This window comes from Variovorax soli NBRC 106424, from assembly GCF_001591385.1.
Lineage (GTDB): Bacteria > Pseudomonadota > Gammaproteobacteria > Burkholderiales > Burkholderiaceae_C > Variovorax > Variovorax soli.
In genome coordinates, this window is record NZ_BCUU01000017.1 from 1 (window position 1) to 57,671 (window position 57,671).

44 protein-coding genes and 1 pseudogene (1 of these 45 running past the window's edge) are annotated in these 57,671 nt (G+C 69.2%); 28 read left to right on the top strand and 17 right to left on the bottom strand.

The window, feature by feature from the left end:
- The 7 genes and pseudogenes from VSO01S_RS27490 to VSO01S_RS07655 form a co-directional block, all read left to right on the top strand.
- Positions 1 to 1,020, top strand: a pseudogene (locus VSO01S_RS27490) (Rne/Rng family ribonuclease); the annotation flags it as partial.
- 497 nt (positions 1,021 to 1,517) lie between these two features.
- On the top strand, positions 1,518 to 2,150 hold the full coding sequence (locus VSO01S_RS07630; protein ID WP_245684140.1) for a sugar transferase: 633 nt from the start codon (positions 1,518 to 1,520) through the stop codon (positions 2,148 to 2,150).
- Entirely contained in the window at positions 2,147 to 3,130 is a 984-nt protein-coding gene (fcl, locus tag VSO01S_RS07635; protein WP_068641210.1) for a GDP-L-fucose synthase, read from the top strand. The genes VSO01S_RS07630 and fcl overlap by 4 nt, the downstream gene beginning before the upstream one ends.
- On the top strand, positions 3,108 to 4,163 hold the full coding sequence (locus VSO01S_RS07640; protein ID WP_153305163.1) for a hypothetical protein: 1,056 nt from the start codon (positions 3,108 to 3,110) through the stop codon (positions 4,161 to 4,163). The genes fcl and VSO01S_RS07640 overlap by 23 nt, the downstream gene beginning before the upstream one ends.
- Positions 4,164 to 4,173: 10 nt before the next feature.
- Positions 4,174 to 5,517 carry an O-antigen ligase family protein gene (locus tag VSO01S_RS07645; RefSeq protein ID WP_068641212.1) on the top strand — a complete coding sequence of 448 codons (1,344 nt, stop codon included), beginning with the start codon at positions 4,174 to 4,176 and terminating at the stop codon, positions 5,515 to 5,517.
- Between the two features lie 7 nt (positions 5,518 to 5,524).
- Entirely contained in the window at positions 5,525 to 6,721 is a 1,197-nt protein-coding gene (locus VSO01S_RS07650) for a glycosyltransferase (RefSeq protein WP_068641213.1), read from the top strand.
- Entirely contained in the window at positions 6,714 to 8,045 is a 1,332-nt protein-coding gene (locus tag VSO01S_RS07655; protein ID WP_373282884.1) for a glycosyltransferase WbuB, read from the top strand. The genes VSO01S_RS07650 and VSO01S_RS07655 overlap by 8 nt, the downstream gene beginning before the upstream one ends.
- A 57-nt stretch (positions 8,046 to 8,102) precedes the next feature.
- On the opposite strand, the gene VSO01S_RS07660 is transcribed toward VSO01S_RS07655, so the two are convergent.
- From VSO01S_RS07660 to hemC, 6 genes are all read right to left on the bottom strand, one after another.
- Entirely contained in the window at positions 8,103 to 10,367 is a 2,265-nt protein-coding gene (locus VSO01S_RS07660; protein WP_084241738.1) for a polysaccharide biosynthesis tyrosine autokinase, read from the bottom strand.
- Entirely contained in the window at positions 10,364 to 11,515 is a 1,152-nt protein-coding gene (locus VSO01S_RS07665; RefSeq protein WP_245684141.1) for a polysaccharide biosynthesis/export family protein, read from the bottom strand. Before VSO01S_RS07665 ends, VSO01S_RS07660 begins: the two co-directional genes overlap by 4 nt.
- A 180-nt stretch (positions 11,516 to 11,695) precedes the next feature.
- Positions 11,696 to 12,982, bottom strand: a complete 1,287-nt coding sequence (locus VSO01S_RS07670) for a heme biosynthesis HemY N-terminal domain-containing protein (protein ID WP_068641216.1) — start codon at positions 12,980 to 12,982, stop codon at positions 11,696 to 11,698.
- A gap of 16 nt (positions 12,983 to 12,998) precedes the next feature.
- Positions 12,999 to 14,084, bottom strand: coding sequence for a uroporphyrinogen-III C-methyltransferase (locus VSO01S_RS07675; protein WP_068641217.1), 1,086 nt, complete (start codon positions 14,082 to 14,084; stop codon positions 12,999 to 13,001).
- Positions 14,081 to 14,848, bottom strand: coding sequence for a uroporphyrinogen-III synthase (locus tag VSO01S_RS07680; RefSeq protein WP_068641218.1), 768 nt, complete (start codon positions 14,846 to 14,848; stop codon positions 14,081 to 14,083). Before VSO01S_RS07680 ends, VSO01S_RS07675 begins: the two co-directional genes overlap by 4 nt.
- A complete protein-coding gene (gene hemC / locus VSO01S_RS07685; RefSeq protein ID WP_068641219.1) occupies positions 14,845 to 15,801 on the bottom strand; it encodes a hydroxymethylbilane synthase in 957 nt (318 codons plus the stop codon). The genes VSO01S_RS07680 and hemC overlap by 4 nt, the downstream gene beginning before the upstream one ends.
- Positions 15,802 to 15,855: 54 nt before the next feature.
- On the opposite strand from hemC, the gene ppc reads away from it, so the two are divergent.
- Positions 15,856 to 18,711 carry a phosphoenolpyruvate carboxylase gene (gene ppc, locus VSO01S_RS07690; protein WP_068641256.1) on the top strand — a complete coding sequence of 952 codons (2,856 nt, stop codon included), beginning with the start codon at positions 15,856 to 15,858 and terminating at the stop codon, positions 18,709 to 18,711.
- Here the strand turns inward: ppc and VSO01S_RS07695 are convergent.
- From VSO01S_RS07695 to VSO01S_RS07725, 7 genes are all read right to left on the bottom strand, one after another.
- Positions 18,708 to 20,078, bottom strand: a complete 1,371-nt coding sequence (locus tag VSO01S_RS07695; RefSeq protein ID WP_068641220.1) for a UDP-glucose dehydrogenase family protein — start codon at positions 20,076 to 20,078, stop codon at positions 18,708 to 18,710. The two genes, ppc and VSO01S_RS07695, sit on opposite strands and share 4 nt — an antisense overlap.
- Positions 20,079 to 20,096: 18 nt before the next feature.
- On the bottom strand, positions 20,097 to 21,077 hold the full coding sequence (locus VSO01S_RS07700; RefSeq protein ID WP_068641221.1) for a UDP-glucuronic acid decarboxylase family protein: 981 nt from the start codon (positions 21,075 to 21,077) through the stop codon (positions 20,097 to 20,099).
- Positions 21,041 to 21,994, bottom strand: coding sequence for a glycosyltransferase family 2 protein (locus tag VSO01S_RS07705; RefSeq protein WP_084241739.1), 954 nt, complete (start codon positions 21,992 to 21,994; stop codon positions 21,041 to 21,043). The genes VSO01S_RS07700 and VSO01S_RS07705 overlap by 37 nt, the downstream gene beginning before the upstream one ends.
- Complete coding sequence (locus VSO01S_RS07710) at positions 21,991 to 22,551, bottom strand: LbetaH domain-containing protein (protein WP_084241740.1); 561 nt, start codon at positions 22,549 to 22,551, stop codon at positions 21,991 to 21,993. Before VSO01S_RS07710 ends, VSO01S_RS07705 begins: the two co-directional genes overlap by 4 nt.
- Before the next feature lie 231 nt (positions 22,552 to 22,782).
- Entirely contained in the window at positions 22,783 to 24,027 is a 1,245-nt protein-coding gene (locus VSO01S_RS07715) for an AI-2E family transporter (RefSeq protein ID WP_068641224.1), read from the bottom strand.
- Positions 24,027 to 24,773: a LytR/AlgR family response regulator transcription factor gene (locus VSO01S_RS07720; RefSeq protein ID WP_068641225.1), complete on the bottom strand. Its 747-nt coding sequence runs from the start codon at positions 24,771 to 24,773 to the stop codon at positions 24,027 to 24,029. The genes VSO01S_RS07715 and VSO01S_RS07720 overlap by 1 nt, the downstream gene beginning before the upstream one ends.
- A 58-nt stretch (positions 24,774 to 24,831) precedes the next feature.
- Positions 24,832 to 25,956 (bottom strand): sensor histidine kinase, encoded by a 1,125-nt coding sequence (locus VSO01S_RS07725; protein WP_068641226.1) that lies wholly within the window; start codon positions 25,954 to 25,956, stop codon positions 24,832 to 24,834.
- 11 nt (positions 25,957 to 25,967) lie between these two features.
- Between VSO01S_RS07725 and argH the strand changes: the two genes are divergently transcribed.
- Positions 25,968 to 27,365 (top strand): argininosuccinate lyase, encoded by a 1,398-nt coding sequence (argH, locus tag VSO01S_RS07730; RefSeq protein ID WP_068641227.1) that lies wholly within the window; start codon positions 25,968 to 25,970, stop codon positions 27,363 to 27,365.
- A gap of 50 nt (positions 27,366 to 27,415) precedes the next feature.
- Here the strand turns inward: argH and VSO01S_RS07735 are convergent, their stop codons facing one another.
- Together VSO01S_RS07735 and VSO01S_RS07740 are read right to left on the bottom strand one after the other, a co-directional pair.
- Positions 27,416 to 28,774: an ATP-binding protein gene (locus tag VSO01S_RS07735; RefSeq protein WP_068641228.1), complete on the bottom strand. Its 1,359-nt coding sequence runs from the start codon at positions 28,772 to 28,774 to the stop codon at positions 27,416 to 27,418.
- Complete coding sequence (locus VSO01S_RS07740) at positions 28,774 to 29,436, bottom strand: response regulator (protein WP_068641257.1); 663 nt, start codon at positions 29,434 to 29,436, stop codon at positions 28,774 to 28,776. Before VSO01S_RS07740 ends, VSO01S_RS07735 begins: the two co-directional genes overlap by 1 nt.
- Before the next feature lie 83 nt (positions 29,437 to 29,519).
- On the opposite strand from VSO01S_RS07740, the gene VSO01S_RS07745 reads away from it, so the two are divergent.
- The 10 genes from VSO01S_RS07745 (at position 29,520) to VSO01S_RS07790 (ending at position 43,751) form a co-directional block, all read left to right on the top strand.
- Positions 29,520 to 30,767 carry a glycosyltransferase family 4 protein gene (locus VSO01S_RS07745; RefSeq protein WP_068641229.1) on the top strand — a complete coding sequence of 416 codons (1,248 nt, stop codon included), beginning with the start codon at positions 29,520 to 29,522 and terminating at the stop codon, positions 30,765 to 30,767.
- 2 nt (positions 30,768 to 30,769) lie between these two features.
- Complete coding sequence (gene opgC / locus VSO01S_RS07750) at positions 30,770 to 31,930, top strand: OpgC domain-containing protein (RefSeq protein WP_281179813.1); 1,161 nt, start codon at positions 30,770 to 30,772, stop codon at positions 31,928 to 31,930.
- Positions 31,931 to 32,017: 87 nt separating this feature from the next.
- A complete protein-coding gene (locus VSO01S_RS07755) occupies positions 32,018 to 33,511 on the top strand; it encodes a DegQ family serine endoprotease (protein WP_068641231.1) in 1,494 nt (497 codons plus the stop codon).
- Between the two features lie 154 nt (positions 33,512 to 33,665).
- The gene (locus VSO01S_RS07760; protein ID WP_084241744.1) at positions 33,666 to 39,650 is read left to right on the top strand and encodes an alpha-2-macroglobulin family protein; all 5,985 of its coding nucleotides are present in this window, start codon (positions 33,666 to 33,668) and stop codon (positions 39,648 to 39,650) included.
- A 33-nt stretch (positions 39,651 to 39,683) separates the two neighbouring features.
- Positions 39,684 to 39,950, top strand: a complete 267-nt coding sequence (locus VSO01S_RS07765) for a DUF2277 domain-containing protein (RefSeq protein WP_068641232.1) — start codon at positions 39,684 to 39,686, stop codon at positions 39,948 to 39,950.
- 48 nt (positions 39,951 to 39,998) lie between these two features.
- Positions 39,999 to 40,709: an RNA polymerase sigma factor gene (locus VSO01S_RS07770; protein WP_068641233.1), complete on the top strand. Its 711-nt coding sequence runs from the start codon at positions 39,999 to 40,001 to the stop codon at positions 40,707 to 40,709.
- Positions 40,710 to 40,801: 92 nt separating this feature from the next.
- Positions 40,802 to 41,383, top strand: a complete 582-nt coding sequence (locus VSO01S_RS07775) for a ferritin-like domain-containing protein (protein WP_068641234.1) — start codon at positions 40,802 to 40,804, stop codon at positions 41,381 to 41,383.
- Positions 41,380 to 41,829: a c-type cytochrome gene (locus tag VSO01S_RS07780; protein WP_084241741.1), complete on the top strand. Its 450-nt coding sequence runs from the start codon at positions 41,380 to 41,382 to the stop codon at positions 41,827 to 41,829. The genes VSO01S_RS07775 and VSO01S_RS07780 overlap by 4 nt, the downstream gene beginning before the upstream one ends.
- Before the next feature lie 168 nt (positions 41,830 to 41,997).
- Positions 41,998 to 42,903 carry a polysaccharide deacetylase family protein gene (locus VSO01S_RS07785; protein WP_068641235.1) on the top strand — a complete coding sequence of 302 codons (906 nt, stop codon included), beginning with the start codon at positions 41,998 to 42,000 and terminating at the stop codon, positions 42,901 to 42,903.
- Positions 42,904 to 43,103: 200 nt separating this feature from the next.
- A complete protein-coding gene (locus VSO01S_RS07790; protein WP_218002324.1) occupies positions 43,104 to 43,751 on the top strand; it encodes a hypothetical protein in 648 nt (215 codons plus the stop codon).
- A gap of 25 nt (positions 43,752 to 43,776) precedes the next feature.
- Here VSO01S_RS07790 and VSO01S_RS07795 read toward each other — a convergent pair whose 3' ends face one another.
- Positions 43,777 to 44,217 (bottom strand): DUF1801 domain-containing protein, encoded by a 441-nt coding sequence (locus VSO01S_RS07795; RefSeq protein WP_068641237.1) that lies wholly within the window; start codon positions 44,215 to 44,217, stop codon positions 43,777 to 43,779.
- A 109-nt stretch (positions 44,218 to 44,326) separates the two neighbouring features.
- On the opposite strand from VSO01S_RS07795, the gene pbpC reads away from it, so the two are divergent.
- From pbpC to VSO01S_RS07830, 7 genes are all read left to right on the top strand, one after another.
- Positions 44,327 to 46,501 carry a penicillin-binding protein 1C gene (gene pbpC, locus VSO01S_RS07800; RefSeq protein WP_068641238.1) on the top strand — a complete coding sequence of 725 codons (2,175 nt, stop codon included), beginning with the start codon at positions 44,327 to 44,329 and terminating at the stop codon, positions 46,499 to 46,501.
- Positions 46,502 to 46,558: 57 nt separating this feature from the next.
- The gene (locus VSO01S_RS07805) at positions 46,559 to 47,716 is read left to right on the top strand and encodes an alpha-hydroxy acid oxidase (RefSeq protein WP_068641239.1); all 1,158 of its coding nucleotides are present in this window, start codon (positions 46,559 to 46,561) and stop codon (positions 47,714 to 47,716) included.
- A gap of 97 nt (positions 47,717 to 47,813) precedes the next feature.
- On the top strand, positions 47,814 to 49,133 hold the full coding sequence (locus VSO01S_RS07810) for an MFS family transporter (RefSeq protein WP_068641240.1): 1,320 nt from the start codon (positions 47,814 to 47,816) through the stop codon (positions 49,131 to 49,133).
- Between the two features lie 29 nt (positions 49,134 to 49,162).
- Positions 49,163 to 49,510: a hypothetical protein gene (locus tag VSO01S_RS07815; protein ID WP_084241742.1), complete on the top strand. Its 348-nt coding sequence runs from the start codon at positions 49,163 to 49,165 to the stop codon at positions 49,508 to 49,510.
- Positions 49,511 to 49,593: 83 nt separating this feature from the next.
- Positions 49,594 to 50,835, top strand: a complete 1,242-nt coding sequence (locus VSO01S_RS07820) for a TolC family protein (RefSeq protein WP_084241743.1) — start codon at positions 49,594 to 49,596, stop codon at positions 50,833 to 50,835.
- 21 nt (positions 50,836 to 50,856) lie between these two features.
- A complete protein-coding gene (locus tag VSO01S_RS07825) occupies positions 50,857 to 52,143 on the top strand; it encodes an efflux RND transporter periplasmic adaptor subunit (RefSeq protein WP_068641243.1) in 1,287 nt (428 codons plus the stop codon).
- A 19-nt stretch (positions 52,144 to 52,162) separates the two neighbouring features.
- Positions 52,163 to 55,318 (top strand): CusA/CzcA family heavy metal efflux RND transporter, encoded by a 3,156-nt coding sequence (locus VSO01S_RS07830; protein ID WP_068641244.1) that lies wholly within the window; start codon positions 52,163 to 52,165, stop codon positions 55,316 to 55,318.
- A gap of 57 nt (positions 55,319 to 55,375) precedes the next feature.
- Here the strand turns inward: VSO01S_RS07830 and VSO01S_RS07835 are convergent, their stop codons facing one another.
- Positions 55,376 to 56,314 carry a LysR substrate-binding domain-containing protein gene (locus tag VSO01S_RS07835; RefSeq protein ID WP_068641245.1) on the bottom strand — a complete coding sequence of 313 codons (939 nt, stop codon included), beginning with the start codon at positions 56,312 to 56,314 and terminating at the stop codon, positions 55,376 to 55,378.
- 151 nt (positions 56,315 to 56,465) lie between these two features.
- Here VSO01S_RS07835 and VSO01S_RS07840 point away from each other — a divergent pair, with 151 nt between their 5' ends.
- Together VSO01S_RS07840 and VSO01S_RS07845 are read left to right on the top strand one after the other, a co-directional pair.
- Positions 56,466 to 57,458, top strand: a complete 993-nt coding sequence (locus VSO01S_RS07840) for a Bug family tripartite tricarboxylate transporter substrate binding protein (protein ID WP_068641246.1) — start codon at positions 56,466 to 56,468, stop codon at positions 57,456 to 57,458.
- Between the two features lie 11 nt (positions 57,459 to 57,469).
- Positions 57,470 to 57,671 carry the 5' end (the start) of a sulfatase family protein gene (locus VSO01S_RS07845; protein WP_068641247.1) on the top strand. 1,127 nt of this gene lie beyond the right edge of the window, so the window shows 202 of its 1,329 coding nt (coding positions 1-202); the start codon lies at positions 57,470 to 57,472; the stop codon falls past the right edge of the window.

The following is a 57,671-nucleotide window of genomic DNA, read 5'->3' on the forward strand; positions in this document are numbered from 1 at the left end:
CGCGCCGATGCGCCGGTGCGCGAGCCCCGCGATCAAGCCGCACGTGAGGCCCGCGAGCCGCGTGAACCTCGCGAGAACCGCGAGCCGCGCGAGGCCCGCGCGCCGCGTGAAGCCCGCGAGCCGCGTGAACAACGTGAAGGCCGCGAACCGCGTGAAGGCCGCGATGGCGAGCGCCGCAACGGACGTGGCGAGCGCGGCGAGCGCCGCGACAACGAGGCGCGCAACCGCGAAGAAGGCCAGGTCGTGGCGCCGGAAGCGCAACTGGCTGCATCCGAGCGCGCGAGCGGTGAAGACGCTGCAGCAGTGACCAGCGAGCGCCCCCAGCGCAACCGCGGCGAGCGAGGCGAGAGAGGCGAGCGCCGTGAACGCGCCGAGCGTGGCGAGCGCCGGGCCGAGAACGAAACGGCCAATGCCGATGCGGCTTACGTCGACGCCGCCTCGCAGCAGGTCGCAACCGACAACGCACCGGTGGCCGAAGCCGCGCGCGCAGACGGCGAAGAGCGCCGCCCCCGCTCGCGCGATCGCTACGGCCGCGACCGCCGCGAGCGCACCCCGCGCGAAGGCGCCGAACCGCGCCAGGAGTTCGCCGTTGCCGAGGAAGTGCCTGCGCAACCCGCCGCAGCGCCCGTCCAGCCCCTGCGCAGCGTGGAAGCCGCTCCACCCTCGCTCGAGTTGCCGATCAGTGCCGCGGCCCAACCGATCGAAGTGCCTGCAGTGTCGGCCGCTCCGGCGCGCGGCATGCCCAAGGTCACGCCTTTCGAGCTGCCCCTGGCCGATCTCGCGCAGATCGCCGAAGGCTCGGGCCTGCACTGGGTCAACTCCGACGCGGAGCGGGTGGCACAGATCCAGGCCGCCATTGCGGCAGAGCCCAAGCCCGTCCATGTGCCGCGCGAGCGTCCTCCTGTCGTGGTCCTGGACGAGGGCCCGCTGGTGCTCGTGGAAACGCGCCGCGACTTGAGCCAGGTGGTGCTGCCCTTCGAAGACGGCAGCTCGGCGAGCCAGGGCAACCGGGTCAGCTGATCCCGGTGGCGGGTTCGCCGCCTCTTCCCTCAAAAAGCGACCAGGCCCGGCCTGGTCGCTTTTTTTTCGCCTGTACCCCGCTTTCGGCAGAGCCGCCCGCAACAGGACCGGACGGGCCTGCGCTCGCATTCAAAGTTGGTGCGCACACACCACAAACGCGGCACCGCCTCTGTTACGCGAACTGAAGACGAAGGGATTACATCGCTTCAGCGCTATTTATGTCGGGTAAAAGTACCCAAAAAAGCGCCACTCCCAATGGCAACACACGCCGTTCGCCGTATGGCGTACCACTTTTGAGAGCGCGACAATGTCAGCATAATGTGTTCAAATTCTTGCGAATAGTAGTAAAGCGTTACACGACCTGAGCGAGGCCGTAGATGCCGCACCCGATCCGAGGAATATGGATGTTCCGACCTGATTCCAGTGCCCGAGGCCATTTGAATCGACAGCTGTCTCCCGGCGGAGGAAGCGGCTCGTCGCCCTATGTGGCCGCCCTCGTGCCCCGCAGACTGAGCTCGACCGAACAGGCAGCAAAACGCTCGCTCGATATCGTGGGCGCCCTGACGTTCTTCGTGCTGTTCGGGCCCCTGTACCTGGCGGTGGCGCTGTGGGTTCGCCTGAGCATGGGCAGCCCGGTGCATTTCGGGCAGGTTCGCCTGGGAGAAGGCGGGCGTCGCTTTCGCTTCTACAAGTTCCGCTCCATGGTGCGCGACTCGGACACCGTGCTGGACCAGTTCCTGAGCAAGAACGACATGGCCCGCACCGAATGGGATACGTTCCAGAAGCTGGAGAAAGACCCGCGCATCACGCCCTTCGGCCACTGGATCCGCAAGCTCAGCCTGGACGAGCTGCCGCAATTCTGGAACGTGCTCAAGGGCGACATGAGCCTGGTGGGCCCCCGTCCCTGCATGGAGCGCCAGCGCACGCTGTACGGGCGCGACTGGGACCACTACTGCGCAATGCGCCCCGGCATCACCGGCCTGTGGCAGGTCAGCGGGCGCAACCGCCTCCCTTACGCCAAGCGGGTGGAACTGGACGCGTACTATGTCGACAACTGGTCGCTCTGGCTGGACGTCAAGATCATGCTCAAGACCGTCAAGGTGGTCGTTACCGGAGATGGCTCGCGATGAATGCCGACAGACGCATCTATGTGGCAGGCCACAGGGGCATGGTGGGCAGCGCCATCGTGCGCAGCCTGCAGCGCCAAGGCATCCGCTCGATCATCACCCGCACGCATGCGGAACTCGATCTCACCGACCAGGCCGATGTGCGCGCCTTCTTCGCCAAGGAGCAGCCCGACGAGGTTTACCTGGCGGCGGCCCGCGTCGGCGGCATCCATGCCAACAACACCTATCCGGCAGAGTTCATCTACTCCAACCTGATGGTGCAGAACAACGTGGTCCACGAGGCCTGGCGCGCGGGCGTGCGGCGCCTGCTGTTCCTGGGTTCCAGCTGCATTTATCCGCGCCTGGCGCCGCAGCCCATGACCGAGGGCGCGCTCCTGCTGGGCAAGCTCGAGCCGACCAACGAACCCTATGCGATTGCCAAGATCGCAGGCATCAAGCTGTGCGAGAGCTACAACCGCCAGTACGGCACCGACTACCGCAGCGTGATGCCCACCAACCTCTACGGACCGGGTGACAACTACCACCCGGAAAACAGCCACGTGGTGCCGGCCATGATCCGGCGCTTCCACGAAGCCAAGCTGGCCAACGCACCGTTCGTCACCATCTGGGGCACCGGCCGTGCAAAGCGCGAGTTTCTCTATGTGGACGACATGGCCGAGGCCTGCGTGCACACCATGAGCCTGCCGCGAGAGGTCTACACAGCGCATACGCAGCCCATGGAAAGCCACATCAACGTGGGAACCGGCGAAGACCTGTCCATTGGCGAACTGGCGCTGCTGGTGGCGGAGGCCGTCGGCTACAGCGGCGGCCTGCGGTACGACACCAGCAAACCCGACGGCACGCCGCGCAAGCTGCTCGATGTCTCGCTGCTGCACAAGCTTGGCTGGAAGGCGACCACGCCGCTGCGCGAGGGCCTTGCGCATGCCTACTCAGATTTCCTGGCCCAGCAGGCGCACGAACTTGAAGCCGTTGCCGCGGCTTGAGCGCCTTCAGGACGGCCGTGCGCTGATGGGCGACGCATTGCGCGCCGCCAGCGGCGCGCAAGGATTGCGGGAATTCGTGGCCATCGTCCCGCCGGGTACCGGCGGTGTGCGCGACTACGCCGAGATCCTGAACCGGCACATTCCCGGCCGCCTGCTCGCGCCCACCCGCGAAACACCGCTGGCCGACTATGGCCGCGGCCCCATCGCGCTGAACTTCAGCGGCTATGGCTACCACCGGCGCGGCATTCCCAGCTGGCTGGTGGAGCGGCTCGTGCAGCTGCGCGGCAACGGCGCACAGATCGGCATCTTCTTCCACGAGCTGTTCGCCTCGGGACCGCCCTGGCGCTCGGCTTTCTGGCTGCAGCCGATGCAGCGGCGCATCGCCGCCGATCTGGGCAACCTGGCCAGCTACTGGCTGAGCAATTGCAATGCCACCGCGCAGTGGCTGCGCGAGAACTGCGCGCCGGCTCCCCACCGCGTGCTGCCGGTGTATTCGAACGTGGGAGAGCCGGGCACGCGCGCCGGTGCGCGCGCCGGCAAGATCGTGGTCTTCGGCGGACCTTCGATCCGCTCCCAGGTCTACACCCGGCTCGATGCGAGCTTCTGGCGTTGGGTGATGGAGGAGGGGCTTGCCGTGCACGACATCGGCCCACCCATCCGTTCGGCCGAATACGACCGGTTGCGCGAATCCGAGCGCATCCATGCCCACGGCAGCCTGCCGGGCGAACTGGTCAGCCGGCATCTCGAGCAAGCCCGGTTCGGCCTTCTGTGCTACCCCCCGCATGTCGTGGCCAAGAGCGGGGTATTCGCAGCCTATTGCGCGCACGGGGTCTGTCCGGTTCTGCTGGCCGACGACTACGCGACGCACGACGGGCTGATGGCCGGCCGGCACTATGCCGCGGGCTTTGCTGCGCTCGCCGCCCCGGGGCTGGACCATGACGCCATCGGCGCTGCGGCCTTCGACTGGTACCAGCCGCACCGGGTGGATGCGCATGTGCAGGCCTTCCGGGACCTGATGCGCGCCTGCGCATGAGCTCTCAATCATGATCGGCACCACCGCCCTCGCCCGCCCTGCATCCGCCACCGCCTCCGGTATGGCGAAGGTGCGCGTCAGCACGACGGGGCGGCTGTTCATCTCGGTCATGCTGATCCTCATTCTGGAGGGAGCCATACGCAAATGGATCAGCAACTCCGCCACGGTGCCGCTGGTCCTGCTGCGCGACCTGCTGGCTGCCTATGTGGTGGTGTACGCATTCACCCACGGGCACTTCAGACGGCAGCGCGCGATCCTGCAGGTGATGGTGCCGTGGTCCGCCTGCGTGCTGGGTTGGGGGCTGCTGCAGCTCACCTTGGGCGAAAGCAGCTTTCCCGTGCTGCTGATCGGCCTGCGCTTCTGGCTGCTCTACCTGTGGTTCGGACTGGCGGCTGCAGCAGGCATGAGCGAGCGCGACTACATCGCGGCGGTGCGCGTGCTGATGGTTCTATTGCTGCTGATGGCGCCGCTGGTGGTCCTCCAGCGCAATTCCCCGCCCAGCGCCTTCATCAACAAGTCGCTTGACGAGGATGTGGAATCCATCTTCCTGGTCATCGCGGATGTGGTGCGCACCACGGGCACATTCAGCTTCACTTCGGGCTTCGCCAATTTCCTGAGCATCTGCACGCCCTTCGCCCTGGGGGCCCTGGAGGCGCGCAAACCCAGGATGCGGCACCGCGTGCTGGCGCTCATGATGTTCGGTGCACTGGTCGTCTGCGCGCTGGTCAGCGGATCGCGCGCTGCGGTCGTCTACGTCGGCGGCACGCTGGTGCTGTACCTGCTAGGCAACCTCGTGTTCGCGCCCCTGCGCCGCAAGGGGATCGCCCTGGTGGCAGCAGTCCTGATCGTGGTTCTGGCAGGCAGCCTGGCCTTCATCTTCCAGGACGCGGTGGAGGCCATCCAGCAGCGATTCGAAATCGCCGCGCAGAGCGAAAACTTCCTCGTGCGGATCGCTTCCACGTTCCTGGGCGAACCCGGGCTGCTGGAGCGTTCGAACTGGCTGGGCGCAGGCATCGGCGTGGGCTCCAACCTGGCGCAGTACGTGCAAACCGGCGCGCGCGCGGTTTTCATCCCCGCCGAGACGGAGGCGGGGCGGACACTCGTCGAAGGCGGACTGGTGGGCGGGCTCTTCGTCTTCCTCAAGGTCTGCTTGATCCTGCTGGGCCTCGGGGGCGCGCTCAAGCGGTCCATGCAGACACGCGCCGTTTTCCCGACGCTCGTCTGGGTCGGCCTCGCGCTGGCGCTGCTCACCTGGCCGGCGATCGGCCAGCTCACCGCCAACGGCATGCTCGGCGTCCTGCTGGGCCTGGGCGTGCTCTGCCTGCGCTATCCGCGGCTGCGACTCTTCGAATGATGCGCGCATGAGACTCCTGCACCTGATCTCCTCGGTGGACGCCGCGGGAGGCGGCCCCATCGAAGGTGCCGTGCAACTGCACCGCGCCCTGGCCGCCCAGGGCCACGCCGGCGAGTTCGCGTCGATGGACGCACCCGATGCAGCCTGTGCGCGCGCGTTCGACGCCGCGCCGCTGCACGCACTCGGCCCCGGTCGCGGCCGCTTCGGCTACTGCGCCGAGCTGCGCCCCTGGCTGGAGGACAACGCCGGGCGTTTCGACGCGGTGATCGTCAACGGCTTGTGGCAGTACATCGGGCTGGGCACGCGGCGCGCGCTCGCAGGCAGCGCCACGCCCTACTTCGTGTTTCCGCACGGCATGCTCGATCCGTGGTTCAAGCGCCGTTATCCGCTCAAGCACCTGAAGAAGTGGCTGTACTGGCCCTGGGCCGAATACCGCGTGCTGCGCGATGCGCAGCGGGTGCTGTTCACCTGCGAGGAAGAGCGGCTGCTGGCGCGGCAGAGCTTCTGGCTCTACCGCTGCGAAGAGGCCATCGTCTCCTTCGGCACGGCGGCGCCCGGCGACGATCCGCAGGCCTCCACCGACGCATTCCTGAATACCTTTCCCCATCTGCGCGGCAAGCGCCTGCTGCTCTATCTGGGCCGCATCCATTCCAAGAAGGGCTGCGATCTCCTGGTCGAAGCCTTCGCCAAGGTGTGCGGCCGCATGGCCGACGTGCACCTGGTCATGGCCGGCCCCGACCAGACCCACTGGCGGCCCGAGCTCGAGGCCTTGGCGCAGCGGCTCGGGGTGGCGCAGCAGATCTGCTGGGCCGGCATGCTGACCGGCGAGCTCAAGTGGGGCGCCTTCCGCTGCGCGCAGGCGTTCTGCCTGCCATCGCATCAGGAGAACTTCGGCATCGCCGTGGTCGAGGCGCTGGCCTGCGGCTGCCCGGTGCTGATCAGCGACAAGGTCAATATCTGGCGCGAGATCCAGGCCGCGCAGGCCGGCCTGGTGGAGCCGGACACGCTGGCGGGAACCGTCGCCCTGCTCGAGCGCTGGCTGGCCACGCCGGCGCCCGCCTGGGAGCGCATGCGCACGTCGGCGCGCCAGTGCTTCGAGCAGCATTTCCGCATGGACCAGGTGGCGCGCACGCTGGCGCAGGTGGTCCAGGAATCGCGCGGCGAACCCGCCCATCCGGCGCAAAGGCGCGGCGCCCATGTCTGATTCACGGCGGGAGGCACTCTTTGCGACCGGAGCCGAGGCGGCGCAATCCGGCGCAGGCCTCGTGCATGCCGGTGCCGTCCGCAGCCGCATGAAGCTGCTGCTGTACGGAATCAACTTCGCGCCCGAGATGACCGGCATCGGCAAGTACACGGGCGAGATGGCGCAGTGGCTGGCGGCGCAGGGCCACGAAGTGCGGGTGATCACGGCGCCGCCCTACTACCCAGCCTGGGCCGTCTGGCCGGGCTACAGCGCGCGCCGCTACCGCAGCGAACGCTGGCACGGCGTGGAGGTGACGCGCACGCCGCTGTGGGTGCCGCAGCGGCCCTCGGGACTGCGCCGCCTGCTCCACCTGGCCAGCTTTGCCGTCGCAAGCCTGCCCGCGCTGTTGCGGCAATGGTTCTGGCAGCCGGACGTGGTGTGGGTGGTGGCACCTGCCTTCGCCTGCACACCCGGCGCGCTGGCCCTGGCCAGGCTGTCGGGCGCACGGGCCTGGCTGCACATCCAGGACTACGAGGTGGATGCCGCTTTCGAGCTGGGCCTGCTCAAGGGCCGGCGGCTGCGCGACTGCGTGTGCGCGGTCGAGCGCTGGCTGATGCGCCGCTTTGACCGTGTGTCCACCATCTCGCAGCGCATGCTCGAGCGCGCACGCGACAAGGGCGTGCAGCAGGCCCGGCTCGTGCTCCTGCCGAACTGGGTCGATGTCGCGGCCGTGCGGCCGCTCACGCAGCCAAGCAGCTATCGCGCACAACTGCGCATTTCCAACGACGCAGTGGTGGCGCTGTACTCCGGCAACATGGGCGCCAAGCAGGGCCTCGAAGTCCTGGCCGAACTGGCGCGCCAGCTGAGCCATCGAGACGACATCCGGTTCGTCTACTGCGGCGAAGGCGCCAGCCGCGAGACGCTGATGCGCGCCTGCGCCGGGCTGACCAACGTGCACTGGCTGGACCTGCAGCCCGTCGAGCGCCTGCCCGAATTGCTCGGCCTGGCCGATATCCATCTGCTGCCGCAGAGGGCCGACGCGGCCGACCTGGTGATGCCGTCCAAGCTCACCGGCATGCTCAGCAGCGGCCGGCCGGTGGTGGCCGGCACCCGCGCCGACACCGAACTGGGCCAGGTGGTGGCGCAGTGCGGCCGGCTCGCCGTGCCCGACGACGCGCAGTCCTTCGCGCAGGCGGTGGAGGAACTGGCTGGCCGGCCGCTGCTGCGGCAGGAACTGGGCGCCCGCGCGCGCGCCTGGGCCGAGGAAAACCTGGCGCGCGATGCGGTGCTCGGGCAGTTCGAAGAAGCGTTGCGCGAATGCGCGGCGGGCGCTCGCCGCCGGTGAGCGCGGCAAAGCGAGGCGGGCACCTGACGGGTACTCGCCTTCTGGCGCCACTTGGCGCTACTGCTCGTTCAGGATGCTCTCGTAGTTGTAGTCGGTCGCCCGGTAGCGTCCGTAGCGGTAGCTGCTGTACGAGCGGCGCCTGGTGTCGACGCCGTTGAGCAGCACGCCGGCAGCCGTCTTGCCGCCCAGCGACAGCCGGCGCATCGACTCCTTCAGCTCGCCCATGGTCGACAGGTCGGCCCGGGCCACCATCAGCACCGAGCCGGCCTGCGCGGCGATGGCGGACGCGTCCGATGCCACCAGCACCGGCGGTGCATCGATCAGGACGTAGTCGTAGCTCTCCGACAGCTTCTGCAAGGTCGAGGCGAAGGATTCGGATGTGAGCAGTTCGCTGGGGTTGGGCGGAAGCTGCCCGGTTGCCAGGAAATCGAGGTTGGGCACCACCTGCCGATGGACGGTCTGCTGCACCGTCAGGCTGCCGGCGATGAGCTCGGACAGGCCGCCATGGCGTTGCAGGCCCAGGTACTGGTGAAGATGGCCGCGCCGCAGGTCGGCATCGACCATCAGCACCTTCTTGCCCGAGCCGGCCAGCAGCGCCGCGAAATTGGCGGTGATGAAGCTCTTGCCGACGCCCGGCGTCGGGCCGGTGATCAGCACGCGGTTGCTGGACGACTCCAGCATGGCGAACTGCAGCGCGGTTCGCAGGCTGCGCAGGCTTTCCACCGTGGGATCGTCCGGCTGCTCGATGGCCAGCAGCCGCACGCCCGTGGCCCCCGTCAGGCGCCGCTGTGCAATGCCTGCCTGCTGCTTGCTGTTCGGAATGGTGGAGAACACGGCCAGGCCGGTCTGCATCTCGACCTCGTGCGGCTCGCGGATGCGATGCTCGACCAGCATGTTGCGGATCAGCGCAACCACCACGCCGAGGAACAGGCCCAGCGCGACGGCGGCCGCCACGATCGTCTTTCGCTGCGGCTTGATGGGCACGGTCGGCTCCAGCGCCTCGTCCAGCACCCGCACATTGCCGACCTTGCCCTCCTTGACCAGCCGCAGCTGCATGGCGTTGTTCAGGAGCGATTGATAAAGCTCGGTGTTGACCTTGACGTCGCGCTCCAGGCGGACGGCTTCCTGCTGCTGCGCCGGCAGTGCCCGGATGCGCGTCTGCGAATCGGCCAGGCTGGCCTTCAGCGCCGCGATCTGGTAGTCCAGCGTCTGCACCGCCGGGTGCGCAGAGGTGAAGCGGGCCTCCAGCTCGGTGCGCTTTTGCTGCACATCGAGCAAGCGAGTCTGGCGGTCGACCGCCTGCGCCAGGGCAATGGTCGCCTCCTCGGTGAAGGAAACGGTGCCCTTCTGATTGCGATATCGGTTGTAGGAGTCTTCGGACTGCTCCAGCTGGCGCTTGACGAGAGGCAACTGCACGTCGAGGAAGGCCAGCGCCTTGCGGGCCTCCGCCGCACGGCGGTCCACGTTCTGCTGCACGTACTGGTCGCCAATGGCATTGAGCGCCTTGGCCAGCTGCGCCGGGTTGCCGCTCTGCAGCCCGACGTTGATGATCCCGGACTGCTTGCCGATCTCGAACAGCGACAGCCCGCCCTGCACTTCCGCGATGGTGGCCTGGCGAGAAAGCCGCATGACATTGAACTCGGCGCCCGGCTTGCCCGCCAGCCTGTCGATCAGCATCTCGTAGCGGCCGTCGGGCGTATTGAAGACCAGCGGCGTGCCGACCTGGCCTTGCTGGGGTTCAGCCAGGCGGTCGCCCTTGAGCGTGTAGCGTCCGCCGCCTTGCGCGACCACGGTGAATTGCGCGGAATCCACGCGCGCCGGCAGCTCCAGGCGGCTGACCGATATCTGCTCGGTGCCGGTCACGTAGCCCGGCATGCCCAGGAAGCCGGGCTCGGACAACTCGGTGGCGCGCCGGGCGAGCCATCCGCCCACATAGGGCGCATAGCGCGGCGCGGCGGCGATGTGCAGGCGCGCAGCATCCACCGCCGCGCCGATGACGTTGCGCGAGCGGATGATTTCCATCTCTGCCGCCGCCGGCGTCTTCAGGTCGAACAGGGTGCTCGCCTCGCCCAGCACGTTCTTGGTGGCACCTTCCGATTCCTCGACCTGCACCACCAGGTTGGCCGAATAGATCGGACGCTGCAGCATCGCGTAGACCACGCCCAGAATCGTCACCACCACGGTGATGGCCACGATGAGCCAGCGGTTGGCAACCAGCGCTTCGACGTAGCGGCCCAGGTCGACATCGCCGTCGGACGACATGTCCGCGACGACCGGCGCGGTGGCCGGCCCAAGCCCTGAATTCGGCGCTCTGGATGTCATCGACCTGCCCTCGTGGTGGATGGAAGGGTGACGATCGACGTGTAGGCGCTGGTCGAGGGCAGGATCAGGCTGATCACCCGGTTCCATTGAACGAGCGGCACAGGATCGACGTAGATCACATCCCTGGGTTTGAGCGGGAAGCCGTCCGCCATGGCGATGGCCGTCGCGCTCTTGGCGTCCAGGTGGTAGATGCTGTAGCCGCCCTGGGGCTGGTTGCGGATCACGTAGATCTGCCGCGGATTCGAGGTGTTCAGGTTGGCACCGCCGGCCTCGGAGATCGCATCGTTGAGGCTCAGGCGGCCGTTGCGCATCAGAAGGGGCTGCTGGCTGGCCACTTCGCCCATCACGAAGACCTTGCGTTCGTCGCGGTTGCGCACGAAGAGGATGTCGCCGTTTTGCAGCAGGATGCGCGACGGATCGATGCCCGCCTGCGCCAGGCGCATCATGTCGATCGAGGTCGTGACGCCCTTGCGGGTGAGCGTGACATGAGAGCGGTCACCGCTCGGGCCGACCCCGCCGGCGCGGCCGATGGCCTCCGGCAGCGTCAAGGGAATGTCCGTGATCAGCTGCAGTCCGGGCCGCCCCACTTCCCCCTCGATGTAGGCGCGCTTGCTGCGAAATGCCTCGATGCGCACCTGCAGCTGCGGATTGCGGAACACGCGGCTCAGGCGCTGGGTCAGCGTGTCGGCCAGCTCCTGGATGGTCATGCCCACCGCGCGGATCGGACCGGCGTAGGGAAAGCTCAGAATGCCCGCACTCGAAACGATGAAGCCGGGCGCCGGCGACACGCTCGCCGGGTCGGCCACCGTGGTGGCCGGCGTGGTGCTGAAGACCAGCTCCGGATGGTCGTAGACATACACGCCAATCGTGTCGCCGATGCCGATCTGGTAGGGCCCCGGATCGGCCATCAGCGACTTGATGTCGTCGCCCACCGGCAGGGCCAGGTCGGCCTGCATCTGGGCGATCAGCGCCGGGGTGATCGGGGTGATGGCGCCGTCCGGCGGCAGGTCGGCTGTGTCGGTGCCGGCAACCGGCATGGCCGTGGATTTCTCGTCGCGTACCGAGTCATAGCCCGGGACGACGGCGCAGCCGTGGAGCCATCCCACGATGCACACCAGCCACGCGCCACGTAAGTACAAGGTCTTCAAAAACGCCTCCGGCACTGCAATGCATTAATACTTTTGCAATCAGTTACCGAATGTACTGCTAATGTCAACAGAAGGCCAGCCCTCCGTGAGAGCTATCCCTAATGGCTGGGAACCGGCGGAACCTCGGGCCGCGAAAGCAACCGTGGACTACAACACCGGAGGGCAGCCCGCAGTCGGGGGCTAGGAAGACACATCGGCTTCGGCGGCGCGCTTCCAGGCGGCGGCGGCCTGCTCCTGGTCGCCGCGCTGCTCGGCCAGGCGCGCCAGCGCCTGCCAGGTCTGGCGATGTAAGCCAGGGTCCTGCAAGCCCAGGCCTGCCTGGGTCAGCAGTTGCTGCGCCTTGCCCCAGAGCTGGCGCTTCATGCAGGCCATGCCGGCCAGGTACTGCAGGATGGCGTCGCGCGGGTTGTTGCGCTGGGCAGCCTCGATGCGGGCCAGCCATTCGGCGTCGACCGAATCGAGCCCGGCCTCGAGCACGCGGGCCAGCTTCACCCGCAGGCCGTCGCCCAGGCTGCGCGGCTCGGCAACGGTGCGCTCCCAGATCGGCAGCAGCCAGCCGCGCGCCACGCCCAGGTCGCCGCGCAGGAGCACCTGGCGCTGCGCGGCATGAATGGCCACCTCGGGCATCTCGCGCTCCTCGGCCTCCAGCTCGGCCCACGCACGCAGCAACTGGCCGGCGTCATGCGCCTCCGACAGCAGGTCGGTGGCCAGGCCGCGGATGATGCTGTGCGCCGCAGTGGGCGAGAAGGCCCGGTGCTTGGCCAGCAGGCGCGCGGTTTCCAGGGCATCCAGCGTGCGCCGGTCCAGGCGCGCGGCCTTCAGGCGCAGGCGAAGCGCCAGCGTACGGCGCTGGGCGCCGTGCGGCAGTTCCTTCAGGCGGGCCAGCGCCGCGGGCGCGTCACGATCCTGCAGCGCCCAATGGGCAGCACGCAGCAGCGCCCCTTCGCGCGCTTCGGGGCTGAGCTGGCCGCCGGCCGTGGCGGCCTCGTTCAATGCATGCTGCAGATGCGCATCGCGCGAGGCGCGGTCCTGCAGGGCATGCGCACTCTCGGCACCCAGCAGATGCGCCATGGTGCGCACCTGCAGGGCCTGGGGCAGCCTGGCATCAAGGCCGGCCAGGGCCCGCTCCTGCGCCAGGGCGGACTGCGCGGCCTTGCCGGCCCGGGAGAAGCGCCCGGCCAGCTGCTGCGCCACCGCGTCGAGCAGTGCGGCGTGCAGGGCACGCTCCTTTTGCTGCATGCGCCATTGCCGGGCCTGCCGCGGCAGCGAGAACAAGGCGGAAAGGCCGCGCAGCGCCAGGTGCAGCGCGACGAACAGCGCCGCCAGGCTCAGCAGCACCAGGTTGAGCGACAGGTCCACCCGCCACGGCGGCCAGAACACCGTGATGGTGCCCTGGTTGTTGCCGGCAAAGAGCGCCACCGCGGCAGCGATGCCGAAGAGGGCCAGGAGCCAGAGTGCGGCGCGCATCGTTCGGTGACCGCCTTCAGCGCCCGGCCGCCGCAGCGGACAGGGCCGCCAGCGTCTCGTCGACATTGGGCGCGGAGCTTTCCTTGACCTGCGCCTGCAGTTGCTGCAGCAAAGTGGCGGCGCTCTGGGTGCGGCGCGAACGCGGGTCGAAATACCGGTTGAGGGCGGCGGTGACGGACGCCAGCTCGTTGCGTGCGGTGTCGACCTGGCGCGACAGCAGCGACAGGCGCACGGTCAACAGCTTGAGCTTGAGGTTTTCGCGCAGGAAGAACACCTGCTCGGGCGAGACCAGCACCGCCTCGGGCTTGTCGACCCGGCCGACGCGCACCAGCGAGCGCACTTCGTAGCGCACCGCGGCCACCATGCGCTGCCACCACGCGGCGTCGGCCGGCAGGGCCTCCGGCGCCCACAGCGGGGTGCCGGTCTGGGTCGCCACCGCGTTGAGCGTGGGCAGGTCGTCCACCAGTCGCATCAGGTCGTCCAGCTTGTGCAGTGCGTCGACCGTGGTGCCGCTGGAGCTGGACTGGATCTTGTCCGCGTCATGCGCCAGTGCACGCTGCAGCGGCACCAGCCGGGGTTGGGCGGAACGGGCCACGCGCTGCTCGCCGGCCTTGAGCGCGGCCAGCAGCGGCTCGACGTTGCCGGTGACCTGGGCCTGCTGCAGCCCCAGGCGGACGGCGGAATCGATGTCGACCACCAGGTTCTCGTCGCGCGAGCGCGAGAAGCTCTGGATCAGGTCCTCGAGCTGGGCGCGCTGCAGCGTCAGCTCGGCCACGCGGGTTTCATTGACCGCGATCTTGGCGGCGGCCGCCTGCACCGTTTCGCTGGCCTGGCGGGCCAGGGTTCGCGCCTCGGCCGACTGCGCCAGCGCATCGGCGCTCTGGCGCGCGAGCTGCTCCTGCATGCCACTGACCTTTTGCCACAGCGCGATCACCAGCAGCAGCGATGCGAATGCAACGGCCGCCAGAATGCCCAGCACCAGCCGCGAGGCGATGTTGTGCGAATTGGGATGCGAAACCGTGCCCGCTGGCGCTGTCAGCGCAACGGGCACGCGCTCACCGTGATCCTGCATGGTGGGGTCGGTCGGGGAGGCAAGGCTCATTGAAAGGATTCTATCGACGCGACCAGCTCGTCGAGCCTGCCCAGCGCGGTCGCGACGCGGCCGAAGCCGGCCGCCGTTGCGCTTTGCGCGATGCGCGGATGCGTGGCAACGGCCAGTGCGCCGGACCAATCGGCTGCCGGCAGCAAGGTGCACAGATTGGCGATGGCCTGCGAGCTGCTGAACAGCCACACCGTGCCGTCCTGCGCACCGGCCTGCGCCATGCGGCGCTCCTCATCGCTCCATGCGGGCGCAACGCGCCGGTAGCTTGCCACGGTCTCCTGCTGCGCACCGGCATCGGCCACCTGCCGCGACAGCCAGTCGCGCCCCGCCGGCTCGCCGGAGGCGTCGCCGCCGCGCACGAACAGCACCCGGCTGCCCGGCCGCACCTGGGGCCGCACGATCTGCCACAGGGCCTCGGAATCGAACTGCCCGGCACTTGGCCCCGGCACGTCGATGCGGGCCTCGGGGATACCGGCTGCCCGCAATGCACTGGCCGTGCCCGGGCCCGTGCCCCAGCAGCGCGGTCCCTCCGGGCCCTGCATGCCGTCTTCAAGAAAATGCTCCACCGCCGCGGCGCTCACGAACATCCAGGCATCGAAGCGGCCGGCTCGTGCCCGCACCTCGCGCAGCGCGCTGTCGTCCGCCAGGGGTTCGATGCCCAGCAAGGGCAGCGCATGGGCGTCGACGCCGCGCTGGCGCAGGGCATCGACCCAGCGCTGCGCCTCGCGCACCGGCCGGGTCACCAGCACGCGCCGCGGCGTCATGAACCGACTCGTGCCCCGCCCTGCCGCAAGGCCTGCGCGGCCTGCTGGCCCAATGCCTCGGCCTGCGCTGTCGTTGCGGCCTGGCCCTGCACGAGCGCGCGCACCAGCGGCGCATGGCCGTCGGCGTCGCCCCATGCCGCGTCGATGCGAAGCTCGGCGCCCTGCCAGCGCGCGTGCGCAGCCAGCGGTACGGAGCAGCTGCCGCCCATGGCCCGGCTGACGGCACGCTCGGCGGCGGTGGCCAGCTGGTCCTGGCGCGAGGCGAGCGGCGCCAGCAGGTCGATCAGGTCCTGTCGCGATGCGCGCACCTCGATGCCGAGCGCCCCCTGCCCTGCTGCGGGCAGCATCTCGTCCGGCTCGAAGATGGTGCGGATGCGACCCTCCAGGCCGAGCCGCTTGAGGCCGGCCGCGGCCAGCACGATGGCGTCGTACTGGCCTTCGTCCAGCTTGCGCAGGCGCGTGTCGAGGTTGCCGCGCAGGGGCTCGATGCGCAGGTCGGGGCGCATGGCGCGCAGCAGCACCATGCGGCGCAGGCTCGAGGTGCCCACCACCGCGCCTTGCGGCAGGTCGGCCAGCCGTTCGTACCGGGGCGACACCAGCGCGTCGCGCGGGTCTTCGCGCTCGAGCACGCAGGCCAGGGCAAAGCCCTCGGGCAGTTCCATTGGAACGTCTTTGAGCGAATGCACGGCCAGGTCGGCGCGGCCTTCTTCCAGGGCGAGCTCGAGTTCCTTCACGAACAACCCCTTGCCGCCGACCTTGCTGAGGGAGCGGTCGAGGATCTGGTCGCCGCGGGTGGTCATGCCCAGCAGGCTCACGCCGTGGCCGCGCGCTTCGAGCAGGGACTGAACGTGTCGTGCCTGCCACAGGGCAAGGCGGCTTTCGCGCGTGGCGATCACGAGAGAGGTCAAAAGCGTGTCTCCGGCGCTCAGGAAATGTGCATCGGATGCTAGCATGCTGCGACGCAGCAACCCCGCGGCGTGGACCAGGAAACAAGAGAAGTGAAGACCATCAAGGACAAGAAGACTTCCACCCCGCGCCGCCATGGCCCGGACACCGACGACCAGGCCCTGATCGCCGACATCCGCCTGCTGGGGCGGATCCTCGGCGACGTGATCCGCGAACAGGAGGGCAAGGCCACCTTCGACCTGGTCGAGAAGATCCGCACGCTGTCGGTGTCCTTCCGCCGCGACGCCGACCACTCGGCCGACCGCGCGCTCAAGAACCTGCTCAAGGGCCTGTCCGCCGCCGAAACGGTGCGCGTGATCCGCGCCTTCACCTACTTCAGCCACCTGGCCAACCTGGCCGAGGACCGGCACCAGATCCGCCGCCGCACCGAGGCCGAGCGCCTGGGCGAGGCCATCGAGGGCGGCCTTGACGTGGCGCTCGCGCGCATCCGCAAGGCCGGCGTATCGACCGAGGCCATCGTGGAGTCGCTGGCGCACAGCTACCTCTCGCCGGTGCTCACCGCCCACCCCACCGAGGTGCAGCGCAAGAGCATCCTCGATGCCGAGCGCGGCATCGGCCAGCTGCTCGCGGCGCGCGAGGACATCCTGCTGCGCCAGCGCGTGTGGGCGGCCGAGCACGGGTCGAGCAAGGCGGACGCACTGACGCCTGCCGAGCTGGCGCAGAACGAGGAGCAGATCCGCACCCGCGTCACCCAGCTGTGGCAGACGCGCCTGCTGCGCTTCTCGCGCCTGACGGTGGCCGACGAGGTCGAGAACGCGCTCAGCTATTACGAGGCCACCTTCCTGCGCGAGATCCCGCACGTCTATGCCGACCTGGAGCGCGCGCTCGGGCATGAAGGCGTCGCGCCCTTCCTGCGCATGGGCCAATGGATCGGCGGCGACCGGGACGGCAACCCCAACGTCACGGCCGAAACGCTGCAGTACGCCCTGCGCCGCCAGGCCGAGCTGGTGCTGCGCTACTACCTGACCGAGGTGCACTACCTGGGCGGCGAGCTTTCGCTGTCGGCCACGCTGGTGGACCTGACGCCCGAAATGCATGCGCTGGCCGAGCGCTCGCCCGATACCAGCGAGCACCGGCGCGACGAGCCCTATCGACGCGCCCTCACCGGCGTCTACGCCCGGCTCGCCGCCACGCTGCAGGAGCTCACCGGCGGCCAGGCGGCGCGCCATGCCGTGGCACCGCAGAACCCCTACAAGTCGGCGGCGGAGTTCCTGGCGGAGCTGCGCACCATCGAAGACTCGCTGCGCGAAAAGCATGGTGCAGCGCTGGTCGGCCAGCGCCTCGCACCACTGGTGCGCGCGGTGGAGGTGTTCGGCTTTCACCTGGCCACGGTGGACCTGCGCCAGAGCTCGGACAAGCACGAGGCCGTGGTGGCTGAGCTGCTGGCCACGGCCCGCATCGAGCCGCAGTACGCGTCGCTGCCCGAAGAGGCCAAGCAGACGCTGCTGCTGCGCCTGCTGGACGAAGCGCGCCCGCTGCGCGTGCCCGACGCCAACTACTCGCCGCTGGCCCGGAGCGAACTGGCCATCTTCGTGGCGGCGCGCGCGGCCCGCGCCACCTACGGCGCCGACGCCATCCGCCACTACATCATCAGCCACACCGAAACGGTGAGCGACCTGCTGGAGGTGCTGCTGCTGCAGAAGGAAGTGGGCCTGATGCGCGGCACGCTCGACGGCGACGCCGTGTGCGACCTGATCGTGGTGCCGCTGTTCGAGACCATCGAGGATCTGCGCAACGCCGCACCGATCGTGCGCGCCTTCTACCAGCTGCCCGGCATTGCCGCGCTGGTGCGCCGCTCGGGCGCAGAGCAGGACGTGATGCTGGGCTATTCCGACAGCAACAAGGACGGCGGCATCTTCACGAGCAACTGGGAGCTCTACCGCACCGGCGCGGCGCTGGTGCAGCTGTTCGACGAGATGGCCAAGGAAGCGCCCGACGGCCAGGCCGTGCGCCTGCGCATGTTCCATGGCCGCGGCGGCACCGTGGGCCGCGGCGGCGGCCCCAGCTACCAGGCCATCCTGGCCCAGCCGCCCGGCACGGTGCGCGGCCAGATCCGCCTGACCGAACAGGGCGAGGTGATCGGCTCCAAGTACGCCAACCGCGAGATCGGCCGGCGCAACCTCGAGACGCTGGTGGCCGCCACGCTGGAAGCCACGCTGCTGCCCAGCCGCAAGGCGGCGCCGGCCGCCTTCATGGACGCCGCCGCCGAACTCTCGGCCGCCAGCATGGCCGCCTACCGCGACCTGGTCTACGGCACGCCGGACTTCGGCGACTACTTTTTCAGCTCCACCCCCATTCGCGAGATCGCCGAACTCAACATCGGCTCGCGCCCCTCGTCGCGCAACCCCAACCGCAGCATCGAGGACCTGCGCGCGGTTCCCTGGAGCTTCAGCTGGGGCCAATGCCGCCTGACGCTGCCCGGCTGGTACGGCTTCGGCTCGGGCGTGCAGGCCTTCCTGCAGGCCGCGGGCAACGCCGCCGCGCGCAAGGAACGCACCGCGCTGCTGCAGCGCATGTACGCGCAGTGGCCATTCTTCCGCACGCTGCTGTCGAACATGGACATGGTGCTGGCCAAGAGCGACCTGGCACTGGCCTCGCGCTACGCCGAGCTGGTGGAAGACCGCAAGCTGCGCAAGAAGGTGTTCACCATGATCGAAGCCGAATGGCACCGCACTTCCGAAGCGCTGACGCTGGTCACCGGCGCCAGGCAGCGGCTGGAGGGCAATGCCGACATGCAGCGCTCCATTCGCTACCGCTTCCCCTACATCGACCCCCTGCACCATCTGCAGGTGGAACTGATGCGGCGCTACCGCGCGGGCGACAGCGGCGAGCGCCTGCAGCGCGGCATCCACATCTCCATCAACGGCGTGGCTGCCGGCTTGCGCAATACCGGCTAGCGGCTGCTCCCGCGGCCGATGCCGACGTAGTCGAAACCGGCGTCGCGCATCGCCCACGGCTCGTAGAGGTTGCGCCCGTCGAAGATGACGGGCGCCTTCATGAGCGACTTCAGGCGCACCAGGTGCGGCGCCTTGTACGCCTTCCATTCCGTGACGATGACCAGGGCGTCGGCCTGCTCCGCCGCCTGCATGGGGCTGGCCGCGAACTGGATGTTGCCCAGCAGCGCGGGCGCGTCGGCCAGGTCCTGCGCCAGCACGCGCCGGGCTTCGTCCACCGCCACAGGATCGTGCGCCGAAATGCGCGCCCCGGCGCGCAGCAAGGCGCCGATCAGCACCCGGCTGGGCGCCTCGCGCATGTCGTCGGTGTTGGGCTTGAAGGCCAGGCCCCACAGCGCGAACCTGCGATCGCTCAGGTCGGGCCCGAAGCGCTCGAGTATCTTGTCGACCAGCACCGTCTTCTGCGCGTCGTTCACCGCTTCCACCGCGCCCAGCACCTTGAGCTGCTGGCCGTACTCGGCCGCGGTGCGCGCCAGCGCCGCCACGTCCTTGGGAAAGCAGCTGCCGCCGTAACCGGTGCCGGCATAGAGAAAGCTGTAGCCGATGCGCGGGTCCGAGCCCATGCCCTGGCGCACCAGCTCGATGTCGGCGCCCACGCGGTCGGCCAGGTTGGCCAGCTCGTTCATGAAGCTGATGCGCGTGGCCAGCATGGCGTTGGCCGCGTACTTGGTGAACTCGGCCGAGCGCACGTCCATCACCCGCGTGCGCTCGTGGTTGCGGTTGAAGGGCGCGTACAGCTTGCGCATCACCGCCAGCGCCTGCGCACCGGCCTCGTCGTCGGACACGCCCAGCACGATCCGGTCGGGCCGCATGAAATCGTCGACGGCCGCCCCTTCCTTGAGGAATTCGGGGTTGCTCACCACCGCGAAGCCGATGTCGCCGCGGCCGCGCTTGTCCAGCTCTTCCTGGATGACGGCCCGGACCTTGTCGGCGGTGCCCACCGGCACGGTGGATTTGTCCACCACCACCTTGAAGCCCTCCATGTGGCGGCCGATGTTGCGCGCGGCGGCCAGCACGTACTGCAGGTCGGCGCTGCCGTCCTCGTCGGAGGGCGTGCCCACCGCGATGAACTGGACCTCACCATGCGCGACGGCCGCGGCCACGTCGGTGGAAAAGCTCAGCCGCTCGGCCGCCAGGTTCTGCTGCACCAGCTCGGGCAGGCCGGGTTCGTAGATCGGGGTGTCGCCGCCGTTCAGCGTGGCGATCTTGGCCGGGTCCACGTCCAGGCAAAACACATGGTTGCCCAGGTCGGCCAGGCAGGTTCCGGTGACGAGGCCCACATAGCCGGTTCCGATGATGGTGATGTTCATGTCAGAAGCACGGGGCGCTCAGTCTGCCTTTGCGCCGGAAGAAGAAGACAGCAGTTGATCGAAATAGGCGATGGTCTTGGCCAGCCCCTCGTCGAGCTGCGTCTTGGGCGTCCAGCCGCCAAGCTTGTCCTGCGCCAGCGAGATGTCGGGGCGCCGCTGCTTGGGATCGTCGGCCGGCAGCGGCATGCGCACGAGTTTGCTTCGCGATCCTGAAAGTTCTATGACTTTCTGGGCCAGCTCGAGCATCGAGTACTCGCCGGGGTTGCCGATGTTGACCGGGCCGGGGAAGTCGTCGCCGGTGCCCATGAGGCGCAGCATGGCCTCGATCAGGTCGTCCACGTAGCAGAAGCTGCGCGTCTGGTTGCCGTCGCCGTAGATGGTGATGTCCTGCCCGCGCAGGGCCTGCACGATGAAGTTGGACACCACCCGCCCGTCGTTGGTGTGCATGCGCGGGCCGTAGGTGTTGAAGATGCGCGCCACCTTGATGCGCAGCTTGTGCTGGCGGTGGTAGTCGAAGAACAGCGTCTCGGCGCAGCGCTTGCCTTCGTCATAGCAGCTGCGGATGCCGATGGGGTTCACCCGGCCCCAGTACTGCTCCACCTGCGGATGGATCTCCGGGTCGCCGTACACCTCGCTGGTGGAGGCCTGCAGGATCTTGGCGCGCACGCGCTTGGCCAGGCCCAGCATGTTGATGGCGCCGTGCACGCTGGTCTTGGTGGTCTGCACCGGGTCGTGCTGGTAGTGGATCGGCGAGGCCGGGCAGGCCAGGTTGAAGATCTCGTCGACCTCCACGTACAGCGGGAAGGTCACGTCGTGGCGCATCAGCTCGAACTGCGGATGGCCCAGCAGATGCTCGATGTTGCGCTTGGTGCCGGTGAAGAAGTTGTCCACGCACAGCACGTCGTGCCCGGCCTCGATGAGGCGGTCGCACAGGTGGCTGCCGAGGAAACCGGCGCCGCCGGTCACGAGGATGCGTTTGGACGGGTTGTATTGGCGCATGGGGCGTTCACTTCCGCATTGGGTTTGTCGTCGTCGGTCGATTGCATCTCGTAGAGCTTGGCGTCCACGAGCATCCGGAACCACAGGGCCTGGAAGAAGGCGAAATAGAAGCCCGGCTTGCCGTCCAGGAAGCCCAGGCGAAGGAAGTAGCGATAGAAGAAGTAGCTGATGGCGCGCAGGCCGATGGGCAGGCGGTAGTACAGCTGCTTGATGAAGCGGGTGCGCTCGCGCGCGTCGCCCAGCAGTCGCGGCTGCAGCACGTCCTCGCCCACCGCCTGCGGGCTCGACTTCTCGCGCGCCTCGGAATCGCTCCAGCGGTTGTGGCGCGCGATCCAGTCCGTCAGCGCCAGCGCGTTCTTGTCGTGCATGAAGCCGCGCAGGCGCGCGCTGCTGCGCCCGGCGCCCACCAGGATGAAGTGCTGGTCGTACAGGCGCGCCTCGCAGCGGCCCGTGCCGCTTCGGAACAGGCGCAGGTGCCAGGGGTTCACGCCCGAGAAGCGCAGCATCCGGCCCATGAAGTAGTCGCGCCGGCGCAGCATGTAGGCGTCGTGGCGCGCCCCGCCCTGCAGCAGGCCGCGGATCTCATCCACGGCGGTGTCGTCCAGCACCTCGTCGGCGTCCAGGTGCAGTTGCCAGTCGAAATTGCCCTGCACCTGCGCAATGGCCCAGTTGCGCTGGTCGCTGTAGTTGGTGAAGGGCCGCTGCACCACGGTGCAGCCCAGTTCCTGCAGGATTGGCACCGTGCCGTCGCTCGAGCCCGAATCCACGGCGTACACATGCGGACTGACCCGCAGCGCGGCGGAGGCGGTCTCGCGGATGATGCCTGCCGAATTGAAGGTGAGCAGCACCACCACGCAACGGCCGGCAGGCCCGGCGGCGGAGAGGCTCGATGCAGCAGCAACAGCAGCTTGGTTCATGACGCTCGCCGCCTGCGGATCGGCTTGGCGGGGTTGCCCGAATAGATGGTCCACGGCTCCAGTTCGCCAAAGGCCACGGCGCGCGCGCCCAGCACGGCGCCTTCCCCGATGCGGGCGCCCGGGCCGACGAAGGCCTCGGCCGCGATCCAGGCCTTGGCGCCGATTCGGATGGGTTTGGCCACCAGCTGGAACTGCGGCGAATCGCAGTCGTGCGTGCCGGCGCACAGGTGCGCGCCCTGGGATACGAGCACGTCCTCGCCCAGCGAAATCGTGCCCATGGAATAGACGTTCACGCCGGGCCCGATCACCGCGCCCCGGGCCATCTCCAGATGCGCCGGAAACCACACCCGGGCACTGGCCCGCACATCGCTGCCCGGCGCCATCCGGGCGCCGAAGCAGCGCAGCAGCCAGCGCCGCCACGGCGCGAACTGGCGCGGCGTCCAGGCGGCGCCCACCAGCCACACACCGATCCAGGCCGCGCGGATGAGGCGGTTTTCCAGGGAGAAGCTCGGCCCCCCTTCAGCGGGCGCCGACTCACGGGCATCAAGAATTGTCACGGAACGTTGCAAAGAGACAGATCACCGAGCGTCTCGCACCGCAACATCAATGTCAACACAATTTCTTACATAGGCCCTTTGCCATGTATCGGGGGGACGGCGGACGCGCCCCCACAGCGGCAAATACCAGTCCCGCACCGGGGAACCGGCTTTGCCGGGCCCCAGGTGGGGTCCCCTCCTCGGGAGGTGGCGAACTACACGGAGCGAAGCGAAGTGAGAAGCCGGGAGGCCTCAATCACCGAGGAGTTCGCCGATAGGTTGTAAGTCTTCCACCCGATCGCAGATGGCCTTGACCACCATCAGCACCGGCACGCCCAGCAAAAGCCCCCAGATCCCCCAGAGCCAGCCCCAGAAGATGACGCCCACGAACACCGCCACCGGGTTCATCCGGCTAGTGCGGCTGGTGAGCCAGGGCGTCAGCAGGTTGCCCACGACCGTGTGGATCAGCAGCGACGCCCCACCCACCGCCAGCGCCATCTCGATGCCGTTGAACTGCAGGAAGGCCACCAGCGCCGACGCCGCCATGACGATCAACGAGCCTACATACGGAATCAGGTTGGTCACCGCGGCCACGATGCCCCAGACCGCCGCGTTCTCCAGGCCCAGCGCCCAGAACGCCAGGCCGGTGGCCAGACCGACCACTGCGCTGGTGAGGATCTGCACCAGCAGGTAGCGCTCGATCTGGCGGGTGATGTCGTCCAGCACCTTCACCGTGATCCTTTTCTTCTGCAGGCTCGGCCCGGCCATGCGCACCAGCTTGCGCCTGAAGGTGTCGCCGGAACACAGGGCGAAGTAGGTCAGGAAGGCGATCAGCGTGAGCTGCCCGGCGGCGGTCAGCAGGCCCAGCGTGCCGCTCACCAGGTAGTCGCGCACGTTGAAGCCCGGCCGCTCGATGAGCACGCGCTGCACGCCGCGCGGGGCGGGCGCCTTGGCGGAACTTTCCTGCGCGGCCTGCTCCAGCTGCGAGGCCGCCTTCTGCACCGTGTCCAGCGGATTGCCGCCCGAAGGCTTGGCACGCACCGCCTGGCGAAACTTCTGGGCCGCCGCCGGCAGCGCGTCGAGCAGTTGCGATGCGCTGTCCGACAGCCGGTAGCCGGTCCACCCCACGCCGCCGCCCACCGCCAGCAGCACGACGGCCGCACCCAGCCAGCGCGGCATGCGCCATTGCTGCAGCTTGTCGACCAGCGGCGCCAGGGCATAGGTGATCAGCAGGCTGAGCATGAGCGGAATGAACACCGCCGCCGCCCAGCGCAGGGCGAACACACCCGCCAGCACGGCCAGGAAAACCAGGGCCGCGCTGCGCACATCCACCGGCATGTGCAGCAGCACGCGCTCCGGTTCCGGCGCCGGGGCCTCGGTCGCGGCTTCCGTCGCCTGCGGCTCGACGGCGGCCGGCGTTTCGGCCGCTGCGGGCGGCGCAGGGGCCGTCGGCCCCGACCCGTCTGCCGATGTGGTGTGCGGCTGCGCTTCGCCCATCACGCCTCCTTCAGCGCGTCCCGCACCACCGACAACTGGCGGCGCGAAACCAGCACCGGCTCGGCGATGCCATGCAGCCGCAGCACCCAGCCTTCGGCCTCGTCGCCGCCGTCGTGCTTCTCGAGCGCGCGGATGGCGGCGCGCGCCACCAGCGCGTTGCGGTGCACGCGGACAAAGCGCTTGGGGTAGCGTTCTTCGAAGTCCGCCAGCGAGCCGTCCAGGATGTGGCTGCGCAAGGCCGTGCGAACCGTGAGGTACTTCAGCTCGGACTTGAGGTACAGCACCTCGGACAGCGGCACCCGCTCGGCCCGGCCCCGGTCCTGGATGAGCAGGGTGTCCTTCGCCTCGACCTCCTGCCCCCGGCGTTCGTTCAGGAAGCGCTGGGCCTTCTGCAGGGCCTGCTGAAGGCGCTCGGCGCGCACGGGCTTGGTCAGGTAGTCCACCGCCTCCAGCTCGAAGGCCGTCACGGCGTGCGCGGCATGGGCGGTGACGAACACCACGGCCGGCGCATGGCTCATGTGGCGCAGCGTGCGGATCATCTCGATGCCGTCGATGCCCGGCATGTGGATGTCCACCAGCACCAGGTCCAGGCCGCCCTGGTCCAGCAGGCGCAAGGCCTGCTCGCCGTCGGCCGCGTCGGCCACGACCGTGGCGCCGGGCGCGCTGCAATCGCCCAGCAGGGTGCGAAGGCGCGAGCGCGCCAGCGATTCGTCATCAACGATCAGGGTCCGCAAGGGGGTGCTCATCTCAGCCTCGGGGGGCGACCATACACGCAGTGACGGGCGCGGGGGTGTTTCACTTCGATCACTCCTTTGGTGGCGCCGGAATTTCGATGCGCACGCGGTAATTGTCCTGGTCCAGGCCGGCGCGGAACTGCGCCTCCACGTCATGCAGCAGGCGCAGCCGGTCGCGCACGTTGGCCAGCGCGATGCCGTGGCCGCGCGGCAGCGGCTTTTCGGCCCAGCGCAGCGGCGGCAGGGTGTTGGTGACCTCGATCAGCACGCGGGCGCCGCGCCGCTCGGTGCGGATGCGCAGCTTGCCGCCCTGGGGGCTGGGCTCCACGCCGTGCTTGACCGCGTTCTCCACCAGCGGCTGCAAGAGCAGCGGCGGCAGCCGCGCGCTGCCGGCGGCCAGGTCCAGGTCCCAGCGGATGCGCAGGCGCTCGCCGAAGCGCACCTGCTCGATGGCCAGGTAGCGTTCGGCCAGCCCGATCTCGTCGGCCAGCGTGACCGAGTCGCGCGGATCGGCCAGCGCCTGGCGGAACAGCTCGGCCAGGTCCTCGAGCATGGTCTCGGCCTTGGCCGGCTCCTCGCGCACCAGCGCGATGGCGCTGTTGAGCGTGTTGAACAAGAAGTGCGGCCGGATGCGCGACTGCAGGTCTTCCAGCCGCGCCGTGGTGGCGGCCGGCATGCGCCCGCGCGCGCGCAGCACCAGCCAGCCCGTTGCCACCAGCGAGAACAGCACGCCGGCGAGCGTGCTGGCCACCCAGGGGGCCGTGGTGCCCAGTGCGCCCGTCAGGCGCAACAGGCCGCAGCCGTACAGCCCCGCCACACCGCCCAGCACGGCCGCGCAGGTGTATTGCACCGCCGGCCGCCAGCGCGCCATGCGCTTTCGCAAGGCGCAGACCGCCACCAGCCAGAGCAGCACCGAGGGCAGCGCGCCGCCGGTGAGCGTGGCCACCTGCGCCAGCCAGTCCGCCAGACCCGATGCCGAGAAAAGCGCCGCCACCGCCAGCACGGCCTCGACGAACAGCACCGCGCGAAGCACCACGCCCACCTGGCAGACGTCGAAGGTGGCCGACGGGGCGGGCGAAGCGGCAGGCGCGGACGCAGCCGCCCGCCCCTGCGCGTCGGGCGCGGGCGTGCGAAGGCGGATGGCCGATAAAATCGACAAGTTGCGCACTACAGAAACATTGGGTGACAAGCCCATTATTGCCTCCCATGTCTGAAAACCAACTCGACAAGAAGTCCGAAGCCTGGTCCGCCCTGTTCTCCGAACCCATGAGCGAACTGGTGCAGCGCTATACCGCCAGCGTGTTCTTCGACAAGCGCCTGTGGCAGGCCGACATCGAAGGCTCGCTGGCCCACGCCGGCATGCTGGCCGCCCAGAAGATCATCAGCGAGCAGGACCTCGCCGCCATCCAGGGCGGGATGAAGCAGATCCGCGAGGAAATCGAATCCGGCGCCTTCCAGTGGAAGCTGGAGCTGGAAGACGTGCACCTGAACATCGAGGCGCGCCTGACCCAGCTGGTGGGCGACGCCGGCAAGCGCCTGCACACCGGCCGCAGCCGCAACGACCAGGTCGCCACCGACGTGCGCCTGTGGCTGCGCAGCGAAATCGACCTGATTTCCGGCCTGCTGGTCGACCTGCAGAAGGCCCTGGTCGACATCGCCGAGAAGAACGTCGATGTGATCCTGCCCGGCTTCACCCACCTGCAGGTGGCCCAGCCGGTGAGCTTCGGCCACCACATGCTGGCGTATGTGGAAATGTTCAGCCGCGACGCCGAGCGCCTGCAGGACGTGCGCAAGCGCCTGAACCGCCTGCCGCTGGGCGCCGCCGCCCTGGCCGGCACCAGCTACCCGCTGGACCGCGAACTGGTCGCCAGGACCCTGGGCATGGACGGCGTTTGCCAGAACAGCCTGGACGCGGTGAGCGACCGCGATTTCGCCATCGAGTTCACCGCCGCGGCCAGCCTGTGCATGGTGCACATCAGCCGCTTCTCGGAAGAGCTCATCCTGTGGATGAGCCAGAACTTCAGCTTCATCCAGATCGCCGACCGCTTCACCACCGGCTCGTCGATCATGCCGCAGAAGAAGAACCCCGACGTGCCCGAGCTGGCGCGCGGCAAGACCGGCCGCGTGGTGGGCCACCTGATGGGCCTGATCACCCTCATGAAGGGCCAGCCCCTGGCCTACAACAAGGACAACCAGGAAGACAAGGAGCCGCTGTTCGACACCGTCGACACGCTCAAGGACACGCTGCGCATCTTTGCGGAGATGGTGGGCGGCATCACGGTGAAGAAGGAGGCGATGGAAGCCGCCGCCCTCAAGGGCTACGCCACCGCGACCGACCTGGCCGACTACCTGGTGAAGAAGGGCCTGCCCTTCCGCGACGCGCACGAGACGGTGGCGCATGCCGTGAAGGCGGCCATCTCGCACCAGGTCGACCTGTCCGAGCTGCCGCTGGCGGTGCTGCAGGGCTTCCACCCGAGCATCGAGAAGGACGTGTTCGACGTGCTCTCGCTGCGCGGCTCGCTCAACGCACGCAAGGTGCTGGGCGGGACGGCGCCGGTGCAGGTCAAGGCGCAGGTGGCGCGGCACAAGAAGCGGCTGGGCTGAGGCGCCCTGCCCCGGCAGTTCCCGCGCCCGCCGGCGCGGGCTCCAACTGATCAGGCGGTGGCCGCGGGCGCGAACCGCACCGTGGCCCGCAATCCGCCCAGGCGCTCCGACCGATCCAGCAGCACCTGCGCCCCGTGCTGCTGCGCAATGGCCCGCACGATGGCCAGGCCCAGGCCGCTGCCTTCCGCGGTGCCGTTGCTTTCTGCCAGGCGGTAGAAGCGGTCGAAGGCCCGCTCGCGCTCCGCCTCCGGGATGCCGGGGCCGTTGTCTTCCACCACCAGCACGGGCGCCCCATCGCCGGCGCCCACCGACACATCCACCTGGCCACCCTGGGGCGCGTACTTGACCGCGTTGTCGATCAGGTTGCCCAGCAGAACGCGCAGCGCGGCTCCATCGCCCTGGATGACCACCTCTTCGGACTGCGCGACGCCAAGGTCGATGCCTCGCGCCTGGGCCTGCGGCAGCGCGGCGCCGATGCATTGCGCCACCACCTGGTCCAGTTGCACCGGGCCGCGCCTGGCGCTGGCCGCCGTCTCGCCCGACTCCTGGCGCGCCAGCAGCAGCAGCTGCCCCACCAGGTGAATGGCCCGCTCGATGCCGCCCTGCAGGCGCGTGATCGCCGCCTCGCGGCTGCCCTCGTCGCCGGCGCGGCGCAGCGCCTCGGCCTGCAGCTTCAGGGCGGTGAGCGGCGAACGCAGTTCATGCGCCGCATCGGCCACGAAGTTCTTCTGCGCCTCGAAGGCCGAGCTGACGCGGCCGAACAGCAGGTTGAGTTCCTGCACGAGCGGACGCACTTCATCCGGCAGGCCCTCTTCCGACAGCGGCGACAGGTCGTCGTCCGCGCGCTGCGCGACATTGCGACGCATGCGCTCCACCGGCGCCAGCGAACGGGTGATGACCCAGCCCACCGCCAGCATCAGCAGGGGCGCCATCAGCGCCATGGGCCAGGTGGCACGCAATGCAATGGCGCGTGCCCGCGCCTCGCGCGCGTCCATGTCCTGCGCAATCTGCACCGTCTGCAGCGGGGTCTGCAGCGAATACACCCGAAAACGCCGGCCGTCGACCTTGGCATCGGAAAAGCCCAGCACCGCGCGCGGCGGCAGCGCCGAGCGGGCCGAGCGGAACATCGGCGTGCCGTCGGGCCCCCAGATCTGCACGAACAGGTCGTAGCCTTCGCGGTCGCCATCGTCGAAGCCCAGGCCCAGCGGCACCCCGCCGCGCAGCGAATGGGCCATCTGCTGCAGGTGCAGGTCGAACATGGCGTCGGCGTCGCGCAGGGCGCCGCGATAGGCGTTCACGCCCAGCGCGGTTGCCGCCACCAGGATGCACACCAGCACGAAGCCCAGCATGCGCCACTTGAGCGAGAAATGCGCGGGTGCGAACCGTGCCGTCGTCGTCGCCGTCGTCATCACTCGCGCGGCACCAGGTAGCCCAGCCCGCGCACGGTCTGGATGAAGCCGCTGCCCAGCTTCTTGCGCAGGCCGTGGATGTAGACCTCGACCGCGTTGCTGCTGATCTCGTCCTTCCAGCCGTAGAGCTTTTCCTCGAGTTGCGCGCGCGACAGCACGATGCCCGGGCGGGCGATGAGCGGCTCGAGCACCGCCCACTCCTTGGCCGAGAGCGTCACGCTCTGGCCGTTGCAGGTGGCTTCGCGGGTGGCGGGGTTCAGGCTCACGCCGTGGGCCGAGAACACCGGCTCGGCCTGGCCGGCGCCGCGCCGAAGCAGTGCGCGGATGCGGGCCAGCAGCTCGCTCATGTCATAGGGCTTGAGCACGTAGTCGTCGGCGCCGGCATCCAGGCCCGCCACGCGGTCGGCCACGGCGTCGCGCGCGGTGGCGACCAGCACCGGCACGCGGTCGCGGCGCTGGCGTAGGGCGCGCAGCACCTCCAGGCCGTCGCGCTTGGGCAGGCCCAGGTCGAGCAGCACCAGGTCGTAGCTGTGCGAACGCAGGGCCGTGTCGGCCATGGCGCCGTCGCGCACCCAGTCCACCGCGTAGTGCTGCTCCGCACGCAGCAGCTCCAGCAGGGCTTCACCGATCATGGGGTCGTCTTCAACGAGCAGCAGTCGCATGCCGTCCATTGTCCCGCTTCGGCTTAAGTCGGCCTGAAGAAAGCCGCCACTTATGATCGGCCGCGACATTTCCGCCACACGACATGCCCTCCCTGCTGCTGACCCACCCCGCCGGAAACCAGAACGTGCGCGCCGTGCTGGCGGCCACCGAGCGTGCCGGCCTTCTGGCGCGCTTCGCGACCACGGTGGCGGCCTTCGAGGGCGACGCGCCGTCGCGCCTGCTGCCCGGTGCGCTGCGGCGCGAGTGGCTGCGCCGCCGTTTCGACATCGCACCGGCCAAGGTGCTCACCCATCCGGGCCGCGAGCTGGCGCGCATGGTGGCGGCCAAGGCGGGCTGGCGCGGCGCGGTGCGGCACGAAACGGGGTTCGCCTCGCCCGACGCGGTGTTCCAGGACTTCGACCGCTTCGTGGCCGCGCGCCTGCCCGCGCTGGCGCGCACGCACGGCCTCACGGCCGTGTACGCCTACGAGGACTCGGCCCTCCATACCTTCCGCGCGGCCCGCTCGCTGGGCCTTCGCCGCATCTACGACCTGCCCATTGCCTATTGGGAGACAGGCCGGCGACTCATGCAGGAAGAAGCCGCGCGCCTGCCCGAGTGGGCGGCCACGCTGGGCGGCGGCGTGACCGACTCGCCCGCCAAGCTGGCGCGCAAGACCGAAGAGCTGGCGCTGGCCGACGTAGTGGTTGCGCCCAGCGACTTCGTGCTCGATTCGCTGCCCGCGTCGGCGCAGCACCAGCGCAAGGTGCTGACCCCTTTCGGCTCGCCGGCTTCGAACATCGACGAAGGCAGCTTCGATGTGCCCGACGCCAATCGCCCGCTGCGCGTGCTCTTTGCCGGCTCCATGGGCCAGCGCAAGGGGCTGGCGGATCTTTTTGCCGCCATGCGCCTGCTGTCCGACCGGGCGATCGAACTGGTGGTGCTGGGCTCGCTGCAGGAATCGCCCGAGTTCTACCGCCGGCAGTACGAAGGCTTTCGCCACGAGGCGGGACGCCCCCATGCACAGGTGCTGGAGCTCATGCGAAGCTGCGACGTGTTCTGCCTGCCTTCGATCGTCGAAGGGCGCGCGCTCGTGACGCAGGAAGCCATGAGCCAGGGGCTGCCCGTCATCATCACACCCAACACCGGCGGCGCCGATTTGGTCATCGAGGGGCAGACGGGCTTCCTGGTGCCGATTCGCTCGCCTGAGACAATCGCGCAGAAGATCGCCTGGTTCGACGAGAACCGGCGCGAGCTTCCGGCCATGAAGGCCGCGGCCATGCGGCACGCGGCCGGCTACACCTGGCAGCACTACGGCGAACTCGTGGTGGATGCCATCCGAGAATCGAACTGAAGGTGACCGAGTACGGGGAGAAGGCAGCGTCCCGGCGCTCCTGGGAAATCGACGCATTGCGCGGGCTGATGCTCGTGCTGATGACCCTCACCCACCTGCCCACCCGCCTGACCGACCCGCTGGGCCAGCCCTTCGGCTTTGTCTCGGCGGCCGAGGGCTTCGTGCTGCTGTCGGCCTACATGGCCGGCCTGGTCTACAGCCGCATCGCCTACCGCAAGGGCATCGTGCAAATGGAACGCGCCTTCTGGACGCGGGCCTTCAAGATCTACCTGATCCAGGCAGCGATCCTGTTCTTTCTCTTCACGGTGATCACCGCCGTGGGCCTCAGGATCGACCAGCCGGCGGTGAAGAACCTGGTGTCGTTCTACCTCGCGCAGCCGCTGGAAGGCTTCGTCTTCGGCCTGCTGCTGGTGTACGAGCCGGCCCTGCTCGACATCCTGCCCATGTACATCTTCTTCCTGCTGATGAGCCCGTGGGTGCTGGCCTTCGGCATGCGGCACGGCTGGTGGGGCGTCATGGCGGTGAGCGCGGCGGTGTGGGCCCTGGCCCAGTACGGCCTGGCCGAATGGCTGCATGCGCAGGCGGTGCAGTGGCTGCACCTGCCCGTGCCCTATGCCGACACGGGGTCGTTCAACACCTTTGCATGGCAGCTGCTGTGGATGGCCGGTCTGTGGATGGGCGCGAGCCGCAACGCGCCCGATGCGAAGCCCTTTCGCTTCCCGCCCTGGGTGCTGGCCGCCGCGCTGGCGCTGGCGTCGTACTTCTTCTGGTGGCGCCACCACGGCATCCACGGTCAGGCGCCCTTCGGCGGCGATGTGCGGCACAACCTGCTGTTCGACAAGTGGCTGCTGGGGCCGCTGCGCGTCGCCAACCTGGTGGTGCTGGGCATTCTCACCATCCGCTTCGGCCCGCAGTTGGCGCGCGCGCTGCCGCGCCAGCGCTGGCTGGAGACCATGGGCGCCGCGTCACTGCCCGTGTTCTGCACGCACCTCATCGCCGTGCTGCTGGTGCTGGCGATCTGGGGCGACAACCAGCTGGCGCGGCCCTGGTGGGGCGATGCGCTCCTGCTGGCTGCCGTGCTGGGCGCGATGTGGGGCGTGGGGCGCTTCACGCAGAAGGCGGATGCCACGCCGCCACCGGAAGAAGCAGCCGCTGCGAACTGAAAGGAGTCTTCTACTTAAGGCCGTCCTAAGGCGGCGTTTCCATCATTCGGGTCACCAAGTCTTCTTCCAATTCCCAAGGACCCAGCCATGCGACTCGACTCCCTGACTCCCTCCCGACTGATCGTCGCGCTCGTTGCCGCCGGTGCCATCGGCGGCGCGGGCGTCTCGGCGCTGCAGGCGCACAACGCGCTCGCCGCGCCGCTGCCGGCCGCGACGGCAACCACGACCACCGGCATTCCGGTGGCCTTGCCCGACTTCTCGCAGATCACACAGAAGGCGGGCCCCGCCGTGGTGAACATCAGCGTGGTCGGCACGCGCGAAGACAGCGACAAGGTGGCCGCGGACGATGACGACGGCAACCCCTTTGCCGGCGACCCGTTCGCCGAATACTTCTTCAAGCGCTTCGGCGGCGCGCCGGGCGGCATGCAGCAAAAGCGCGGCCAGGCGCAGCAGGTGCGCGGCCAGGGCTCGGGCTTCATCGTCAGCGCCGACGGCATCATCATGACCAACGCCCACGTGGTGAAGGGCGCCAAGGACATCACCGTCAAGCTCACCGACCGGCGCGAGCTCAAGGCCAAGGTGCTGGGCAGCGACCCCAAGACCGACATCGCGGTGCTGAAGGTCGACGCGAAGAACCTGCCGGTGGTCACGCTCGGCTCCACCGCCGACCTCAAGGTGGGCGAATGGGTGCTGGCCATCGGCTCGCCCTACGGCTTCGAAAACACGGTGACGGCCGGCGTGGTCAGCGCCAAGGGCCGCTCGCTGCCCGACGACAGCGCGGTGCCCTTCATCCAGACCGACGTGGCCATCAACCCCGGCAACTCGGGCGGCCCGCTGTTCAATGCGCGCGGCGAGGTGGTGGGCATCAACTCGCAGATCTACAGCCGCAGCGGCGGCTACCAGGGCGTGTCGTTCTCGATCCCGATCGACCTGGCGACCAAGATCAAGGACAAGATCGTGGCCCACGGCAAGGTCGACCATGCCCGCCTGGGCCTGGTGGTTCAGGAGGTGAACCAGAGCCTGGCCGACTCGTTCAAGCTCCCCTCGCCCGAGGGTGCGCTGGTGGCCGACGTCGAGAAGGGCGGGCCCGCCGACAAGGCCGGGCTGCAGACCGGCGACGTGATCCGCAAGGTCGACGGCAAGCCGGTGGTCTCCTCGGGCGACCTGCCGGCCGCCATCAGCCTGGCCTCGCCCGGCGACAAGGTGCAGCTGGAAGTCTGGCGCAAGGGCAGCATGCAGCAGATCGACGCCAGGCTGGGCAGTACCGACGACAAGGCCGCCAAGGTGGCCAGCGCACGCGACGGCGACGCCAGCCAGGGCAAGCTGGGCCTGGCGCTGCGCCCCCTGCAGCCGCAGGAGCGCCGCCAGGCGGGCGTGGATGCCGGCATGCTGATCGCGGACGTGGCCGGCGCCGCCGCCCTGGCCGGCGTGCAGCCGGGCGACCTGCTGCTGGCGATCAACGGCACGCCGGTCAAGAACATCGACCAGGTGCGCGAGGCAGTCGCCAAGTCCGACAAGTCGGTGGCCTTGCTGGTGCAGCGCGGGGACGAAAAAATCTTCGTGCCCGTGCGCCTCAGCTGAACTGAACCCACCCCCGACTCTCGCTCACTTCGTGTAGCTCGCATCCCCCCTCAAGGGGGCAACACCTGCGGCCTGGCAAAGCCAGTTCCGCGGTGTTCCCTCAGTCACGGGCATCAAAACAGTTACGCTCTGCGCTCCATCGAAGGGGGGCTTGATGCGTTCTGGGGACACTCATCGTTCGACGGCGGCGGCTGCGCTGGCCGCGGTCTGTTTTTCGTTTGCATGTTCTGCCGCGCAGGCCGTGCAGGTCAGCAGCCTGGTGCCGCAGGGCGAGGTGGCGCGGGTGCGGCAGGTGGTGGCCAAGTTCGACGAAGCCGCGGTGCGCTTCGGCGACGCGGGCGCCGCAGCACCCTTGTCGGTGAGCTGCAGCGATGCCCAGGCCGCCAAGGGCAGCGGGCGCTGGGTGAACGAGAAGCAATGGGTCTTCGACTTCGAGAACGACCTGCCGCCGGGCGTGCGCTGCACCGTCAGCCGTGTTCCCGGCTTCACCGTGCCTTCGGGCCAGCCGCTGGCCGGCACGGCCAGCTGGCGCTTCAACACCGGCGGGCCCTTCGTGCGCTCCATCCGCCCCGGCGGCGGCACCATCGACGAGGAGCAGATCTTTCTCCTGCAGCTCAATGGCGCCGCCACGCCGCAGAGCGTGCAGGACAACATCTGGTGCGCGGCCGAAGGCCTGGGCGAGCGCATTCCGGTGAACTTGGTCGAAGGCGAACAGCGCACCGCGCTGCTGAAGTCCAGCGGCCTCGCCGAGGCGGCCGCCAAGGACCCGCAGCGCTTTCTCACGCTGCAATGCCGCCGCAGCCTGGCGCCGGCCAGCCGCGTCACGCTGGTGTACGGCCAGGGCGTGGCCACCCCGTCGGGCGTGGCCAACCGCGTGGAGAAGCGCTACGACTACCAGGTGCGCGAACCCTTTGCCGCCAGCTTCACCTGCGAGCGCGAGAACGCGCAGGCCGGCTGCCTGCCGCTCAAGCCCATGGAGCTGCGCTTCAACGCGCCGGTGCCGCGCAAGGTGGCGGCGCAGATCGTGCTGCGCGCGAACAGCACCGGGGGAAAAACCGCCACGCCCGCGTTCGACCAGGCCAACGAGGCGCAGGCCGACGCGCTGGTCGACTCGGTGCGCTTTGCGCCGCCCTTTGCCGAGCAGGCCAGCTACACGATCGAAGTGCCACCGGGATTCCAGGACGCCTCCGCGCGCCCGCTGGGCGAGCCGGGGCGCTTCCCAATGAAGGTCAGCACCGGCGCCATGCCGCCGCTGGCCAAGTTCGCCGCATCGCCTTTCGGCGTGATCGAACGCCTGGCCGAGCCCGGGGGCGTGGCCATGATGCCGGTGACCGTGCGCCGCGTGGAGCCTGCGCTGGCCGTGCAGGCCTACACGCCCGGCCAGGTGAGCGACATCGCGCCGAAGACCGATGCCGAGATCATTGCCTGGTCGCGCAAGCTGCAGCGCTATGAAGCGCGGCAGGTGCCGCGCAAGAAGGCCCGCGAAGACGTGAAGGGCCCGCTGCCCAAGGCGCTGGAGCCCGGCGAGAAGGACTGGGTGCAAAGCCGCATGCTCTCGCTGCTGGCCGGCCAGGCCGGGGTGAAGACGCTGGACATGCCCAAGACGCAGGACGACCCGCGCCCCTTCGAGGTGGTCGGCATTCCGCTCACGCCCGGCTTTCATGTGCTGGAGATCGCCTCGCGGCGCCTGGGCGAATCGCTGCTCGACGCGCGCTACGGCGCGGGCCGCACGATGTATGTGCGCACCAGCACGCTGGCCACCAACCTGGCGGTGCACTTCAAGCTGGGCCGCGAGAATTCGCTGGCTTGGGTGACCGCGCTCGACAAGGGCCAGGTGGTGGCGGGCGCCAAGGTGCGCGTGTCCAGCTGCCGGGGCGAGGAACTGGCCACCGCCGTCACCGATGCGAGCGGCATCGCGCGCTTCGACGCCGCAAGGATTCCGCCCGAGCCGCCCGTGTGCGCCGGCGGCGAAGACGACGACGGCGGCGATTGGCGCAACGCGTATTTCGTGAGCGCGCGCGCCACCGATGACAAAGGCGTGGAAGACCTCGCCTTCACCTGGAGCGACTGGCAGCGCGGCATCGAACCCTGGCGCTTCAACCTGCCCACGAGCGGCGAGGCCCAGCCCGACCGCGTGGCCCACACGATCTTCGACCGCATGCTGTTCCGCGCGGGCGAGACGGTGTCGATGAAGCATGTGCTGCGCACCCAGAACCAGGGCGGCTTCGGGCTGCCGAAGGACTGGCCGCAGACCCTCGTCATCACCCATATGGGCAGCGGCCAGCAGTTCAAGCAGAAGCTCGACTGGCGCGCCACCGCCGGCGGCGGGCGCAGCAGCGAAAGCAGCTTTGCCATTGCGCCGGCCGCCAAGCTGGGGCTCTATCAGGTCGAGCTGGCCGAAGGCCCGGCCGATGCACCCACGCGTACTTATTCGAGCGGCCAGTTCCGCGTGGAAGAGTTCCGCCTGCCGGTCATGGAAGGCCGCATCGAGCCGGTCGACGGCAAGAAGCCGCTGGTGGCCGCCACCAGCCTGCCCACAGCGGTGCAGGTGAACTACGTGGCGGGCGGCGGCGCATCGGGCCTGCCGGTGCGCGTGTCGGCGCTGGTCCGGCCCAAGTGGGTCAACTTCGCCGATTACGAGGGATTCAGCTTCTCCCCGCCGCAGAAATCGAACGAGGCCGAAGGCGACGCACAAGACAACAACGACGAAGGCGCCCGCGTGGTGGCCGACAAGCTTCCGCTCACGCTGGACCGCAGCGGTGCCGGCCAGGTCGTGGTCGAGCCGATCGCGCCGGCCGCGGCGCCGCGCGAGCTGCTGCTGGAGGCCAGCTATGCCGACCCGAACGGCGAGGTGCAGACCCTGCGCAGCACGCAGACGCTGTGGCCCTCGCAGGTCATTGCCGGCCTCAAGACCGAGGGCTGGGCCTCGGTGGGCCAGAAGATCCGCTTCCAGGCCCTGGCGCTCGACCTGTCGGGCAAGGCCCAGGCCGATGTGGCCGTGGAAGTGAGGGCCGTCTCGCGCATCACCACCACCAGCCGCAAGCGCATGGTGGGCGGCTTCTACACCTACGACAACAAGACCGAGACCCAGGACCTGGGCACCGTGTGCAGCGGCAAGAGCGACAGCCGCGGCCTGCTGCTGTGCGAGGCCAGGCTGTCCGATGCGGGCCAGGTGGAGCTGATTGCCACCGCCAAGGACGCGCAAGGCCGGCCCAGCCTGGCCGCCACCTCGGTCTATGTCACGCGCCAGGGCGAGCTGTGGTTTGGCGGCGAGGACCATGACCGCATCGACCTGCTGCCCGAGAAGAAGAACTACCAGAGCGGCGAAACCGCGAAGTTCCAGGTGCGCATGCCCTTCCGCTTTGCCACGGCGCTGGTGTCGGTGGAGCGCGAAGGCATCATCGAAACGCAGGTGGTGCAACTCAATGGCCAGGACCCGACCGTGCAGCTGCAGGTCAAGGACAGCTGGGGCCCCAATGTCTACGTGAGCGTGCTGGCGTTGCGCGGCCGGCTGCGCGATGTGCCCTGGTACAGCTTCTTCACCTGGGGCTTCAAGTCGCCGCGCGAATGGTGGACCGCCTTCTGGTACGAGGGCCGCGAATACGTGGCGCCCACCGCCATGGTCGACCTGAGCAAGCCTGCCTATCGGCTGGGCGCCGCCGAAATCCGCGTGGGCAGCCAGGCCCACCAGATCGCGCTGAAGGTGGCGAGCGACCAGCCCAGCTACACGGTGCGCGGACAGGCGCAGGTCACGCTCACCGGCACCCTGCCGGACGGCAAGCCGGCGGCCAACGCCGAAGTGGCCGTGGCCGTGGTCGACCAGGCACTGCTGGAGCTGATGCCCAACACCAGCTGGAACCTGCTCGACGCCATGCTGGCGCGCCGCAGCTGGGGCGTGGCCACTTCCACTGCGCAGATGGAAATCGTGGGCCGCCGGCACTACGGCCGCAAGGCGGTGCCGGCCGGTGGCGGCGGCGGCAAGTCGGCCACGCGCGAGCTGCTCGACACGCTGCTCCTGTGGAACCCGCGCGTGGTGCTCGATGCCAACGGCCAGGCAAAAATCACCGTGCCGCTCAACGACGCGCTTACCACCTTCCGCATTGCCGCGGTGGCCGAGTTGGGCACGGGCCTGTTCGGCACCGGCCAGGCGACTATCCAGACCACGCAGGACCTGCAGATCATCAGCGGCCTGCCGCCGCTGGTGCGCGAGGACGACGAGCTCCGCGCCCAGGTTACGCTGCGCAACACCACGGCGAAGGTCATGAAGGTGCAGGCCACGCCGCGTGCCACGCTGCTTGAATTGCAGCCGCAGACGGTGGACATTCCCGCCGGCGAAGCGCGTGAAATCGCGTGGACCGTGAAAGCGCCCGCGCAATTGGCCGCCACGCGCGCCGAAACCATCTTGTGGGAGATCGAGGCGCACGACCTCGCCGGCAACGACAAGGCGCGCGACGCGCTCAAGGTCAGCCAGCGGATCGTGCCCGCGGTGCCGGTGACGGTGCAACAGGCCAACCTGATGCAACTGGACGGCGCTGCGCCCTTCTCGCTGGACGTGGCACCGCCCGCAGGCGCCCTGCCCGGCCGCGGCGGCCTGCGGCTGGCCCTGCAGCCCAGCCTCGGCACGGCCCTGCCGGGCGTGCGCGACTGGTTCGCCAACTATCCCTACGCCTGCCTGGAGCAGAAGACCAGCCAGGCCATCGGCCTGCGCGACGCGAAGCTGTGGAAGAGCGTGGTGGCGCAGATGCCGGCCTACCTCGACAACGACGGCCTGGCCAGCTACTTCCCGCCGCGGGGCGGCAGCGCCGACAGCGGCAGCGACACGCTCACCGCCTACCTGCTGGCCGCCACCCATGAGGCCGCCGCGCTGGACCCGGCGCTGGCCCTGCCCGAGGAGCTGCGCGCGCAGATGGAAGCCGGCCTGCTCGCCTTCGTCGAAGGCCGCCTGGAGCGCAAGTTCTGGAGCCCGCGGCAGGACCTGGACGTGCGCAAGCTGGCCGCGCTCGAGGCGCTTTCGCGCAGCGGCAAGGCGCAAGGCCGCATGACCACCAGCATCACCATCGCGCCCAACCAATGGCCCACCGGCGCCGTGCTGGACTGGATCGGCATCCTGAAGCGCGTGAAGGACGTGCCGCAGCGCGAACAGCGCCTGGCCGAGGCCGAGCAGGTGCTCAAGGCCCGCGTGTCGTACCAGGCCACGCGCCTGGTGTTCAGCACCGAAGCGGACGACAACTGGTGGTGGCTGATGGGCGGCGCCGACGTCAACACCAACCGCCTGCTGCTGGCGGCCGTGGGCAATCCGGCCTGGAAGGACGACATGGGCAAGCTGGTGGCCGGCGCGCTCGCCCGGCAGCAGCGCAACGGCGCCTGGCGCACCACCACCGCCAACCTGTGGGGCAGCCTGGCGCTGGAAAAGTTCTCGCGCACCTTCGAGAGCGAACCGGTGCAGGGCGCGACCCACGCCACGCTGAGCGCGACCGGCACGGGCGATATCGCCGTGGCGACCGGCAGCGTCGATTGGCGCGAGGTGAAAGCTGCGGACGGCCCCGCGGCCTCGGTGCTGCGCAACAGCACCCTCTCCTTCCCATGGCAGGCCCAGTCGCCAGCGGAGCGGGAGGTGCTGCGCGTGCGGCACGAGGGTACTGGCAAACCCTGGCTCACCCTGCAGTCGACCGCGGCCGTGCCGCTCACCGCACCGGTGGCGGCGGGCTACACCCTCAAGAAGACGGTGACCGCGGTGGAGCAAGCCAAGCCCGGCCGCTACAGCCGCGGCGACGTGCTGCGCGTCAGCCTGGAAGTGAACGCCACCGCCGACATGACCTGGGTGGCCGTCACCGACCCCATTGCCGGCGGCAGCGCCATCCTCGGCAGCGGCCTGGGCCGCGATTCGCAGATCGCCACGCAAGGCGAGAACAAGCGCGGCACGGGTCGCGCCTGGCCGGCCTTCGAAGAGCGCAGCTTCGAGGCCTTCCGCGCCTATTACGAGTACCTGCCCAAGGGGGTCAGCACCATCGAGTACACCGTGCGGCTGAACAACGTGGGCGACTTCGCCCTGCCGCCCAGCCGGGTAGAAGCCCTGTACGCACCCGAGATGTTCGGCATGGTGCCCAATGCGCGGATGAAGGTGGAGCCCGGCCCGTGAGGCCCGGCAACGACTCAGTTGGAGATTGGCCCCATGTGCAGAAGCATCAAGACCTTGTTCAACTTCGACCCGCCGGCCACGGATGAGGAGATCCATGCGGCGGCGCTGCAGTTCGTGCGCAAGCTCAGCGGCTTCAACGCGCCCTCCAAGGCCAACGAGGCGGCCTTTCACCGGGCGGTGGAGGAAGTGGCCGGCAGCGCCCGGCGCCTGGTCGATTCACTGGTGACCACCGCGGACCCGCGGGACCGGGAGGTGGAAGCCGAACGCGCCAAGGCCCGCGCGGCGGCGCGGTTCGGCTAGGGCCGGGAACGCCGCGGCCCCGCGCTCCATCCAATGCGCGGAGGTCCCATGCCAAGCCTGCAACACCCGCGCCCCGACACCCCGGCCCACCCGCCCGCGGACGCCCAACTCGCCGCGCGCGCCGCGAGCGGTGATGCCACCGCATTCGAATCCATCATGCGGCAGCACAACCGCCTGCTGTTCCGCACCGCGCGCAGCATCCTCAAGAGCGACGCCGAAGCCGAGGACACCCTGCAGGATGCCTACCTGCGCGCCTGGCGCGCCATGGGCAGCTTCCGCGCCGACGCCAAGCTCTCCACCTGGCTGGTGCGCATCGTCATCAACGAGGCGCTCGGTCGCGTGCGGCAGCGCCAGGCCCAAGTCATTCCCCTGGATGCCGCCATGAATTCGACCGAACCCGAGACGCAGGCCTCGTTCACGGCCGACCCGGACCGCCAGCCCGAGCGCGCTGCCATGCGTGCCGAGATCCGCAGGCTGATGGAAGCGCGCATCGACCTGTTGCCCGACGCTTTCCGCAGCGTGTTCATGCTGCGTGCCGTGCAGGAGATGGACGTGGAGGAAGTTGCGCAGGCGCTCGGCATTCCAGAGGCCACAGTGCGCACACGGTACTTCCGCGCCCGCAGCCTGCTGCGCGAGGGCCTGGCCAGCGACATCGACATGGCGCTGGGCGATGCATTCGCCTTCGACGGCGCGCGCTGCGACCGCATCGTGGCCGCGGTGCTGGCGCGCGCACCTGCCGAGGTTCAAGGCAAGCTCTGATCCGCGCTCTGCACGGGAACGTGGCGAAACGGCGCTCCATCGAATGGGCAGACCCGACGACGGTCGCCAGCCCCACTCAACGGAGAAACGCCATGTCCTTCCTTCAGATGCCCCACCCCGCCGCGGCACGCCGCGCCTTTCTCGGCCGTTCGTCCGGCCTGGTTCTCTCCGGCACGGCCATTGCGCTGCTGGCCGGCAACGACGTCCTGGCCGCGCAGCAAGGCAAGGGCAAGAACGATGGACAGCAGGACGTGCAGATCCTGAACACCGCGCTCGGCGCCGAGCTCGAAGCCATCGCGGCCTACCAGCTCGGCGCGGAAAGCAAGCTGCTGGAAAAGCCCGTGCTCGATCTGGCCGTGACCTTCCAGGGCCACCACAAGGCGCACGCCGACGTGCTGGCCCAGACGGTGGAAAAGCTCGGCGGCAAGCCTGCGGTCGCCAAGGCCAGGTACGACTTTCCGGTGGACCAGCTGAAGTCGCAGGCCGACGTGCTGCGCTTCGCGGCCAGGCTGGAGCAAGGCGCCGTGAGCGCCTACCTTGGTGCCGTGCCCCTGTTCGGCAACCGTGACCTGTCCAAGGCCGCGGCCAGCATCCTGGGCGACGAGGCCATGCACTGGGCCATCCTGCGCAACGCGCTGGGCGAAGCGCCGGTGCCTGCGGCCTTCGTGTCATGAGCGGCCTTTGGCGCCACCGGCCGCGGTGGCTGGCCGGCGCGCTCGTGCTGGCCGTGGCCGGCATGGCCGGTGCCGCGACCTTTGCGCCGCCCGCTGACTCCTCGCAGCAACAGGTGCTGCACGGCGAGCAGGTGTATGTGCGGTGCCAGGCCTGCCATGCGCTCGCGCAGGACCGGGTGGGGCCGCATCACTGCGGCCTGCTGGGCCGGCGCGCCGGCAGCGTCCCGGGCTTCGCGTATTCCCAGGCCATGAAGGATTCGCGCATCACCTGGGACGAGAAGACGCTCGACCAATTCCTGTCCGGGCCTTTGAAGACTATGCCGGGGACATCGATGACCTACGACGGCGTGCCGGACGCGAAGGACCGGGCTGACCTGATCGCGTATCTGCGGCATGCGAACGAGTCGGCGCAATGCCGGCCATCGTCCTCGGCGGCGCAGCGGTAGAACGGGACGCCGGCCCGGGAAGATACCGGCCAGGCTCGGCAACCTTGGTTTTGGTCGCCAAACCACCTATTCAATTGTTGACCATTTGCACGTATGCTGCGAACGCCTGGGCTGCGCCACGCCGCATGCCCGGCGTGCTTCTTGCGTGATGCTCAACCTGGGAACCCGATGTCCAAAGCCGCTTTCTCCCCTCTGGCGCCCGTGGCGCACCATGGCCGCTTCCACTACCAGCCCATCACCCAGCGCGCCGACTACAGCTGGCCTGGCGGTGCGCGGCTGGCCGTGTACCTGGGCTTCAACCTGGAGCACTTCGCCTTCGGCGAGGGCCTGGGCGCCAACATCGGTCCGGCGCATCCGCATCCGGACGTGCTGAACTACTCGTGGCGCGAATACGGCAACCGCGTGGGCGCCTGGCGCTGCCTGGAGCTGTTCGACAGCCTGGGCCTGCCGGCGGCCACGCTGCTGAACACCGCCCTGTACGACCACTGCCCCGAGCTGGTGGCCGCCTGCGTGGCGCGCGGCGACGAGCTGGTGGGCCACGGCCACACCAACTCGGTGCGGCAGGCCGACCTGGCCGAGGCCGACGAGGCCGCCCTGCTGGCCGCCTGCCGCGACCGCATGCAGGCGCAAAGCGGCGTGCAGGTCACCGGCTGGCTGTCACCCTGGATATCGGAGAGCCGCACCACCCCCGACCTGCTGCTCGAATCCGGCTACCGCTACACCCTGAACTGGGCGCACGACGACCAGCCCGTGCCCATGCAAACGCGCGGCGGCGGCACCCTGTGGTCGATTCCGTATCCGCAGGAGCTCAACGACATCCCGATGATCATCGCCCGCCAGATGGACGCCAAGGACTTCGCCCAGATGGTGGTCGACAACACCGACGAGATGCTGCTGCAGTCGCGCGCGCAGCCGCTGGTGATGGGCCTGGCGCTGCACCCCTACATCGTCGGCCAGCCTTACCGCCTGCGGCACCTGCGGCGCGCACTGCAGCACCTGGCGCAGTTGCGCGACGAGGGCAGGATCTGGTTCACCACGCCCGGCGCCATCTGCAATCACGTGGCGCAGATGTAGGCGCTGCCGGTGTGGCAAGCCAGTGTGCTGTCCCGCGAATACCTGCGCATAGAAAAGCGATGCGTTTCAGGTCAGGGCAAGGCGCAAACCGCAGCGATACCCAGCGGTATCGCGAGGATTTGCAACGCCGCCATGGCCTGAAAGGCGCGCTTTTCTGCGCAGGTATTTGCGGGGCAGCACACTAGGGCTCCATGGTCCGCTTGTCCACGCTCGTTTTCGCCGCATTGTTGGCTGCCCTGCTGCTTGCGGCCTGCTCGCCCGACCGAAGCCCGCAGGCGGATGCGCAGACGGCCTGCGCGCCAGAGTGGCAGCCCGAGCCCGGCACCACGCTGCTGGCCAGCCTGCCGACCGATTCGGGCATGCACGGCCTGTGGGATCCGCAGCGCTTTCGCACGCTGTGCGACTTCGATGCCTGGGCCCGCAACTTCGTCGACGACCAGGACATCCGGCGCCACATCGCCTCGGGCGCCTTCGTTCCGATCTACGTGCAGTCCGACGGGGTTGCGCTGATCGAAGTCAGGGTGGGCAGCGCGCAGGCGCCGGCCAGCTTCGACCCCGGCGCGCAGGCGCGGATCGAGCGCCGGTCCAGCCCCTACCTGTTCGTCTCGCAGGGCATGGTCGGCGTGAGCGGCATCGAGTACATCAACGCCTACTCGGGCGACGCGTCCCGCTTCCTCGCCCTGCCGCCTGGCCGCTGGGTGGCCGAAGTCTTGCAGGTGGAGCCGCAGGAAGGGCTCGACAGCCAACTGGCCGACAGGGTGCCGAACTTCGTGGTGCTGCTCAATCCGGAGCCGGCGCAGGGCCCGCCGCACTACAGCCAGGACGTCGACACCTTCGGCGCCCGCTGATCATCCTTTCTGGGGGACGAGTTCGTCAGGCGCCCTTCTTCTTCGCTGCGCGAGGCGCCGCCTTCTTGGCGGCCGACGAGGCATTGAGTTCGGCCGCGGCCCGCACCAACGCCTGCAGGGCCTTCTCGTCGATCTTCTCGCCCGCATGCACGTCGATGGCGCGCCGCACATTGCCTTCCAGGCTGGAATTGAAGAGCCTCGCCGGATCGTCCAGCGAAGCGCCCTTGGCAAAGGTCATCTTCACAGCCGCCTTGTAGGTCTCGCCCGTGCAGATGATGCCGTTGCACGACCACACCGGCACGCCCCACTTCCATTCCTCGACGATGTCGGGGCCGGCCTCGAGGATGATCTTGCGCAGGCGCGCCAGCGTCTGGCCGCGCCAGTCGTCCAGTGCTGCGATCTTGGCGTCGATGTGCGCCGAGGCGTTGCCGGCATCTTCCGTCTGCTTCTTGTTCGAGGTGGTCATGGTGCGGTCTCTTCCAGGCGCGGCGCGCGCGGGCAAAGCAGCAACTTTGACCGATTTCCAAAGGCGGCGGAAGAGGTGCGCGCTCCGCGCAAAATGGGCGCCTCACGCCATGCACCGCCTGATCAAACCATTGTTGTACGTCCCGCTGCTTGCCGGCAGCCTGCATGCGACGGCAACGGCGTCGGCGCTGCCGAGCTACCAGCAGGTGCGGCAGGATTTCCGCCCTTCCGACACGGTGGTGCTGGACCGCAACGGCGAGCTGCTGCAGCGCGTGCGCACCGACACCGCCGTGCGCCGCGGCCAGTGGACTGTGCTCGCCGACATCTCGCCCGCGCTACGCCAGGCCATGCTGCTGAGCGAGGACAAGCGCTTCTACGAGCACAGCGGCGTCGACTGGCAGGCCGTCTCCGCCGCCGCCTGGGGCAACCTGTGGGCCACGCGAACGCGCGGCGCCTCGACCATCACCATGCAGCTGGCCGGCCTGCTGGACGACGACCTGCGCCGGCGCAGCGGCGATGGCCGCAGCCTGCAGCAAAAGCTCGGCCAGGCCTGGGCCGCGCGCGAGCTGGAAGCCCAGTGGCGCAAGGACCAGATCCTGGAGGCCTACCTCAACACCGTGCCCTTCCGCGGCGAGATCGTGGGCATCGACGCGCTCTCGCGCAGCCTGTTCGGCAAGGCGCCGCATGGGCTGGATGCGCGCGAGTCGGCACTGGCCGCGGCGCTCGTGCGCGCGCCCAACGCCAGGCCTGCGCTGGTCGCGCAGCGCGGCTGCGAACTGCTGCGCACCATGCAGCCCGGCAGCCGCACCGATTGCCTCGCGCTCGAAGCTTTTGCCAACGCATCCCTCCCCCGCCGCGACTGGCCCGCCAGCGAGGGCATCGCGCCGCACCTCACACGCCGGCTGGCTCAACAGCAGCCACCGGACACGGGCGAGTTGCGCACCAGCCTGCGCGCGCCGCTGCAGCGCTTTGCGCTGTCCACCCTGCAGCGGCACCTTCGCGAACTGCGCGGCCGCAACGTGGAAGACGGCGCCGTGGTGGTGCTGGACAACGCCAGTGGCGAAGTGCTGGCCTGGATCGGCTCATCGGGTGACGCGCTCAGCCGCGCGTCCGAGGTGGACGGCGTGCTGGCCCAGCGCCAGCCCGGCTCCACGCTCAAGCCTTTTCTCTACGCGCAGGCCGTGGCCCAGCGGCGGCTTACCGCGGCCTCGCTGCTGGACGACTCCAGCGCACAGATCGGCACCGCCGGGGGCCTGTACATCCCGCAGAACTACGACCGGCACTTCAAGGGACTGGTCTCGGTGCGCAGCGCGCTGGCGGCCTCGCTCAACGTGCCGGCCGTGCGTACGCTGGTGATGGTCGGGCCCGAAGCCTTCGCGCGGCAGCTGCGGGCCAGCGGCATCCAGCTGCGCGAGAACGGCGACTACTACGGCTACAGCCTGGCGCTGGGCAGCAGCGAAGTCTCCCTGCTGCAACTGACCAACGCCTACCGCACGCTGGCCAACGGCGGTCGCTTCAGCGAAGCGGGCAACGGCTTGCCGCGCAGTGCCCCGCCGGTGTTCACGCAGGCGATCGATGCGGGTGCCAGCTTCATCGTGGGCGACATCCTGCACGATGCCAATGCGCGCGCGCCCACCTTCGGCCTGGACAGCGTGCTGGCCACGCGCTTCTGGACGGCGGTGAAAACCGGCACCAGCAAGGACATGCGCGACAACTGGGCCGTGGGCTGGTCCTCGCGCTACACGGTGGGCGTGTGGGTGGGCAATGCCAGCGGCGCGCCCATGTGGGACGTGAGCGGCAGCAGCGGCGCCGCGCCCGTGTGGGCGGAGCTGATGGCCTACCTGCACCGGCGTGAAGCCAGCCGCGCGCCCCAGGCGCCGGCAGGGCTGCTGCAGACCCGCGTGAGCTTCGGCGATGGCCTGGAGGCGGCGCGCGAGGAATGGTTCATCGCCGGAACCGAGCAGAGCCGCTTCGCACCCGACGGCGATGCTCAGCCACGAAGCGGCACGCCGCGCATCAGCGCCCCGGCCGACGGCACCATCGTCGCACTCGACCCCGACATTCCGCCGCAGCGCCAGCGCCTGGTCTTCGAGGCCGAAGGCGGCGCAGCCGGGCAGGCATTGCAGTGGCGCATCGACGGCCGCACAGCCGGCCAGGGCGCGCGCCTGCCGTGGCTGCCATGGCCGGGACGCCACGTGGTGCAACTGGTGGACGCCCGCCAGGGCAACGTGCTGGACGAGCTGCGGCTGGAGGTGCGCGGCGCCGGCGTGGCGCACTCCCGATAATGCGGGCTTCGCGCTCGCGACACCCATTCACCTCCCGCTCAAGAAGGAACCCCTCTCGTGCCCGACCTTTCCAAGATCACCTGCATCGAAGACCTGCGCGTCGTTGCCAAGCGCCGCGTGCCGCGCATGTTCTACGACTACGCCGACTCCGGCGCTTGGACCGAAGGCACCTACCGCGACAACGAGGCCGCGTTCCAGAAGATCAAGCTGCGCCAGCGCGTGGCGGTGAACATGGAAGGCCGCTCCACCCGCACCACCATGATCGGCCAGGAAACGGCCATGCCGGTGGCCATTGCGCCCACGGGGCTCACGGGTATGCAGCATGCCGACGGCGAGATCCTGGCCGCACGCGCTGCCAAGGCCTTCGGCATTCCGTTCACGCTCTCGACCATGAGCATCTGCTCGCTGGAAGACATTGCCGAGAACACGGGCCGCCACCCTTTCTGGTTCCAGCTGTACGTGATGCGCGACCGCGACTTCATGGAGCGCCTGATCGACCGCGCCAAGGCCGCCAACTGCAGCGCCCTGCAGCTCACGCTCGACCTGCAGGTGATGGGCCAGCGCCACAAGGACATCAAGAACGGCCTGTCGGCGCCGCCCAAGCCCACGCTGGCCAACATGATCAACCTGGCGACCAAGCCGCGCTGGTGCCTGGGCATGGCGGGCACCAAGCGCCGCTACTTCGGCAACATCGTGGGCCATGTGAAGGGCGTGGCCGACATGTCGTCCCTCGCCTCGTGGACCAACGACCAGTTCGACCCGAGCCTGTCGTGGGCCGACGTGGAATGGGTCAAGAAGCGCTGGGGCGGCAAGCTGGTGCTCAAGGGCATCATGGACACGGAAGACGCGCGCCTGGCGGTGGACAGCGGCGCCGATGCGCTGATCGTCTCCAACCACGGCGGCCGCCAGCTCGACGGCGCGCCAGCCTCCATCGACGCGCTGCCCGCCATCGCGGCCGAGGTGGGCCACCGCATCGAAGTGTGGATGGACGGCGGCATCCGCAGCGGGCAGGACGTGCTGAAGGCCCGCGCCCTGGGCGCACGCGGCACGCTCATCGGCCGCAGCTTCCTGTATGGGCTGGGTGCCTACGGAGAGGCCGGCGTGACCCGCGCGCTGCAGATCATCCACAAGGAACTCGATGTGACCATGGCCTTCTGCGGCCACACGCAGATCGACAACGTGGATTCGGGCATCCTGCTGCCCGGCACCTACTGACGACGACGCCATCGTAGAAACCTGCTGACAGCGCGGGTTGGGGGAGCGGGCGCAGAATTCCCGCTCACCAACAACAACACCAAGAGGCCTGTCAGCCATGAGCGCAACCCTCAACGAGGCGGCGAGCGCGCCGCCGCGCCAATACACGGCCGAAGAAAAGCGCCACCGCATCTTCGCCATCGTCGGTGCCTCCTCGGGCAACCTGGTGGAATGGTTCGACTTCTACGTCTACGCCTTCTCCGCCATCTATTTCGCCGGCGCCTTCTTCCCCAAGTCCGATCCCACGGTGCAGCTGCTCAATACCGCGGGCGTGTTCGCAGCGGGCTTTCTCATGCGGCCCATCGGCGGCTGGCTGTTCGGGCGCATCGCGGACCGCAAGGGCCGCAAGACCTCGATGGTGATCTCGGTCACCATGATGTGCGCGGGCTCGCTGGTCATCGCCTGCCTGCCGACCTATGCGCAGATCGGCGCGTGGGCACCCTTCCTCCTGCTGCTCGCGCGCCTGTTCCAGGGGCTTTCGGTGGGCGGCGAGTACGGCACCACCGCCACCTACATGAGCGAGATCGCGCTGCGCGGACAGCGCGGCTTCTTCTCCTCGTTCCAGTACGTCACGCTCATCGGCGGGCAACTGCTGGCGGTGCTGGTCATCGTCATCCTGGAGCAGCTGCTCAGCGAGGCCGAGCTCAAGGCCTGGGGCTGGCGCATTCCGTTCGTCATTGGCGCCATCACCGCGGTGGTGGCCATGCTGCTGCGCCGCGCGCTGTCCGAAACGCATGGCGAGCAAGGCGCCAGGAACAAGGAGGCCGGCACCATCGGCAACCTGTTCCGCCACCACACGCCCGCCTTTCTCACGGTGCTGGGCTACACCGCGGGCGGCTCGCTGATCTTCTACACCTTCACCACGTACATGCAGAAGTTCCTGGTGAACACGGCGCACCTGCCCATCAAGACCACCAGCTACGTGATGACCTGCGCGCTGTTCGTCTACATGTGCATGCAGCCCTTGTTCGGCATGCTGTCGGACCGCATCGGGCGGCGCAACAACATGCTGCTGTTCGGCGCGCTGGGCGCGCTGTTCACGGTGCCCATCCTCACGGCGCTGGCGCATGTGAGCAGCCCGTACGTGGCGTTCGTGCTGATCGTCGTCGCGCTGGCCATCGTGAGCTTCTACACCTCCATCAGCGGCATCGTGAAGGCCGAGATGTTCCCGCCCGAGGTGCGCGCGCTGGGCGTGGGGCTGGCCTACGCGGTGGGCAACGCCATCTTCGGCGGCTCGGCCGAATACGTGGCGCTGGCGCTGAAGTCGCAAGGCCACGAAACCACCTTCTTCTGGTACGTGACCGCGATGATGGTGGTGGCCTTCCTCGTCAGCCTGCGGTTGCCGCGGCAGGCGAGCTACCTGCATCACGACCACTGAGCATCGCCCCCGATATACTCGGCCGCTCCATGCGACGCGCCCTGATGTTCCTGCTGGCTTTCGTGCTGCTGGCCCAGTTCAACTGGGCGAGCGCGGCGGCCTATTGCCAGCACGAGCGCACTGCCGCCGCCGCGCATTGGGGCCACCATGAGCATGCGCATCCGGACCAGGGGCAGAAGAAGCCGGCTGACAGCAAGCTGGCCACCGACGCGGACTGCAACGTCTGCCATGCCTCCTGCGTGCCTCCGCTGCAGTCGCAGCCCGATGTGCAGGTGGCGCCCGACCTGAGGGCCGGACCCTGGGCCCGCGCTACGCCCGCACCCCCTTCAGCGCCGCACGGCGCGCCCGAACGCCCGCAGTGGCCCGCTCTCGCCTAGCCCGGCGAGACGCAACGCAGCCCATCAAGCTTCGCTGACCTTCACGTCTCGCCGAATCCGCAAGATTCATTCGGTGAGATTCCATGCCACGTTCAACCTGGCCGCTCGCACTGGCGGCCGCACTGCTGTTTTCAACTAATCCTGCGTGGGCCCAAGGCGCTGCGCCGTCCGCCACCGCCGCGCAGCCGGCCTTGACGTTGGAGCAGGCGCTGTCGCGCGCCCAGGCGGGCAGCCCGCTGCTGGCGGCCGCACGGCTCGAACTTGCCGCCAGCGACGGGACTGTCATCCAGGCAGGCACCCGCCCCAACCCTGAGCTCGACGCCCAGCTGGAGGACTTCCGCCAGGCCACGCGCACCACCACGGCCACGCTCAGCATTCCGCTGGAGCTGGGCGGCAAGCGCGAAGCGCGCGTGGCTGCGGCCGAGCGCAGCCAGGCGCTGTCGCGCACCGAGCTGGAGAACACCCGCGCGAGCGTGCGCGCCGCGGTGATCGGCGCCTACTTCGACCTGCTCGTCGCGCAGGAGCGGGTGAAGGTGGCCGCGGATGCGAAGGACATCGCCGCGCGCGGCACCGCTTCGGCCGAGCGGCGCGTGCAGGCCGGCCGCATCTCGCCGGTGGAAGCCAGCCGCGCGCAGGTGGCGCAGGCCAATGCGTCGCTCGCGCTGTCGCAGGCGCAGGCCGCGCTGGCCGACGCCCGTCACCGCCTGGCGCTGCAGTGGGGGGCCGAGGCGCCCGACTTCGGGCAGGCCGCCGGCGTGCTCGACGCGATGCCGCAGCGCCCGCCCTTCGACCAGTTGCTGCAGCGCCTTGAACAGGCGCCCGCCATGCGGGCCAGCCAACTGGCGCTGGCGCATCGGCGCGCGCTGGTGGATGTGGAGCGCACCAAGGCCACGCCAGACGTCAGCGTGCTGGTGGGCGCCAAGCGCGACAACGACCTCGGCCTCACGCAGGCGGTGGTGGGCCTGAGCATTCCGCTGCCGCTGTTCGACCGCAACCAGGGGAACATCGTCGAGGCGAACCAGCGCGCCCTGAAGGCCGAGGACGAGCACCGTGCGCGCCAGCTCGCGCTGCGCCACGAACTGCGCGCCGCCAGCGCCCAGCTGGAGAGCGCCCGCAACACGCAGGCGCAACTGCGCAGCGTCGTGCTGCCGGTGGCGCAGCAGACCCATGACGCCGCCGTGCGCGGCTTCGAGGCCGGCAAGTTCAGCCAGCTGGATGTGCTGGACAGCCAGCGCACCTTGCTCGAGGCGCGCGAGCGGCTGCTCGACGCGCAGGCCAGCGCCTACCAGGCCGCCAGTTCCATCGATCGAATCCTCGGCGAATAAAGCAGCAAAGAGAGAACCATCATGAGCATCTCCAACAAGCAGAAGGTCGCCATCGCGGCCATCATCGCGGCCGGCCTGCTGAGCGCCGGCGCCATCCTCTGGCGCGGCAACGGCGGCGCCGGCATCGCCGGCACCCATGCCGAAGAAGCCGGCGACCATGGGCACGAGAAAGGCGGGAAGGAGGGCGAAGCCGGACACGCCCACGGGAAAGAAGAAGGCCACAAGGAAAAAAGCCACGGCAAGGAGGAATCCAGCCATGGCGGGGAGGAAGAGAAAGGCACGCTCAAGCTGTCTTCGGAACAGCTGCGTCAGGCCGGCATCGAGGCGGCCACGGCCAGCCCGGCCGCCCTGCAACGCACGCTCAAGTTCCCTGGCGAGATCCGCTTCGACGAAGACCGCACCGCGCACGTGGTGCCGGTGGTGGCCGGCGTGGCTCAATCGGTGCCGGTGCAGCTGGGCGAGTTCGTGAAGAAGGGGCAGCTGCTGGCGGTGATCTCCAGCGCGGCCTTGTCGGAACAGCGCAGCGAACTGCTGGCTGCGCAACAGCGGCGGGCGCTGGCATCGCAGACCTACGAACGTGAAAAGAAGCTGTGGGAAGACCGCATCTCCGCCCAGCAGGACATGCAGGCCGCGCAGGCGGCGCTGCGCGAAGCCGACATCGCGGTTCGCAACTCCTCGCAGCGGCTGCAGTCGGTCGGCGTGGGCGCCGGAACGGGCGGCGCGCTCAACCGCTACGAGCTGCGCGCGCCGCAGGACGGGGTGATCGTCGAGAAGCACCTGAGCCTGGGCGAGGCGGTGAAGGAAGACACCACCGTGTTCACCCTCTCGGACATGCGCAGCGTGTGGGCCGAATTCAATGTGTCGGCGCAAGACCTGGGGCGCGTGCGCCCGGGCCAGAAGGCGGAGGTGAGCTCCACCGCCTTCGACGAGAAGGCCCCCGGCGAAGTGGCCTACATCGGCGCGCTGCTGGGCGAGCAGAGCCGCACCGCCAAGGCGCGCGTGCGGCTGGACAACCCGCGCATGGCCTGGCGCCCGGGCCTGTTCGTGAGCGTCGAACTGCAGCAGGACACGGTCGCCGCTGCAGTCACGGTGCCCGTGAACGCGGTGCAGACCCAGGGCGAAGAAAGCGTGGTCTTCCTGCTGCTGCCGGGCAACACCGTGAAGACGCAACCGGTGCGCCTGGGCCGATCCGACGGCCGCAATGTCGAGGTGCTCGACGGCCTGGCGCCCGGCGCGCAGCTGGCCAGCGGCAACACCTTCGTCATCAAGTCGGAGCTGGGCAAGTCCAGCGCGACGCATTCGCACTGAAGCAGGAGGAACCCACTCCATGTTCGAACGAATCGTCCGCTTTGCCATCGCGCACCGCTGGCTGGTGCTGATGGCCGTGCTGGCCATGGGCCTGCTGGGCGTCTACAGCTACTCGCGCCTGCCCATCGATGCCGTGCCCGACATCACCAACGTGCAGGTACAGATCAACACCGAGGCGCCCGGCTTCTCGCCGCTGGAGACCGAGCAGCGCATCACCTACCCGATCGAGACGGCGATGGCCGGCCTGCCCGGCCTGCAGGAAACGCGCTCGCTGTCGCGCTACGGCCTGTCGCAGGTGACGGTGATCTTCAAGGACGGCACCGACATCTACTTCGCGCGCCAGCTGGTGAACCAGCGCATCCAGGAGGCGCGCAGCCAGCTGCCTTCGCAGGCCAACACGATGATGGGGCCCATCTCCACCGGCCTGGGCGAGATCTACCTGTGGACCGTGGAGGCCGAGGACGGCGCGCGCAAGGCCGACGGCACGCCCTACACGCCGGCCGACCTGCGCGAGATCCAGGACTGGGTCATCAAGCCGCAGCTGCGCGGCGTGCCCGGCGTGACCGAGGTCAACGCCATCGGCGGCTTCGAGAAGGAATACCTGGTGGCGCCGAGCCTGGAACGGCTGGCGGCCTACAACCTCAGCCTGTCGGACCTGGTGGCCGCCCTGGAGCAGGACAACGGCAACCTCGGCGCCGGCTACATCGAGCGGCGCGGCGAGCAGTACCTGGTGCGCGCGCCGGGGCAGCTGGGCTCGCTGGCCGATATTGGCGAAGTGATCGTGGGCAGCGCGCAGGGCCTGCCGATCCGCATCCGCGACGTGGCCAGGGTGGAGCTGGGGCGCGAACTGCGCAGCGGCGCGGCCACCGAGAACGGGCGCGAGGTGGTGCTGGGCACCGTGTTCATGCTCATCGGCGAGAACAGCCGCGCCGTCTCGCAGGCGGTGGACCGGCAGATGGAAGCGATCAACAAGAGCCTGCCCCGGGGCGTGCGCGCGGTCACCGTGTACGACCGCACGGTGCTGGTCGACAAGGCCATCGCCACCGTCAAGAAGAACCTGCTGGAAGGCGCGGTGCTGGTGATCGTGGTGCTGTTCGCCTTCCTGGGCAACATCCGCGCGGCGCTCATCACCGCCATGATCATTCCGTTGTCGATGCTCTTCACCTTCACCGGTATGGTGCAGTGGCGGGTGAGCGCCAACCTGCTGAGCCTGGGCGCGCTGGACTTCGGCATCATCGTCGACGGCGCGGTGGTGATCGTGGAGAACTGCGTGCGGCGCCTCGCCCATGCGCAGGCGCACGCCGGGCGCCTGCTCACGCGCAGCGAGCGCTTCCATGAAGTGATGCTGGCGTCGCGCGAGGCGCGGCGGCCGCTGCTCTTCGGCCAGCTGATCATCATGGTGGTGTACCTGCCCATCTTCGCGCTCACCGGCGTGGAGGGAAAGATGTTCCACCCCATGGCCATCACCGTGGTGCTGGCGCTGCTGGGCGCAATGGTCCTGTCGGTCACCTTCGTGCCCGCGGCCGTCGCGCTGCTCATGACCGGCAAGGTGGCCGAGGGCGAGAACCGGCTGATGGGGTGGGCCCACCGCGCCTACCAGCCGGCGCTGCGCGCGACCATGGCCAACGCGCCGGTGGCCGTCACGCTGGCGGCCGTGCTGGTGGCGGTGTGCGGCCTGCTGGCCACGCGCCTGGGCAGCGAGTTCGTGCCCAGCCTGAACGAGGGCGACTTCGCCATCCAGGCCCTGCGCCTGCCGGGCACCAGCCTCTCGCAATCGGTGGAGATGCAGCAGCAGATCGAAAAGCGGCTGATGCAGAAGTTTCCGGAAATCGAGCGCATCTTCGCGCGCACCGGCACGGCCGAGATCGCGGCCGACCCGATGCCGCCCAACATCTCCGACGGCTACATCATGCTCAAGCCGGCCTCCGAATGGCCCCAGCCGCGCAAGACGCGCGACGAGCTGCTGGCGGCCGTGCGCGCCGAGGTGGCGCAGATCCCCGGCAACAACTACGAGTTCTCGCAGCCCATCCAGCTGCGCTTCAACGAGCTGATCTCCGGCGTGCGCTCCGATGTGGCGGTGAAGGTCTTCGGCGACGACAGCCAGGTGCTCAACGCGACCGCGCAGCAGATCGCCAACGTGCTGGGCTCGGTGGCCGGCGCGACCGAGGTCAAGGTGGAACAGAACGATGGCCTGCCCATGCTGAGCGTGAACATCGACCGCGCCAAGGCCGCGCGCCACGGCCTGCGCATGAGCGAGGTGCAGGAGGCGGTGCAGATCGCCATCGGCGGACGCGAGGCCGGCACCTTCTTCCAGGGCGACCGCCGCTTCGACATCGTGGTGCGCCTGCCTGAAGAGGTGCGTGCCGATTTGGATGCGCTGGCGCGCCTGCCCATCGGCCTGCCCAAGGGGCCGGATGGCCGCACCAACTACCTGCCGCTGTCGGAGCTGGCCACGCTCGAGCTCAAGCCCGGCCCCTACCAGGTCGCGCGCGAGAACGGCAAGCGGCGCGTGGTGGTCAGCGCCAACGTGCAGGGCCGCGACATCGGCAGCTTCGTGGCCGATGCGCAGCAGGCCATCGAAGCCCAGGTGCAGGTGCCGTCCGGCTACTGGACGCGCTGGGGCGGCACCTTCGAGCAGCTGGAGTCAGCCGCGCAGCGCCTGCAGCTGGTGATTCCGCTGTCGCTCGCGCTGGTGCTGGCCCTGCTGTTCACGATGTTCGGCAACCTGAAGGACGGCCTGCTGGTGTTCACCGGCATTCCCTTCGCGCTCACCGGCGGCGTGCTGGCGCTCTGGGCCCGCGGCATGCCCATGTCGATCTCGGCGGCCATCGGCTTCATCGCGCTGTCGGGCGTGGCGGTGCTCAACGGGCTGGTGATGCTCACGCTGATCCGGCGCCTGCGCGAGGAAGGCCTGCCGCTGGCTCAGGCGGTGCGTGACGGCGCATCCAACCGCCTGCGGCCGGTGCTGATGACCGCGCTGGTGGCATCGCTGGGCTTCGTGCCGATGGCGCTGGCCACCGGCACCGGCGCCGAGGTGCAGCGGCCGCTGGCCACGGTGGTGATCGGCGGCATTCTCTCGGCCACCGCGCTCACGCTGCTGGTGCTGCCGCTCCTGTACCAGTGGGCGCATCGGGGCGATGGGGACAAGGTGCTGGAGGCCGGGCACGCGCACTGAGGTGTGCCTTTCATCGCCCATCTCGGTCGGCAGTCCTGTCAGCGGTCGACTGCTGCATCAAGCCTCGGGCCGCCCTTCGCCGCTTCTGCGGCGCACCACCCGCCCGATCGCATCCGCCAGCCGCCGCGCCCCATCCCCCGGCTCGCCGGTGCGGCGCCAGGTGATGCCCACCGGCCCGTCGGTCGCGCGGGTGTCGACGTCGATGCGCACCAGTGCGCCCTCGGCCAGGGCGCTGTCGGCCGCGCCCTTGGGGGCGAACCAGATGCCATCGGTGCGGCCCAGCAGGCCCAGAATGAAGCTGTTGTCGGTGGCCTCAACCACCGCGCCCGGCAGCGCATTGCCCCGCGCGTACAGGAAGGCGTCGGCCGTGTCGCGCACCAGCGTGCCCTGCAGCGGCACCACCAGCGGATAGGCGGCCAGCGCGGCAACGGGCGGCTGCTGTTGCCCGACCAGCGGGTGGCCGGGCCGCGCGACCAGCAGCAGCGGCTCGCTGTAGAGCTGCTGGAAGCTCAGGTCCACCAGCGCCGCCGGCTGGGCCAGGCGGCCCACCACCAGGTCGATCTCACCCTGGCGCAGCTGCGCCATCAGCTGCGCGTTGGTGCCGCTGACCACGCGCACGCGCAGCTGCGGATGCTCGGCCACCAGCAGCGCGATGGCATCGGGCAGCACGCCGGCCGCCATGTTGGGCAGCGCGCCCACCGCCACGCGCAACTGCTCGCCTTCGGCCTCGTCCAGCGCCTGCGTCAGTCCCTCGCGCAGGCCGCGCAGGGTGGCCACCGCATGGCGCAGCAGCACCTCGCCGGCGGCGGTGAGATCCACGCCACGGCGTCGGCGCACGAGCAGCTGCCGGCCCATGATGTCTTCCAGCTCGGCCATGGTCTTGGACACCGCCGGCTGCGTGAGCGCCAGCGCACTGGCCGCGCGCACCAGGTTGCGCTCCTGGCCGACCGCGGCGAGGCAGCGCAGATGGCGCAGTTGAAGGCGATCAAAGTTCATGGCTGGACAACAAGGGCATAGGGGAAACGCACACTCAAAATATAACCATGAGGAATGGTAGGCAGAAGAGCTTTCAGTTGTGGGGGGCCACGGCGGCTCCTACAGTGGGCCGCATCCACCGTCACCACCAGAACATCCGAGACAAGCCCTCATGACTTCCCCTGCCCCCCGCGCCCGCCGCCTTTTGTCTAGCCTGATCCTGTGCGCGCCGTTCGCAGCGGCCCTGCTGCCGCACGCCGCGCAGGCCCAGGACAGCTACCCGGACAAGCCAGTCCGCTTCATCACCAACTTCCCGGCCGGCGGCCCGCTGGACATCCTCGGCCGCGCACTGGCAATTCCGCTGCAGGCCGACCTCAGGCAGCCCTTCGTGGTGGACAACCGCCCCGGCGCGGGCGGCAACATCGGCGCCGACCTGGCAGCCAAGAGCCCCGCCGACGGCTACACGGTGCTGCTGACTATCGACACCACCTTCACCATCAATCCGCACGTCTACAAGTCGATGCCCTTTGCGGCCAAGGACCTGAAGCCGCTGATGATCTTCAGCTCCTCCGGCCTGGCCTTCGGCGTGAACCCGTCGGTGCCGGCCAAGACGCTGCCGGCCTTCATTGCGGACGCGAAGAAGGAAGCCGCCAGCTTCAGTTCGGCCGGCAACGGCAGCCCGGGCCACATCGCCGCCGAGATCTTTGCCGACGCCACCGGCGCGAAGATCATGCACGTGCCCTACAAGGGCAACGCGCCCGCGGTCACCGCCCTGCTCTCGGGCGAGGTGCAGGCGGGCATCCTGGCCACGCCGGGCCTGCTGCCGCACATCCAGGCCGGCAAGGTGCGGCCGCTGGCCGTGACGGGCCGCCAGCGCTCGCCGCTGCTGCCCGAAGTGCCCACCGTGGGCGAACTGGGCCTGAAGGGCATGGAGTTCGAAGTGCTCTACATGGCCATGGTGCCGGCGGCCACCCCGCAGCCCATCGCGGACAAACTGCAGAAGGCACTGCAGTCGGCCCTGGCCACGCCCGAGCTCAAGTCGCGACTGGCCAGCCTGGACATGGTGCCCCTGGGCGAAACCGGCAAGACCGCGGCCGACCGCCTGGAAGCGAGCAAGGTACGCTACGGGGCCATCGTGAAGGCCACCGGCATGAAGGTGGACTGAACAGACCGACCATGACGACCACACAACGACGCCCCAATTTCATCTTCATCGTCGCCGACGACCTCGGCTATGCCGACCTGGGCTGCTACGGCGGCCGCGACGAGCCCTTCGGCCGCGTGTCGCCGGTGCTCGACGGCCTGGCGGCCCAGGGCGTGCGCTTCACGCAGGGCTACTCGAATTCGCCGGTGTGCTCGCCCACGCGCTTCGGCATGA

Excerpts from the sequence above, each read along its gene's own strand:
- VSO01S_RS07700 (WP_068641221.1), bottom strand. The coding sequence starts at position 21,077 with ATGCGCCAATACAACCCGTCCAAACGCATCCTCGTGACCGGCGGCGCC.
- VSO01S_RS07810 (WP_068641240.1), top strand. The coding sequence starts at position 47,814 with ATGAGCGCAACCCTCAACGAGGCGGCGAGCGCGCCGCCGCGCCAATAC.
- VSO01S_RS07795 (WP_068641237.1), bottom strand. The coding sequence starts at position 44,217 with ATGACCACCTCGAACAAGAAGCAGACGGAAGATGCCGGCAACGCCTCG.
- VSO01S_RS07735 (WP_068641228.1), bottom strand. The coding sequence starts at position 28,774 with ATGACGACGGCGACGACGACGGCACGGTTCGCACCCGCGCATTTCTCG.
- VSO01S_RS07825 (WP_068641243.1), top strand. The coding sequence starts at position 50,857 with ATGAGCATCTCCAACAAGCAGAAGGTCGCCATCGCGGCCATCATCGCG.
- fcl (WP_068641210.1), top strand. The coding sequence starts at position 2,147 with ATGAATGCCGACAGACGCATCTATGTGGCAGGCCACAGGGGCATGGTG.
- VSO01S_RS07655 (WP_373282884.1), top strand. The coding sequence starts at position 6,714 with ATGTCTGATTCACGGCGGGAGGCACTCTTTGCGACCGGAGCCGAGGCG.
- VSO01S_RS07840 (WP_068641246.1), top strand. The coding sequence starts at position 56,466 with ATGACTTCCCCTGCCCCCCGCGCCCGCCGCCTTTTGTCTAGCCTGATC.
- VSO01S_RS07725 (WP_068641226.1), bottom strand. The coding sequence starts at position 25,956 with ATGGGCTTGTCACCCAATGTTTCTGTAGTGCGCAACTTGTCGATTTTA.
- VSO01S_RS07815 (WP_084241742.1), top strand. The coding sequence starts at position 49,163 with ATGCGACGCGCCCTGATGTTCCTGCTGGCTTTCGTGCTGCTGGCCCAG.
- VSO01S_RS07755 (WP_068641231.1), top strand. The coding sequence starts at position 32,018 with ATGCGACTCGACTCCCTGACTCCCTCCCGACTGATCGTCGCGCTCGTT.
- pbpC (WP_068641238.1), top strand. The coding sequence starts at position 44,327 with ATGCACCGCCTGATCAAACCATTGTTGTACGTCCCGCTGCTTGCCGGC.
- VSO01S_RS07835 (WP_068641245.1), bottom strand. The coding sequence starts at position 56,314 with ATGAACTTTGATCGCCTTCAACTGCGCCATCTGCGCTGCCTCGCCGCG.
- VSO01S_RS07780 (WP_084241741.1), top strand. The coding sequence starts at position 41,380 with ATGAGCGGCCTTTGGCGCCACCGGCCGCGGTGGCTGGCCGGCGCGCTC.
- VSO01S_RS07670 (WP_068641216.1), bottom strand. The coding sequence starts at position 12,982 with ATGCGCGCCGCACTCTGGCTCCTGGCCCTCTTCGGCATCGCTGCCGCG.
- VSO01S_RS07695 (WP_068641220.1), bottom strand. The coding sequence starts at position 20,078 with ATGAACATCACCATCATCGGAACCGGCTATGTGGGCCTCGTCACCGGA.
- VSO01S_RS07770 (WP_068641233.1), top strand. The coding sequence starts at position 39,999 with ATGCCAAGCCTGCAACACCCGCGCCCCGACACCCCGGCCCACCCGCCC.
- VSO01S_RS07830 (WP_068641244.1), top strand. The coding sequence starts at position 52,163 with ATGTTCGAACGAATCGTCCGCTTTGCCATCGCGCACCGCTGGCTGGTG.
- VSO01S_RS07760 (WP_084241744.1), top strand. The coding sequence starts at position 33,666 with ATGCGTTCTGGGGACACTCATCGTTCGACGGCGGCGGCTGCGCTGGCC.
- VSO01S_RS07745 (WP_068641229.1), top strand. The coding sequence starts at position 29,520 with ATGCCCTCCCTGCTGCTGACCCACCCCGCCGGAAACCAGAACGTGCGC.
- VSO01S_RS07820 (WP_084241743.1), top strand. The coding sequence starts at position 49,594 with ATGCCACGTTCAACCTGGCCGCTCGCACTGGCGGCCGCACTGCTGTTT.
- VSO01S_RS07765 (WP_068641232.1), top strand. The coding sequence starts at position 39,684 with ATGTGCAGAAGCATCAAGACCTTGTTCAACTTCGACCCGCCGGCCACG.
- VSO01S_RS07740 (WP_068641257.1), bottom strand. The coding sequence starts at position 29,436 with ATGCGACTGCTGCTCGTTGAAGACGACCCCATGATCGGTGAAGCCCTG.
- VSO01S_RS07775 (WP_068641234.1), top strand. The coding sequence starts at position 40,802 with ATGTCCTTCCTTCAGATGCCCCACCCCGCCGCGGCACGCCGCGCCTTT.
- VSO01S_RS07645 (WP_068641212.1), top strand. The coding sequence starts at position 4,174 with ATGATCGGCACCACCGCCCTCGCCCGCCCTGCATCCGCCACCGCCTCC.
- VSO01S_RS07675 (WP_068641217.1), bottom strand. The coding sequence starts at position 14,084 with ATGAGCCTTGCCTCCCCGACCGACCCCACCATGCAGGATCACGGTGAG.
- VSO01S_RS07785 (WP_068641235.1), top strand. The coding sequence starts at position 41,998 with ATGTCCAAAGCCGCTTTCTCCCCTCTGGCGCCCGTGGCGCACCATGGC.
- VSO01S_RS07715 (WP_068641224.1), bottom strand. The coding sequence starts at position 24,027 with ATGGGCGAAGCGCAGCCGCACACCACATCGGCAGACGGGTCGGGGCCG.
- hemC (WP_068641219.1), bottom strand. The coding sequence starts at position 15,801 with ATGCTAGCATCCGATGCACATTTCCTGAGCGCCGGAGACACGCTTTTG.
- argH (WP_068641227.1), top strand. The coding sequence starts at position 25,968 with ATGTCTGAAAACCAACTCGACAAGAAGTCCGAAGCCTGGTCCGCCCTG.
- VSO01S_RS07660 (WP_084241738.1), bottom strand. The coding sequence starts at position 10,367 with ATGACATCCAGAGCGCCGAATTCAGGGCTTGGGCCGGCCACCGCGCCG.
- VSO01S_RS07720 (WP_068641225.1), bottom strand. The coding sequence starts at position 24,773 with ATGAGCACCCCCTTGCGGACCCTGATCGTTGATGACGAATCGCTGGCG.
- VSO01S_RS07650 (WP_068641213.1), top strand. The coding sequence starts at position 5,525 with ATGAGACTCCTGCACCTGATCTCCTCGGTGGACGCCGCGGGAGGCGGC.
- VSO01S_RS07705 (WP_084241739.1), bottom strand. The coding sequence starts at position 21,994 with ATGAACCAAGCTGCTGTTGCTGCTGCATCGAGCCTCTCCGCCGCCGGG.
- VSO01S_RS07680 (WP_068641218.1), bottom strand. The coding sequence starts at position 14,848 with ATGACGCCGCGGCGCGTGCTGGTGACCCGGCCGGTGCGCGAGGCGCAG.